43 protein-coding genes (2 of these 43 running past the window's edge) are annotated in these 57,671 nt (G+C 43.6%); 11 read left to right on the plus strand and 32 right to left on the minus strand.

Going from position 1 to position 57,671, the window contains the following annotated elements; translation table 11 throughout:
• The 3 genes in view from G5B30_RS02835 to G5B30_RS02845 are tightly spaced (at most 19 nt apart) and all read left to right on the plus strand, a layout consistent with a single transcriptional unit that may run on beyond the window.
• Positions 1–77, plus strand: the final stretch of a protein-coding gene (locus G5B30_RS02835; protein WP_165318457.1) for a Txe/YoeB family addiction module toxin. The gene continues 202 nt to the left of window position 1, outside the view; only the last 77 of its 279 coding nucleotides appear in the window; its start codon lies off the left edge, out of view; it ends in the stop codon at positions 75–77.
• 19 nt (positions 78–96) lie between these two features.
• Complete coding sequence (truA, locus tag G5B30_RS02840) at positions 97–834, plus strand: tRNA pseudouridine(38-40) synthase TruA (protein ID WP_317164311.1); 738 nt, start codon at positions 97–99, stop codon at positions 832–834.
• Positions 835–846: 12 nt separating this feature from the next.
• Positions 847–2,610: an ABC transporter ATP-binding protein gene (locus tag G5B30_RS02845; RefSeq protein ID WP_165318459.1), complete on the plus strand. Its 1,764-nt coding sequence runs from the start codon at positions 847–849 to the stop codon at positions 2,608–2,610.
• A gap of 5 nt (positions 2,611–2,615) precedes the next feature.
• On the opposite strand, the gene G5B30_RS02850 is transcribed toward G5B30_RS02845, so the two are convergent.
• The 7 genes from G5B30_RS02850 to G5B30_RS02880 all read right to left on the minus strand — a co-directional run bounded on the left by G5B30_RS02850 (position 2,616) and on the right by G5B30_RS02880 (position 11,790).
• Entirely contained in the window at positions 2,616–4,253 is a 1,638-nt protein-coding gene (locus tag G5B30_RS02850) for a PepSY-associated TM helix domain-containing protein (RefSeq protein WP_165318460.1), read from the minus strand.
• Between the two features lies 1 nt (position 4,254).
• Positions 4,255–4,536, minus strand: a complete 282-nt coding sequence (locus tag G5B30_RS02855) for a hypothetical protein (RefSeq protein ID WP_165318461.1) — start codon at positions 4,534–4,536, stop codon at positions 4,255–4,257.
• A gap of 18 nt (positions 4,537–4,554) precedes the next feature.
• Positions 4,555–4,887, minus strand: coding sequence for a hypothetical protein (locus G5B30_RS02860; RefSeq protein ID WP_206366987.1), 333 nt, complete (start codon positions 4,885–4,887; stop codon positions 4,555–4,557).
• A 64-nt stretch (positions 4,888–4,951) separates the two neighbouring features.
• Positions 4,952–6,169, minus strand: coding sequence for a DUF4374 domain-containing protein (locus G5B30_RS02865; RefSeq protein ID WP_165318463.1), 1,218 nt, complete (start codon positions 6,167–6,169; stop codon positions 4,952–4,954).
• A gap of 10 nt (positions 6,170–6,179) precedes the next feature.
• Positions 6,180–8,525: a TonB-dependent receptor plug domain-containing protein gene (locus tag G5B30_RS02870; RefSeq protein ID WP_165318464.1), complete on the minus strand. Its 2,346-nt coding sequence runs from the start codon at positions 8,523–8,525 to the stop codon at positions 6,180–6,182.
• Between the two features lie 14 nt (positions 8,526–8,539).
• Entirely contained in the window at positions 8,540–9,244 is a 705-nt protein-coding gene (locus tag G5B30_RS02875; protein WP_165318465.1) for a DUF4198 domain-containing protein, read from the minus strand.
• Between the two features lie 431 nt (positions 9,245–9,675).
• On the minus strand, positions 9,676–11,790 hold the full coding sequence (locus tag G5B30_RS02880; protein WP_165318466.1) for a M3 family metallopeptidase: 2,115 nt from the start codon (positions 11,788–11,790) through the stop codon (positions 9,676–9,678).
• Between the two features lie 117 nt (positions 11,791–11,907).
• Here G5B30_RS02880 and G5B30_RS02885 point away from each other — a divergent pair, with 117 nt between their 5' ends.
• The gene (locus tag G5B30_RS02885) at positions 11,908–13,101 is read left to right on the plus strand and encodes a P1 family peptidase (RefSeq protein ID WP_206366988.1); all 1,194 of its coding nucleotides are present in this window, start codon (positions 11,908–11,910) and stop codon (positions 13,099–13,101) included.
• Between the two features lies 1 nt (position 13,102).
• On the opposite strand, the gene typA is transcribed toward G5B30_RS02885, so the two are convergent.
• Positions 13,103–14,908 (minus strand): translational GTPase TypA, encoded by a 1,806-nt coding sequence (gene typA, locus G5B30_RS02890; protein WP_165318467.1) that lies wholly within the window; start codon positions 14,906–14,908, stop codon positions 13,103–13,105.
• Positions 14,909–15,237: 329 nt separating this feature from the next.
• Between typA and G5B30_RS02895 the strand changes: the two genes are divergently transcribed.
• Positions 15,238–16,215 (plus strand): hypothetical protein, encoded by a 978-nt coding sequence (locus G5B30_RS02895; RefSeq protein WP_165318468.1) that lies wholly within the window; start codon positions 15,238–15,240, stop codon positions 16,213–16,215.
• Between the two features lie 8 nt (positions 16,216–16,223).
• Here G5B30_RS02895 and G5B30_RS02900 read toward each other — a convergent pair whose 3' ends face one another.
• The 13 genes from G5B30_RS02900 to G5B30_RS02960 all read right to left on the minus strand — a co-directional run bounded on the left by G5B30_RS02900 (position 16,224) and on the right by G5B30_RS02960 (position 35,709).
• A complete protein-coding gene (locus G5B30_RS02900; protein ID WP_206366989.1) occupies positions 16,224–18,068 on the minus strand; it encodes a sialidase family protein in 1,845 nt (614 codons plus the stop codon).
• A gap of 45 nt (positions 18,069–18,113) precedes the next feature.
• Positions 18,114–19,259: a glycoside hydrolase family 2 TIM barrel-domain containing protein gene (locus G5B30_RS02905; protein ID WP_206366990.1), complete on the minus strand. Its 1,146-nt coding sequence runs from the start codon at positions 19,257–19,259 to the stop codon at positions 18,114–18,116.
• An 11-nt stretch (positions 19,260–19,270) separates the two neighbouring features.
• On the minus strand, positions 19,271–20,401 hold the full coding sequence (locus tag G5B30_RS02910; RefSeq protein WP_165318469.1) for an SGNH/GDSL hydrolase family protein: 1,131 nt from the start codon (positions 20,399–20,401) through the stop codon (positions 19,271–19,273).
• A 50-nt stretch (positions 20,402–20,451) separates the two neighbouring features.
• Entirely contained in the window at positions 20,452–22,533 is a 2,082-nt protein-coding gene (locus tag G5B30_RS02915; RefSeq protein WP_165318470.1) for a hypothetical protein, read from the minus strand.
• Between the two features lie 43 nt (positions 22,534–22,576).
• Positions 22,577–24,343, minus strand: coding sequence for a sugar-binding protein (locus G5B30_RS02920; protein ID WP_165318471.1), 1,767 nt, complete (start codon positions 24,341–24,343; stop codon positions 22,577–22,579).
• A gap of 12 nt (positions 24,344–24,355) precedes the next feature.
• Complete coding sequence (locus G5B30_RS02925) at positions 24,356–26,122, minus strand: RagB/SusD family nutrient uptake outer membrane protein (protein ID WP_165318472.1); 1,767 nt, start codon at positions 26,120–26,122, stop codon at positions 24,356–24,358.
• Between the two features lie 11 nt (positions 26,123–26,133).
• Positions 26,134–29,391 carry a SusC/RagA family TonB-linked outer membrane protein gene (locus G5B30_RS02930; protein ID WP_206366991.1) on the minus strand — a complete coding sequence of 1,086 codons (3,258 nt, stop codon included), beginning with the start codon at positions 29,389–29,391 and terminating at the stop codon, positions 26,134–26,136.
• A gap of 41 nt (positions 29,392–29,432) precedes the next feature.
• Positions 29,433–30,998 carry a fimbrillin family protein gene (locus tag G5B30_RS02935; RefSeq protein WP_165318473.1) on the minus strand — a complete coding sequence of 522 codons (1,566 nt, stop codon included), beginning with the start codon at positions 30,996–30,998 and terminating at the stop codon, positions 29,433–29,435.
• A 52-nt stretch (positions 30,999–31,050) separates the two neighbouring features.
• Positions 31,051–31,704 carry a bifunctional 4-hydroxy-2-oxoglutarate aldolase/2-dehydro-3-deoxy-phosphogluconate aldolase gene (locus G5B30_RS02940; RefSeq protein WP_165318474.1) on the minus strand — a complete coding sequence of 218 codons (654 nt, stop codon included), beginning with the start codon at positions 31,702–31,704 and terminating at the stop codon, positions 31,051–31,053.
• Positions 31,694–32,884, minus strand: coding sequence for a galactonate dehydratase (dgoD, locus tag G5B30_RS02945; protein ID WP_165318475.1), 1,191 nt, complete (start codon positions 32,882–32,884; stop codon positions 31,694–31,696). Before dgoD ends, G5B30_RS02940 begins: the two co-directional genes overlap by 11 nt.
• A 38-nt stretch (positions 32,885–32,922) precedes the next feature.
• The gene (locus tag G5B30_RS02950) at positions 32,923–33,672 is read right to left on the minus strand and encodes an SDR family NAD(P)-dependent oxidoreductase (protein ID WP_165318476.1); all 750 of its coding nucleotides are present in this window, start codon (positions 33,670–33,672) and stop codon (positions 32,923–32,925) included.
• Positions 33,656–34,906, minus strand: a complete 1,251-nt coding sequence (locus G5B30_RS02955; RefSeq protein ID WP_165318477.1) for an MFS transporter — start codon at positions 34,904–34,906, stop codon at positions 33,656–33,658. Before G5B30_RS02955 ends, G5B30_RS02950 begins: the two co-directional genes overlap by 17 nt.
• Before the next feature lie 101 nt (positions 34,907–35,007).
• Entirely contained in the window at positions 35,008–35,709 is a 702-nt protein-coding gene (locus G5B30_RS02960) for a GntR family transcriptional regulator (RefSeq protein ID WP_165318478.1), read from the minus strand.
• 118 nt (positions 35,710–35,827) lie between these two features.
• Here G5B30_RS02960 and G5B30_RS02965 point away from each other — a divergent pair, with 118 nt between their 5' ends.
• Positions 35,828–36,793 carry a 2-dehydro-3-deoxygalactonokinase gene (locus G5B30_RS02965; RefSeq protein ID WP_165318479.1) on the plus strand — a complete coding sequence of 322 codons (966 nt, stop codon included), beginning with the start codon at positions 35,828–35,830 and terminating at the stop codon, positions 36,791–36,793.
• On the opposite strand, the gene kbl is transcribed toward G5B30_RS02965, so the two are convergent.
• Positions 36,786–37,973 (minus strand): glycine C-acetyltransferase, encoded by a 1,188-nt coding sequence (gene kbl, locus G5B30_RS02970; protein ID WP_165318480.1) that lies wholly within the window; start codon positions 37,971–37,973, stop codon positions 36,786–36,788. The genes G5B30_RS02965 and kbl overlap by 8 nt on opposite strands.
• A 169-nt stretch (positions 37,974–38,142) precedes the next feature.
• Between kbl and G5B30_RS02975 the strand changes: the two genes are divergently transcribed.
• The gene (locus tag G5B30_RS02975; RefSeq protein WP_165318481.1) at positions 38,143–38,490 is read left to right on the plus strand and encodes a phage holin family protein; all 348 of its coding nucleotides are present in this window, start codon (positions 38,143–38,145) and stop codon (positions 38,488–38,490) included.
• A gap of 64 nt (positions 38,491–38,554) precedes the next feature.
• Here G5B30_RS02975 and G5B30_RS02980 read toward each other — a convergent pair whose 3' ends face one another.
• The 3 genes from G5B30_RS02980 to G5B30_RS02990 form a co-directional block, all read right to left on the minus strand.
• Positions 38,555–39,784 carry a PepSY-associated TM helix domain-containing protein gene (locus G5B30_RS02980; RefSeq protein ID WP_165318482.1) on the minus strand — a complete coding sequence of 410 codons (1,230 nt, stop codon included), beginning with the start codon at positions 39,782–39,784 and terminating at the stop codon, positions 38,555–38,557.
• A 79-nt stretch (positions 39,785–39,863) separates the two neighbouring features.
• Positions 39,864–41,294 carry a DUF4374 domain-containing protein gene (locus G5B30_RS02985; RefSeq protein WP_165318483.1) on the minus strand — a complete coding sequence of 477 codons (1,431 nt, stop codon included), beginning with the start codon at positions 41,292–41,294 and terminating at the stop codon, positions 39,864–39,866.
• 14 nt (positions 41,295–41,308) lie between these two features.
• Positions 41,309–43,756, minus strand: coding sequence for a TonB-dependent receptor (locus G5B30_RS02990; RefSeq protein ID WP_165318484.1), 2,448 nt, complete (start codon positions 43,754–43,756; stop codon positions 41,309–41,311).
• 92 nt (positions 43,757–43,848) lie between these two features.
• Between G5B30_RS02990 and G5B30_RS02995 the strand changes: the two genes are divergently transcribed.
• Entirely contained in the window at positions 43,849–44,763 is a 915-nt protein-coding gene (locus G5B30_RS02995; RefSeq protein ID WP_165318485.1) for a helix-turn-helix transcriptional regulator, read from the plus strand.
• A gap of 183 nt (positions 44,764–44,946) precedes the next feature.
• Here G5B30_RS02995 and nagB read toward each other — a convergent pair whose 3' ends face one another.
• Positions 44,947–46,869: a glucosamine-6-phosphate deaminase gene (nagB, locus tag G5B30_RS03000; protein WP_165318486.1), complete on the minus strand. Its 1,923-nt coding sequence runs from the start codon at positions 46,867–46,869 to the stop codon at positions 44,947–44,949.
• A gap of 120 nt (positions 46,870–46,989) precedes the next feature.
• Positions 46,990–48,135: a methionine aminotransferase gene (locus tag G5B30_RS03005; RefSeq protein ID WP_165318487.1), complete on the minus strand. Its 1,146-nt coding sequence runs from the start codon at positions 48,133–48,135 to the stop codon at positions 46,990–46,992.
• Between the two features lie 302 nt (positions 48,136–48,437).
• Between G5B30_RS03005 and G5B30_RS03010 the strand changes: the two genes are divergently transcribed.
• From G5B30_RS03010 to G5B30_RS03020, 3 genes are all read left to right on the plus strand, one after another.
• Entirely contained in the window at positions 48,438–49,100 is a 663-nt protein-coding gene (locus G5B30_RS03010) for a DUF6266 family protein (protein WP_165318488.1), read from the plus strand.
• A gap of 61 nt (positions 49,101–49,161) precedes the next feature.
• Positions 49,162–50,172: an alpha/beta hydrolase family protein gene (locus tag G5B30_RS03015; RefSeq protein ID WP_165318489.1), complete on the plus strand. Its 1,011-nt coding sequence runs from the start codon at positions 49,162–49,164 to the stop codon at positions 50,170–50,172.
• Positions 50,173–50,212: 40 nt separating this feature from the next.
• Positions 50,213–50,881, plus strand: a complete 669-nt coding sequence (locus G5B30_RS03020; protein ID WP_165318490.1) for a TlpA family protein disulfide reductase — start codon at positions 50,213–50,215, stop codon at positions 50,879–50,881.
• Here G5B30_RS03020 and G5B30_RS03025 read toward each other — a convergent pair.
• The 5 genes from G5B30_RS03025 to G5B30_RS03045 form a co-directional block, all read right to left on the minus strand.
• Positions 50,873–52,441, minus strand: coding sequence for a beta-N-acetylhexosaminidase (locus G5B30_RS03025; protein WP_165318491.1), 1,569 nt, complete (start codon positions 52,439–52,441; stop codon positions 50,873–50,875). The genes G5B30_RS03020 and G5B30_RS03025 overlap by 9 nt on opposite strands.
• Positions 52,442–52,647: 206 nt before the next feature.
• Positions 52,648–54,393, minus strand: coding sequence for a BACON domain-containing protein (locus tag G5B30_RS03030; RefSeq protein WP_206366992.1), 1,746 nt, complete (start codon positions 54,391–54,393; stop codon positions 52,648–52,650).
• Positions 54,394–54,405: 12 nt separating this feature from the next.
• On the minus strand, positions 54,406–55,362 hold the full coding sequence (locus G5B30_RS03035; protein WP_165318492.1) for a phosphodiester glycosidase family protein: 957 nt from the start codon (positions 55,360–55,362) through the stop codon (positions 54,406–54,408).
• A 10-nt stretch (positions 55,363–55,372) separates the two neighbouring features.
• Positions 55,373–56,647 (minus strand): RagB/SusD family nutrient uptake outer membrane protein, encoded by a 1,275-nt coding sequence (locus G5B30_RS03040; protein WP_165318493.1) that lies wholly within the window; start codon positions 56,645–56,647, stop codon positions 55,373–55,375.
• 4 nt (positions 56,648–56,651) lie between these two features.
• Positions 56,652–57,671, minus strand: the final stretch of a protein-coding gene (locus G5B30_RS03045) for a TonB-dependent receptor (RefSeq protein ID WP_240903081.1). 2,397 nt of this gene lie beyond the right edge of the window; only the last 1,020 of its 3,417 coding nucleotides appear in the window; its start codon lies off the right edge, out of view; it ends in the stop codon at positions 56,652–56,654.

Consider the following 57,671-nt stretch of genomic DNA (forward strand, 5'->3'; position numbering starts at 1 on the left):
GTTTGGTATATGAAATACAGGACGAAGTGGTAACCGTTTTGGTGCTTTCAGCTTATGGACATTACAACGACAAGTAAAAGCACAAATCGCTATTTTTTGGAAATATCCTACGATGGAACAGCTTATCATGGATGGCAGATCCAGCATAATGCCATCTCCGTACAAGAAAAGCTGAACAAAGCCCTGCACACCTACCTCCGGCATGACATAGAGACAACAGGCGCCGGTCGGACAGATACAGGCGTACATGCCAAACAGCTTTTTGTCCATTTTGACAGCGATCATACCGCCTTGAAGAACGATCCAGGACGATGCATACATGCGCTGAATTCGCTGTTGCCTTTCGACATTGCTATCCACCGTATTATCCCGGTGCATGAGGATGCACATACCCGCTTCGATGCGCTGGAGCGGTCTTACGAATATCTTCTTCATTTTGACAAAAACCCTTTTCAGACAAACCGGTCGTATTTACTTCGGGATAAGCCGGACATACACAAGATGAATGAGGCAGCGCAACACCTTTATGGCAAACAAGATTTCAGCTGTTTTAGCAAATCACATACGCAGGTGTTCACCAACATCTGTACCATCCGCGAAGCAAAATGGGAAGAAAGCGAGAATGGCATGATTTTTCACATTACTGCTGATAGGTTTTTACGAAATATGGTCCGTGCCATTGTAGGCACCTTGTTGGAAATCGGTGTAAAGGGTAGCCCAGTTTCGTATATACAGGAAGTGATAGCCAGCAAAAACAGGTCTCACGCCGGCGTGTCGGTTCCAGCATGTGGCTTGTATCTGACGCAAATTACTTACCCCTACATTCATCGATAGATTACTGAACACGTGAAGCAAGACAAAATTACAGGCACGACATACGACAGCAAACTGTTAAACAGACTCGCAAAATACATGCGCCCCTATACCCGTATATTTTGGGTGTCGGTCCTCTTGACGATTTTGCTCGCTGCGGTAGCTCCTGCTCTTCCGATGCTCATTGAGCACACGTTGGATCATTATATTCTGGCAGGGCAGTACGAAGGGCTAAGCAAGATGCTCTTCCTCATGCTGGGTCTTTTGGTGGCGCAGACCGTTATTCGCTATTTCCACACATTGACCACGAACACGTTGGGGCAATCCGTTATCCGCGATATCCGTATTCAAGTTTTCAATCATATTACCAATCTCCGTCTCAAATATTTTGACAACACACCCATCGGACGATTGATTACCCGGACGATTTCCGATCTGGAAACAATCGCGAATATATTTTCAGAAGGATTGATCCAGATCATCGGCGATCTGTTGCAACTTATCGTTATCCTCGGCGTCATGTTCTATACCGACTGGCGACTCACATTGGTTGTCCTGATCCCTATGCCGCTTATGATTTGGTCGACCTATATCTTTAAGGAAGCGATGAAGTCGGCATTCCAAGCTGTCCGGCTGTGGGTATCCAATCTGAACACGTTCTTACAGGAGCATATTTCAGGCATGGCGATTATACAATACTTTGCCCGCGAACAACAGGAATTTCAAAAATTTGAAGCTATAAACAAAGAACACCGTAATGCACACATCCGGGCCAACTGGTATTTTTCGATTTTTTTTCCCGTGCTGGAAATTATCGTTGCCATTGCCACAGGTCTCTTGGTGTGGTACGGTTCGAAGCAGATCATCGCCGACATCATATCACCGGGTGTCGTGGTTGCCTTTATCATGTATATCAATATGATATTCCGGCCGATACGCGAATTGATTGACAAATTTAATACCCTCCAGATGGGTATGGTTTCTGCCGAACGTATATTTGAGGTATTGGATACCGATGAGTTCACACCCAACCAAGGTAATTATGTTCCTGAACGCGTTCGCGGTGAAATCGAATTTAAAAATGTCTGGTTTGCCTACAACGACGAACAATGGGTCCTTAAAGACGTAAGCTTCAAGGTTAAGGCCGGAGACACACTTGCTCTGGTCGGGGCCACTGGCGCAGGAAAGTCGTCGATCATCAATATTCTCAGCCGTTTTTACGAGATCCAAAAAGGTCAGATCTTATTGGATAACGTGGATATACGGGAATATGAGCTCAACATATTACGAAAAAATATCTCGACCGTACTGCAAGATGTATTTCTATTCTCAGACACCATCCTTCATAATATCACGTTAAACACACCGAATATCCATTTGGAACAGGTTGCTGATGCTTCTAAAAAAGTAGGTGCCTACGATTTCATCCACAGACTTCCCAATGGCTTTGAACATCAGGTACAGGAACGTGGAGCAACTTTATCTTCAGGACAGGCCCAGTTGGTCTCCTTCGTACGCGCCCTTGTACATGACCCCAAGATCCTTATTCTGGATGAGGCAACATCTTCTATCGATACAGAGACGGAGCAACTTATCCAATCGGCTATCACTAACATGATGGAAGGCCGCACCGCTATTGTTATTGCCCATCGGCTTTCGACAATCCAGCGAGCCAACCAGATCATCGTGCTGGATAAAGGAGAAATCAAAGAAATAGGTTCCCATCAACAGCTGTTAGCGATGGATGGCTACTACAAAAAGCTCTACGAGCTGCAATTCAATTCGGTGGGTATATAAGGAAATTACAGCTTGTTGAAAAAAGCGCGGGACTTCAAGAATGTCAATAGTCCCACACATCCGATGAGCAGCCATAAAAAGTCGACAACAAAGATATCGGTCTGCCGGTTGGCGACGGTATACCATAGCCAGTTGTTCGTTACCAATCCATTGGTTATCGGCACACAAAACGCCAGTATACTACCCAATAGCAGTGTTTCTCGATTTGTCCGATTGATGTTCCTCCGAAGGATATAGTAACAAGACAGGACAAGCCAGCTATAGAAATAAACCGAATAAATAAACTTCTGGTCAACTTGCGGACTTACTTTTATCGCAATGAAAGTCAATGCAGTAACCGGAAGCATGGTTAGACAGGCCGCCAAGAAGATATTGGCCAGCCAAAAGTTAAACTTCCTCTTTCGTGGAAGCACATTGTTCTTATCCCGGGCGACCAGCCAGATGAGGATTCCCGACGTAATGACCAGACAGCCCATTATTCCCAATATAAAATAGACCGTCTTGACCGGATAACCACCAAAGTCTCCGAAATGTAGCCTATAGAGCAAACTACGCACCTGATCCACATACGAAGCATCCGTTATCGGCGATTTCTCCTCCATCACTTTATTGTCGTGTACACGGATCTGAAGTACGCCAGAACCGGCAAAGCTTTTCGCATAGTGCGGCTCGAGCTCCATTGTCACATGCATACTCGAATCACCATAGTTTTTCACATGTAAGCGACGTATCTCACCATCCGGCCACTTTTGTCGTGCCAAACTGATATAGTCAGCCAGTTTTACTTCCCGATCTAAAGGTTGATAGAGATACTCCTGTTTTGTATTCCTTGAATACCCTAAATCCTGATACATTTTTTCGCTATCCCCATCATATAGAAGCTTTCCAAAAGGAAGGGCAAGAACAGAGTTGATAATCAAAAATATTCCTGTCACAGCGTATAAAAACTGGAACGGAAAACCAATAACACCCAAAGCGGTATGCATATCGGTCCACACCGTTTTCCACTTGCTGAAAGGACGGAAAACAAAAAAATTAGTGACCAACTTATCCCAGTGTAAGAGAAGACCTGTTATCAAGGCAAACAGAAACAAGAAGGATGTCAGTCCCGCAATAAAATAACCGAACGGAGCAATACCCACACGGATAGGTACTTCATTGAGCTGCGCCAGAAAGTGCAGGCGATATAGAAATTCACCCATATCATAATTCGTGGAGTAATCGCCCGCCTTTTTTTCGACAAAATCATAACTAAAATACTTGCCGTCGCCCCTTCCACCGCGGCGTCTTCCTTTTTTCTTCCTCTCCTTCGCCGGCTTCATCTTGGCTAAGTTTTCCTTATTTAAGATACTATCGTTTGAAGCACTTATATTGACGTAAGCACCTGCCCCCGAACGGTATATAAAAAAGGAGAGATCTCTTCCCTGCAGATTATAGTCTCGACTTATGGAATCCAACAACTTATCGTAATCCGCTCCATTCGGTGAATGGGCGATATAAGATGTATTTTTCTGCCAGGCTGTAATTTCTTGTTTGAAAAAAGAAAACGACCCCGTAAAGAAAATAACATACAGCAATGCGCATATTACAATACCACTGATGGTATGCGTATGAAAGAAGATATTATAATTCCTGATATTCATCTTATCCCAATTTTAATAGGTAAGGTAATGCAAACGCCAAGGTCAGCAAAATATACAGCCCCCACACTTTCCATCCATTCTTTGCCAAAAAGGCAAAGAGCAAGAGTAATGCCCACAGGATATATCCGGTAAAAGCTGCTGTGATAACAACGTTCTTCTTTTCAAAAATAAAAGTGAGCATAATATGAAAAGACAGCATAACCGTATAACCGCCAATAAAACCGGCTGTAATCTTTAAAAACCGTTGAAACGGGCTGCTCAAATACTTTTTGTTTGCTGGCATTGTACGATCCGATAAAATTTAGAAAACGACAAATTCAAGAACTAAACCAAGAACCAATACCACAATCAGGTGTTGCCACCGCAAATATTTGTAAGGGTTCAGTAATACTACGACACTTAGCATCGCCATGATATACGCAAATAGCGCAAAAAACCCTGACCCAAGTCCTTGATCCCAAAGGACTATTGCCATCGCCACACACCATATCCCTATACTCACACTCCGGATCAGGCTCTTCTTCCGACTAAGATCTGTCAACCATTTCGGTCTGTTGCTAAACTTTACCCTTTCACTAGAATTGTAAAAGAGAAAAGAGGCAAACAGGATAACAAATAACAGGATCGTGTACATGATAAAATGGCTAATAGGTCGTCCCACAAGCATTTGTGCTATTGGGACGACCATAGATTTTTAATTAATCTAAATGCTCAATAGCAGTAATGGTACCTCCCTCGACTTTCAACCCCTGTGTAGCTGTCGCTGTTGTCGCGTCAATCTTGTAGATATAGCCAACACCAGATGTCAGGTTGACACCGATATAGCCTTTACCATCTCGTTCGCTGTAATTGCTCATACCAGTCAACGACTCGATATCGCTTTCTATAGGCATACCGGTAACCTTTTTGTACGTTTCGTCGATAACATTAATAATTCCGATAGTTTTACCTGTATTATAGGCTCCTTTATCTGCTTTCTTGTCTGAAAGAACTACAAAATTGTTGTCTCCGACATACAGCCAGTCCGTGATATTTAATCCTCCGGAAGCAGCTTCAAAATCAAAATAGTATGAATCAAATTCTGTTGTTCCAGCCTTAATCCGTGTTACCGCAGAAGGCTTCGTCGAATTTAAGGTTGCATCCTTACCATTTTCTGTGGCAACAGAAGCGGAGAAACAGTAGATATCACCATTCTCAACTTCCTCCATACCATCCGTAAAATAACGGCCGATAAAGCTCGTACGGTCGTCCTCGATAACCTTATCTAAAGTCATTGCCGGATAAGAATACACAGCGATCCACGCTTGGTCAGGATAGGCTGTTCCAAAACCAGCATCACAACAGGCTTTAATGGAAAAGAATGGTGCAAATACCTTGTTACCCACTTGCTTGATCCAGCTGAAATGTGCGATTTCGTCGCCTGGCGCGATCTCGCTGGTATTGAGGGAGCCGTTCCCATCGACTTGCATCGAATTAGTGTTAAAGGTGTACCATGTTGCTGTTGGATTAGTCGCGTTACGGGATATCTTTGTCATTAGGATATGATCGTTAACAGGTGTAAAGGCCTGGACAGTCTCGGTAACGGTATTGGCCAGTTTGGTCAACTGGCCATTTTGAATATTGTACACCGTAACCGCACCGGGATTACCTTGTCCGTACAACATACTGAAGAATTTGTTATTATGCGTAAGATAGTAGCGATAGGTACCATCTTGCTCTACGCCTTGACCCTGTGTCGAAATAGTTCCTCCATCCAAACTACTTGCTGTCAACAGATAATCGGCTACACCGGTCGACGCTGCGGGCGTTACGGCTATTATAAAATTACCGGGGTTTGCCGGAGCAGGATCGTCTTTTCCACAGGAAACAAACATCGCGGCAGTGGCGATTGTTAGGATTGCATTTTTAATATTCATTGTTTTTGATTTATGATTTTTTGTTAAAGAAATATCTTAGATTTAAATAGAATGCTCTACCCGGTTTTTGAAGGCTAAAATTATCGACCAGCAAAGCATCTGTTATGTTCCTTGCCTCCAAGCCAATATTATATTTGCCATTATTCAAACTGTACACCAGGTTGATGTCATGACTCAGTTGCCGCGGCACAAATTTTTTCTCATCTGATGCGGCTTTACCTCCCCGACTTGGCCAGTACAACCAGAATTGGTGGACATATAGGAGGTTATAACCAATATTCAAATTATTATGAGGACGACCGATGTTCCGAAAGAAAAGCGAAACGTCAGTATTCCCAAAGAAGTAGGGGATATTAGGCATCTGATCAAGATACACAGGACTCACGCCGTTAAAACCCGGTTCGATCTGCTGCATATTTTGCAAATATTGATACGTCAGGCTACCCCCGGCAGTCAACCAATCTTTATAGGAATATCGTAAATCCGCATCCGCGCCGAAGGTCCGTACGCCCTCTCTGTTATCGGCAACTAGTCTTTGTTGGTTATTTTCGAATCGGGTATAGATGAAGTCATGCGCATACCGATAGATTAAATTTGAATTCAAAACAAAATGGTGGTCCGGCTGAAGCTGGAAAGAATAGATCATCCCTACATTCAAATTGTTGCTTCTTTCTGGAGTAAGGTCTGGATTAGGGGCCTGATTATCCAGATCGCCAAAATATTCAATAGGTGTAGGCATCCTGTTAGTCAATTCATACGAAGCCTTCAGCTGGACTCCATTATTCACGAAATAAGTAGAGGCAAAACCATATCCCCAATTATGCATTTCACTTCGTCCTCTGTCCCCTATGGTATTGATCTGGGCAATATATTTACCAAACGTCGTCAGACTCCACGAATCCTCTATCTGGTATTGATAGCCTATACCCAAAACATTCTTTTGTGTCTTACTGGGCAGCTCATATTGGGCATTCACAGGATCCAATTCATCCGAACCCTTACGGTTGAAGGATGTAAAGACATTACTTAAAGAAAAGTTATGGTGATTATTCAGCGCATAATTGAAGGTAGAGGTGACACTCCCCTCATTATTATTATACTTGTACATACTTCGACGATATTCGCCACTCGTTGACGGCAATACAGTGGTTACACCAAACCAATCAAAGCGTTTATTCACGGTATCTATCGTTTGCTCCCATCCCAAGTTAATATTCGCGTTCAGTGTGACGTCAAGACCTTCGATCAGATCTTTCTTACTATATTTAAATGTGGGCATTACGGTTGTCCCTCTTCGGTGACGACCTCCGTAGACGGATTGCATACGAGCACCTGTCTGGAATTCCTTATAATTCTGTCCCAACACCATGCCCAACAGCAATTGATCCGCAAAGGACTTTCCGACTACGCCGAGGTTTGTGATTAATGTTTCATTGTGGTATGTATCGTGAAAGCGCGGAATTTTGGCGGACTCAGCATAATTACCGCCTCTATTCTCATAAGCTTCTAAATGAACCTTATAGTTGTTGTCCGAATAATTCTGAAAAGCATTCAGCTGTAGCGTCAAGCCGCTTTTACTTGTCACGGCTGTATTGATAACTGTACGGTGTGTGTTAAACGAACCATAGGAATAGGATGCATCCACATAGTTGCGGTGTCGGTTTCCAGTTACAATATTGATGGCTCCACCTAACGCATCCGAACCTAACCAAATAGGGACTACACCTTTGTAAACCTCTACCCGATCGGCAATATTAATCGGTATATTATTGATCTGAAACGACGATCCCATATTATCCATAGGCACACCATCGATAAAAAACCGGATGTGATTACCCGAAAACCCATTTAATGAAAGATTCATGTTGGAACCTAAACCGCCCGTTTCCCGTACACGCACCCCGGCAACTCGATCTAACGCTCCTGCGATATCCAACGTGGTATTGTATAATTTTGAAGCATCTATAGCAGTTACATTGTAAGCCTGACGATTGACCTCCTGCGCTTCTGTCAACCCGAGAACCTGTACTTCTTCGATAGATTTTGCATCTTCTTCCAATACAATATTCAGGGTATTAACACCCGGGGTTAAACTTATACGACGCGTGAAAGGTTGATACCCCACTGCGGACACCTGAACCGTAGCCTCTCTTTTTGATAGCCCTTCGATGGAATACGATCCGTCTGCACTCGACGAGACGACAGTATTGTTGACTTTAATTGTAGCCCGATCTAAGACAGTCTGTTTCGAGGATGTAACGCGTCCCTGTAAGCTAACAGTTTGCTGCTGCGTTTGGGCATTTGTCGCTACTGCAAAAAATAGTAAGGCAGCCAGAAGAATTCTAAAATATTGCATTCTCTATTTACTATTTATCGTACCTGAACAAATGTGGTCGCACCTTGCCATGTCCGTTTAAACGGTTGCTCATGCCAAACACCTTCTTCCCTTTCCATATGAGAGGCTTCGACAACATAATTGCCTTTCCAGATTGCCGGAAAACTGATCTTACCGTCTGCATTGGTCTGAAAGACCTTTGTCCAGCCCTCTCCGCTCATGACGACAACCTCTGCATTGGCCAAAGGCTGCCCCTGCTGAAAGACTACTGCATCGACCGACTCTCCTATCGCATAAGCCCTTGGTGCTGCCTGTACATATAAGGGGAGATCAAGAGGTTTTAAGACGGCATTGCCCACCGCAACTAAGGCTGTCGATGAAAATTCATATTTTGTGGTACCGCCCAGATCTTTGGCGGGATGAACCACGGTAAGTGCATATACACCTTCTTCATCGGGAATAAAAGAAGCCGTAGCATGATCCGCGGATAGACTTTTCTGTAATTGTATTTTCTTTTGGCTCGGCGTAGTCAACCAAATCGTAAACTCCTTGACATCGGAATACCATTTTCCGACTGAATCAATTTCTTGAGAAGCATATTCGCCGTAATAGATTTTGACGTCGTGGGGTGTACCCTTTGTTCCTGAATGAGAGGTTTCGATCCACAGCGCGTGAGCAAAAATAGCTTGACTGCACAGCGTAAATAGCAGGAGAAATGTAGTATATCCTATTGTTTTCATAATATGTTGAGTTGTTGTTAAACATGACAATCACTTCAACTGATTATGAAAGGATGCAATTTTTTTATTATCTTGCTGCACCTTCCATATGTCACAGTATCGGGAGAAATCAGCCCAGCATGCTGAGCTGATTACACTAATATCAGTTGCCGCTGATATTAGGTTGGGCGTCATGCGAAGATTGCCGTCTTCCGCATGGCGCTCTTGTCTTTTATCAGACCTTAAAACAAGAAACTCTTATTTAGACTGATTAAAAACAAAGGCAAATATAAAACGAAATATCCTTTTCACAACATTTATTTTACATTTTTATGAACTCGGCACGAGTATAAGGCCCTATGGTACTTTCAGAGAAGAAAATGATCCATAAAAAAAGCTGCCCTTATATAGAGCAGCTTCACAAAGAATAGTAGCTTTAAGCGTTTCAGAAGTTACTTTAATCCTCGTTTCTTCATTAAATAGACCGGATCAGGATCCTGTCCTCTAAACGCGCGATACATATCCGCCGGATTTTCCGTCCCACCTTTTTCTAAAATATTCTTACGGAATGACGCTGCCGTTGCCGGATCATACAGTCCTTTCTCTTTAAAGGCAGCAAAAGCATCCGAATCCAACACCTCTGCCCAAATGTAAGCATAGTAGCCTGCGGAATAACCTCCAGAGAAAATATGTTGGAAATAGGTACTTCTATAGCGGGGTATAATAGCATCGATTAGCCCGATTTTATCCATAGACTCCTTTTCAAAAGTATTCACATCTCCTGAAATCGGGACTGTAGTGGCGTGATAATCCAGATCCAATAGCGAAGCTGCAACATATTCAGTGGTGGCAAAACCTTGATCGAAGGTACCTGCACTTTCTATCTTCGCAATCAACGAATCAGGAATTGCAGCTCCTGTCTGGTAATGCTTAGCATAAGATTTCAATACTTCCGGATCTGAAGCCCAGTTCTCCATAATCTGTGATGGCAGCTCCACAAAATCGCGTGGAACAGACGTTCCCGCCAACGATTGGTATTTTACATTCGACAATAGCCCATGTAGCGCATGTCCAAATTCGTGAAATAATGTATTGGCCTCGTCGAATGTCAGTAAAGCAGGTTGATCGCCCACAGGTTTTGTAAAGTTACATACAATCGAGATCACCGGAGCAATCCGCTTGTCCCCTTTCTTATACTGACTGCGGTAAGATGTCATCCACGCACCGGAGCGCTTTGATTCTCGCGGAAAAAAATCAGCATATAACAGTCCCAAGTGGGATCCGTCTTTATCTTTTACTTCATAAACTTCGACCTCGGGGTGGTATACCGGAACATTATTTAAGGCGACAAAGGTTAAGCCCCATAGTTTATTCGCTGTGCTAAAAGCACCTTCCCGTACAGCTGACAAACCAAAATAAGGTTTAATTTCTTCTTCATTCAACGCAAAGCGCTTTACACGGATTTTTTCAGCATAATATCTCCAATCGTAAGGTGCCACCTGAAACGTATCTTGTGCAGCTTCAATTTCCTGCTGTATGTCGGCCGCCTCCTCTTTTGCTTTCACCAATGCAGAAGTCCACAATTTATTCAGCAGCGCATATACATTTGCAGGATTTGCTGCCATAGCTTCCTCCAGTACATAAGCCGCATGTGAGTCATATCCCAACAACTTCGCTTTTTCCAACCGTAGGTTGGCAACCTTCAGGAGAACCGCTTTATTATCGTTCGCATTGTCATTATTCCCACGTTGCTGATAAGCCGCCCATATCTGCTGCCGCAATGCCCGATTGTCTGCATATTGCAGAAAAGGCATGATAGAGGAGTTCTGTAAAGTAAACACCCATTTACCCTCCTTTCCTTTTGCAGTCGCCGTTTCCGCAGCAGCCATCTTTAACGCATCAGGTAGCCCTTTCAAGTCCTCTTCCTTATCTACAACCAATTCAAAGGCATTGGTTTCTGCAAGTACGTTTTGTCCAAATTGCGTCGTGAGCACAGCTATTTCAGCATTTATCTTCTTCAACTTTTCTTTATCCACATCCGAAAGGTTGGCTCCCGATCGTACAAAGCTTTTATACGTCTCTTCCAAAAGTTTCGCATCCTCCACATCCAATTTTAACGTCTCTTTCTGCGCGTAAACAGCTTTTACCCGATCAAAAAGTTTTGCATTCAACCGGATCTCATCTCTATGGGCTGAAAGTACCGGTGCCATATCTTTGGCTATGGCCTGAATGCTATCATTCGTATGTGCCCCATTGAGGTTATAAAAAACGGACGATACATTGGTCAATAAGCCACCTGCATGTTCTAAAGCAACTATCGTATTTTGAAAAGAGGGTTCCTCGGCATTGCCAACAACGCTGTCGATCTCTATATTATGCAACTTTAAAGCTTCCGCAAAAGCTGGCCTGAAATGCTCATCTTTTATCTTATCAAAAGGAGGAACTTCAAAAGGGGTTTCATAAGCATTTAACAACGGGTTATCACTGGAATTTGTCTTCTCGCCATCCGTACATCCAACACATATCGAGGCAATAACGAAGAAAGGAACAAAGCTTTTTTTATGCATTATTATTTTATTTTAGTCGTATACTTTTTCCCGGCAAAGGTACAGATTATTAAACGAAAACAGATTTTCCGCTTCTATTATGCGACAGTTTTATCAATCTTTTCATTTCTTTGCATTATGAAACCTGATAAAACGACAATTATAAACGGTCTAACCCTCCTTTTGGGTATAAGTATAACATTATCTTCATTTGCACAGGAGAAACGTGGGCGCGCGCGGGACTTCGGCGTTGTGATCGGCATTTTGCCCACAGGGCAATGGAATGCCATTACCGATGTGCCCGGCGTCAAGGTCGGGCATGTCTCTGTTGTTAAGGGCGATGATATCCGTACTGGAGTCACGGCCATATTACCCCACGATGGAAATATCTTTCAGGATAAAGTCCCTGCCGCGGTGTTCGTAGGCAATGGTTTTGGTAAAATGATGGGTATATCGCAGATCGACGAGCTCGGTAACATGGAAGCACCTATCCTTTTGACCAACACCTTGAATGCCCCTAAAGTGGCTGATGCCGTCTTAGACTATGTGCTTCAGTTGCCGGGCAATGAACACGTACGTTCCGTGAATACGGTCGTCGGCGAGACCAATGATGGCCGCCTCAATGATATCCGGGGGAGGCATGTGCAAAAAGAACACGTATTGCAAGCTATACAAACTGCCCATTCGGGCAAGGTCCCCGAAGGAAATATAGGTGCCGGTGTAGGTACCGAGTGCTTGGGTTTTAAGGGTGGAATTGGGACGGCCTCCCGTAAGCTTCCACCTTCAAAAGGTGGTTATACAGTGGGTGTATTGGCACAAACCAATTTCGGCGGCGTACTCAACATTAATGGTGCTCCCGTAGGCCGGGAACTTCATAATTTTTACATGATGGACAAAAAGGAAACATATAAAGCCGATGGCTCCTGCATGATTGTTATCGCGACCGACGCTCCGCTCTCACCGCGCAACCTCAAGCGTCTGGCCAAGCGTTCTTTTATCGCATTCGGCAATGTCGGCGCCTTTTCCTCCAACGGTTCCGGTGACTATGCTATCGCTTTCTCCACCAATCCTGCCAATCGTGTTCCTTACGATCCAAAAGGCGAGATTGAATTGGACACCAAAGACATCCATAATAGTGCGTTGTCTCCCTTATTCATGGCTGTCTGGGAAGCCACAGAGGAGGCTATTTTAAATTCCTTATTTATGGCGGAAGACCAAACAGGACGGGAAGGTCACTTATTAAAAGCCCTTCCCGTCCCAGAAACTTTAAAAATACTAAAGAAATATAACGCGCTCAGTCACGACAAGTTACCAAAGGCTGTTAAAGATTAACCTATTGGAACTTTTTCGCATTTATCTTACGCTCATTTTCCGTTAAATAAATCTTCCGCAGACGTATAGACTGCGGCGTAACCTCGATATACTCATCGGCTTGTATATACTCCATACATTCTTCCAAGGAGAATTTGATAGCAGGGGCAATGCGCACGTTATCATCCGATCCCGAAGCACGCATATTCGTCAACTGCTTTCCTTTAGTCACATTGATCGTCAAATCATTATCCCGTATATGCTCACCCAAAACCTGTCCTTCATAAATATCCACACCCGGGTCAACGAAGAAACGGCCTCGATCCTGTAATTTATCGATAGAATAAGCCGTAGTTGTTCCCGTATCTAAGGATACCAATACACCGGCCAAGCGACCCGGTATCGTACCTTTCCATGGTTCATAACCTTTCAGGCGGTGCGCCATCACAGCCTCTCCGGCAGTAGCCGTCAATACATTATTACGTAAGCCAATGATACCCCGCGAAGGAATAGAAAACTCCAAGTGCTGCATATCACCTTTGCTTTCCATGACCAACAACTCTCCCTTACGTTGTGTAACCAGCTCGATAACCTTACCCGAAACATCAGCCGGCACATCGACAACAAGCTCCTCAATAGGTTCACACTTTTGTCCGTCAATTTCTTTAACAATAACTTGTGGCTGCCCTACTTGTAACTCATACCCCTCACGACGCATAGTTTCAATCAGTACAGACAAATGAAGTATCCCACGGCCATATACCAACCACGCATCCGGCGATTCCGTAGGCATCACACGTAAGGCGAGGTTTTTCTCCAATTCTTTTTGCAAGCGGTCGTAGATATGGCGAGAAGTGACGAACTTACCCTCTTTACCAAAGAAAGGCGAGTTGTTGATGGTGAACAGCATGTTCATTGTCGGCTCATCGATATGCATAACCTCCAACTGTTCCGGATTTTCAAAGTCGGCAATAGTATCGCCGATCTCAAACCCTTCAATACCGACTACGGCACAGATATCGCCAGCACGCACTTCAGAAACCTTCACTTTCCCTAATCCTTCAAACACCTGAAGTTCTTTCACACGTGATTTGACAATTTTACCATCACGCTTCATCAGCGATACAGGCTGGTTCTCTTTGATCACGCCCCTTGCAACACGACCAATAGCGATACGTCCTACAAACGTGGAGTAGTCCAATGACGTGACCTGCAACTGTAATGTTCCTTCTGATACTTTCGGTGCCGGAATATGTTCCAATATCGCATCCAATAGTGGAGAAAAATCCTGCGTCGGTTGCTTCCAGTCTGTTGACATCCATCCTTGTTTTGACGAACCGTAAAGTACCGGGAAGTCTAATTGCTCCTCAGTTGCCCCCAAGCTAAAAAACAGATCGAATACATTTTCGTATACCTCTTCCGGGCGACAGTTCTCTTTGTCCACCTTATTGACAACGACGATAGGTTTAATACCCAACGCCAATGCTTTACCTGTCACAAAACGAGTTTGTGGCATAGGTCCTTCAAACGCATCTACCAATAACACAACACCGTCCGCCATTTTCAACACCCGCTCGACCTCGCCTCCAAAATCGGCGTGCCCCGGTGTATCGATGATATTAATCTTGGTGTCTTTATATTTTACAGCAACATTTTTAGATACGATTGTAATACCTCGTTCACGCTCCAGATCGTTATTATCCAGAATCAACTCACCCATAGCCTCGTTGTCTCTAAATTGATTGGTAAAGTGTAGGATTTTATCGACTAAGGTTGTTTTACCGTGGTCTACGTGAGCGATAATCGCTATGTTTCTGATATTCTGCATTTGAGCAATGTATAATAAAAAATTGAGGTGCAAAGATATACATTTTGCACCTCAATTTTTAGCATTTTATATTATTTTTTATTAGCCTTTATTTTCATTCTCAAAGACTTACTGCCTACCCTCTATCCTTCATGGATAACTCTCAACTCATTTTAACGTTCAAGGTTTGCTTGCGCCTTTGTCGGCATGAGCGCTTTGACCTCCTTAGGCTCTATTTAACTCCTTGTCTCAAATTTTTGTGCTATTTAAACAAAACTTCAAAGGTTCTGATACTTGGAGCGCTAAAAGATCTTTAGTACATTTGCCTGCGTATGAATAGTTTATCAAATATGAAAATTATTAACTTTTTAACATGTGCTATTTTATTTTTGGTACTTGTAGCGTGCTCAAAAGAAACTGAAACGTCTCCTATAAGTATATCTGATGAAGAAGGCGGATTTTACAACATTCGCTTTTCTGTTAGCGGCTTTACCGAATCCCATCGCCCCTTTGAGAAATTAGCATCAACTTCCGTTTCTGATAAACCAATAGTAAGTGACCTAATTTATACCATTCTCGATAAAGATAAACGACCTATTGATACACTGATGCGTTCCGCAAATCAAAACATAAATAATTTATCGCTAAAGCTCCCCAACGGAAAATATACGATTAGAATTCTTGGATTGAATTTAACCGAGTATATTCCGTCCTATATAAAAAACGAATCCCTAGACTTCTTATTACGCTATCAAACTTTGCCAACTTTTGGCAACAGCTATAATCCAAGTGATATTTTTGTTTTTAATAAAGCCATAGAAGTAACAAAAGACTCTCTATATTCACCTTTTATATTACAACGTTTCAACTCTAAACTAGATTTAAAATTGCTCGATGAAATCCCTTCAAACATCAAGACATTAGAAGTTGCCACACAATCTGCACATCAAATACTTGTAGCTAATAGTAATAGCTTTTCAAATCTTACGAATATAATAACCTACAATTCTAGCAGCTATCGAAGCGTTTATTTTGATATAACACCTTACGGTGGTTTATCAAATCAAATTTTCTCGGCAAATATTCTTACACCAGGACAGGAGTATTCACAACTATCCGAAAAATTACTAACCCTAAAAATATCAGCATACGATGTTGACGACAATTTAGTGGTCACGAAAGAGGTCACCAACGTAAAGTTTACTCCTAATACTATCACGGAATTATCCGGAAAGTTGTTTGATGATGTTGGTAATGAAAAACAAAATTCTTTGTCGGTAATATTTGACGAGAGTTTTTCCACGAATATAATAAAGCAAGAGTTTTAATAAAAGCCCTATTTAAACCTCACTCGCAGCCACTCCGCAGGATAATCGCTGTTTTCACCCATCAAATCTTCCTGCTGTGCCAAAGGTTTTTCAGTAGCTTTATCTTTGTAGTGAAGACGAAGATGTGCTCTAAATTCTTCATTTTCTGCAGGGGAGCCACCAAGTAAAGCCCAGTCTATCGTTAGTTTTGCCGAATATCCCAAATCCTTATCTTTTTCATTATTTATGGTTCCAACGACCTCCATATTCTCCGTTACACCGCTGTGGATCAACCTCCAAGAATAATTTTCCTCCCGATAAATCGTGTATTTTCCATATGCATTCACAGCAATTTTGTAATTACTAAATGCACCGGCCTTGTCTTTTCTGCTGAAAAGTAAAATCGATGCATCCGAGTTCTCAGGAGTAAAGGCCGCGATATTTTGATCAAAATAATAAGTACCTATGATAAAGCTTTTATCGGTATAGCCAAAATTGGTAAAAGTCGAAGCTTGTGTTTTCTTTCCGAGAAACCAATAGTCGTTGTTATCCCTATCAAACCGGGCTACTGTAGCCATCGTAAGATCTCCTTTAGAAATAGATTTGGAATAGTTCAGTCTGCCGGTCATCACGACCACTTTACCACGTTCGGTATCGGTAGCATCCATATAATTAGCAGTACCAGAGGCTATGACTTTGTTGCCCCCAATATCGTCTATCGACCCCCAGTGCCCCACAAAGGGAGAGGTTGCAAAACGGAAATTATCTGCCTTTTTATCGCCGATAAATGTCCAGATACCTTGCTCTCCTTTGTACATACCATTACTCAATACAACCACTTCTCCGGTCTTTAACTTCGTAGAATATGGCCCGTATCCGATAAAATCTTTATTAAGTTGTTTCTTATAGGGATATTCAGGACCTCCTTCATTAGCAATTTTATCTTGGTTCCCACGCCAGTTGACATCTGCATCCGTCTTTACGATCATAGGCGTCTGGTCTACTACCAATCTACCACTCCAAACTTCAATAGGCATGGCAATACCGTTGTTATCGTCCAACCAGACAGCAGTAGGCATCCCGTCGTAAGAAGAACGCTCATCAAAGGTCCGCGAAACCGGTTCAGCATCCTTATAAGTAGCAAGTTTTTTTCCCTGCCAAGTCTCTCCTCCGTCAAACGAACGAATGATCACTGTACGTGGATTGGACACCTTATTTATCACTTCCTGACTGGAAGTGATGTACATCTGTATTTCGCCGGAAGGAAGTTGCAACATTGCCGGCTCCCAGCAACGACCTCTGTATACCTCACGCGGCGCTGTAAAAGTCTTGCCTTTATCATGACTATACATCATCTCCACACCACAGTTTTCGTTGGTATTAGGAATATCATGATATCCATTTTTGTATCGCCATTGGTAAGCAAGCATAATGCGGCCATCCTGTAGCTCGATAAATTCAGGGTTTACAAAGACTTTTTGGTCATTGCCCGCAGTAGAAGTAGTCTTGAATTGCTCACGTAACATCTGCGCATCACTCCAGGTCTTTCCATTATCCTCACTCCGCCTTACATAGATATTCCAACCATAATGGTTATTATTAAAAGTCATCAAAAGCGAACCATCAGATAATCTCTTGATCCTCGGATAATGAAGCTCTGGCTCGACAAAACCTTTATTTGCCACATTTACACTGGACATTTCCTGATAAGTATGGTAATCCCAAGAGATCCGGACATTGGTCTCCCGATCTTTATCTCCGGAAACTTCTTGTCCTTTTGCCTGTGAGGTTGCTTGAGAAAATACGCCCAGCAGCATCAAGGATTTTATAAATGTTTTTGATTGTACCCTCAGATAAGAAAATTTAAATTTCATACGATTAAATAAAAATTACATAAAAACGCTAATAATCTGCTCCTACTATTCAGCAGCTCCTGTCATATTTTTGATAAATTCGACTTCTTTTTCACTATAGGGTGTGCCGTCTTGTCTGAATATATCGTGAAACCAAACCGCTGGCTCTGGTGCACCCTCTTTACTCCCCCAAGGATAATAAAAATTGGCTTTTCCGGCGACCAGTCCGAAACTGATTGCTCCAACATGTTCGTTCTTGAATATGGGCATAGTATTCTCAAATGTCGAGCCTCGCGTCCGACCCATATATTCCGTACATACCATCGGCCGCCGGAAAGCTTTTAACAGTTGGATATATTTTTTTGTTGTTTCGGGGTCATGGTACGAATGGAAAGTGATAATATCACAATTTTCTCCCAGAAAGCTGACGATATCCAGTGCCGTCCTATCGTCACCCGGGATCTTCCAAATTGGCGCAGTCAGAGGCTGTGATGGATTCACACTCCTCGCCCATTCAAAAACTTTTCTTAACAAAGGCAGACTATAAGCACCGCGTTTCGGATTTTCGGGTTCATTATATACCGACCAGAACACAATCCGCCTGTCATCTTTAAATGTACCTATTACATCTTTGATATACTTTTCTAAAGGTTCCCATTTGGAGGAGTCGTTTACAATTTCGGCACCCGGGGATTGCACCCAACCCGAATTGTGAACGCCAGGTATAGGCGGGTTTTGTTTACCAAGCTTAGGGGGTAACGAATCATGAAATGTACCGTTAGTGAAAAACGTAACAATAGCTCGGATATGATGTTTATCCGCAATAGAAAGAAATTGGTCTAATCGTTCTTTAAATCCTTGCGGGTTTTCCTCCCAAACCAAATTGTGCAAGAAAATCCGTACTGTATTAAATCCGATATCTTGCGCCCAACCTAATTCCTTATCTATGGTCTCTGGGTCAAAAGTATCTTCCTGCCATGTCTCTATTTGATTGATAGCTGTAGAAGGCACAAAGTTGCACCCTACGATCCAAGGTTGCTTTTCATACCAATCATTAGCTTTTTTTTCTGACCATCTGATAGATGGATTGTCGGCAGCTACATTATTGGTCTCCCGCTGAACACAGGCGACATGGCTCAGCATGATAGCTATGGCTAATATCCCGAAAGCTAATCTTCCAGATTTAACTCTCTTTTCTTTGATCCGATTCATTTCTTTACGTTTTATTCTGTATCTGTAATTTTCTCATAAAGCCCATTGGCAAGCGTGCTTGCTCCTATTACATTTAAGTGTACACGATCAGCCAATTGAGCTGAAGAAGTGATAATTTTATCCCCTTCGATAAGATGAAGCTTATTATCCGTAGCCTGATATTCCGTCACGATATCTTTCACCACATCCCGAAGTTCCTCCGCTGTCATCCCTGTCGTGGCATTCGAGGTATTCGTAGTATACAAGGCTGTGATACAATATATTTCCGCTGAAGGCTGGTTATTACGGATTTCTGTCAAAAACAACCGATAATCATTATCGATTTCCGTCGCAGTACGATTGCCGGATGAAAAATCATTATAGCCTATTAATACTGTAATGATATCGGCCTGAGGCAACTCTTTAGCCGTTTCAGCCATAGGAATAGATATCTTCGCACCGCTTATTGCCAGATTATACAGACTCATGTCGAGTTTTTGAGCCAATAAAAATGGATAGGTTAAGTAAGTGGCACCTCCTTGCCCTGCCCCATGCGTGATACTGTCTCCAAAACTGATATATATCCCCTTAGGTGTAGGTACATAAGTCACTAGACTGCTTTCACCATCCAATTCTAGTTTCGTCAGCGATACATTCGTGTAGCAGGGTAAAATAACTTCGTATACATATTCCTTGTCAGTAGGCAATGCATTGAGTTCAATCTGCATAGGTGTGTTGACCGCCCCCACAAATTCGACGGTTTTAAAGTTTACCCCATCCCTTAACACCTGAAAAGAACCACTATCATTCATACCTGACTCGCGCGAAAATGTCAAGTGGATAGATGAGCTTCGGGTTTTAAATTGTAGGGAAATACCGGTCGTAGCAAGAGCATAGGTCGTACTAAACCTTCGGACCTCACTTGGTAAAGCCAGCGTCTGTCCAGAAAACCGGGTGAAAGACAACTTTGCCGGTGTGCGGGAAACATACCTCGCTCCCATGACATGGATATTCGTGTTACTCAACGTGATCAACCCTGTCTCCTCTTTTGCTTCAACCTTGGGCCGGGGAGTGATATTTTTATCTTCCTTGCACCCAGAGGCCAAAGGAAATGCCGTTGTTATTAAAAATAGCAATACAATTGCATGTAAACTTTTCTTCATATATGTACAAATTTTGACACTACTCCAGTCTTTTCTCATAAAGTTGTCTTTCAATACTTATCCATTCTGATCTGATAAAGATTTTTTCCGATTTCTTTGACTTTTGAAATTGTCTCGGAGTATACCCTATCGCACACATCCGTCAAACCATCCTGAAAATTCTCACCGTCAAACCTCCCTGTTGTGGCCTGATCAGAAAACTGGTGCCATGCCGTACCGATAATAAAGGGGTTACGCAAAGCTGACCGCACATATTTTTCGTATGCTTGTGCTCTTTCCTGTTGATCTGCTTTTTGATTGAGTCCAGGATGAAACAGACCTCTGTCCAACGCTCCAAAATGAAACTCTCCGATCAATACCGGTTTGTCTATTCCTTCTGGCAGTTTAAAATCCGCCAACGAATCCCAAAAGAGATCAAATGTCAAGACATCACAATATTTTGCAGCAATCTGAAGTACCTTTTCATTTACGGTCACATAACGGCATCCTAAATACAATTTCCCCGGAGCCACTTGTTGCATCACCGTCCCTATATTTTTAAAATATTCTTCTATCAGCACAGCCGAAAACGCCGCACAATCCTTTATCGAACCTTCCGGAGGTTCTTGCTGTGTTGCCAACAGTTCGTCCCAGCTTTTATACGTCGACTTCCAGACTACATTTAAGGCCTCAATTGTGCCATATTTATTTTTCAAATTCGCTATAAATATCTTTTTAGCAGCTTGCTGCGCCGGGGACTTCAACACCCACCGTGCCAAGTCATGATCAGCTCCCCACACCAGTTTGTTGTCAACAAAATACCCATAACACCATGGGCTTAGCAACTCATCTCCTCTTTCTCTCAACTGCTCCGCAAACTTCTCCCCAAAATCTGGATGAAAGGGGTCCTTGATAACATTTAGCCGATCCGGCGCCCCCTCTATACGAGGAGAACCGAGTTCAATCCTGTCACAATAGGGCACACGGTTTTCATGATATATCTCCTTAGCCGATCCAGCAGAGATGGTATTCATACCCCAACTTCGGAGCCTTCTGAACACCATATCACGATAGGCTACACGCCAATCTTCCCCATACTTTATCCGTATATTCGCGGCAGAAAAATCATAGGTTTTGTTTATCCCCCAAGATTGATAGTATCGATACAGAAACTCGTCTTTTGTTTTATAAAATTCACCAAATGGTGCATCTACATCCGGAAGTGCTGAAAAAAAGTTCTCTCTATTATCTATGATCGTTACTGCCGAAGAAGGCGTGACACGCACAACGCCATGCGACCAGAACAAGTATCCATCCGGATCTACCATCCACCATTTTCCATCTACTTTACGGACTTGAAAATTTCCGGTAGCTTCCAGCCTCTTACCTTTTAACCATCCGCCGTACAGGCCTCTGTCAGCAGGCCCCGGGTTACTTTCTATTTCTTCCAATTCACGTTGGAGATCACCGTGGAGATCGCTATCATTTTTTGTCTTTCCAGGCCAATCTTTGTGTATAAACTGCCCATACTTGTCTATAAAGGGAAAGAACTTTTCCTCAGAGAAGGCAAACCATTCCGGAGTAGGCACTTTCGTCCCCTTAACCGCAACGATATTTTTGATTCCTAATCTTGTTCCTTTCAATCCTTTATCAAATGAGATACTTATTCGGTCGATTTTTTCAGGATTTAGGGTAGACGTCACACCGTCTATACTAAAAGGTGTAGCCCGCATACCTGTCATCCGTTTCAATATAGCTGGATAAACAGGAGATGGCACAATTGGAATAATCCACTCCAGCGTCTCCCCTCCTCTTATACTGACTTTTGATTCCAGACTTCCTTCTTCTCTCGACGGCCCTCTACCCGCTATCTTAAGCGTTGCGTTGATATGCTCACGTTTATTAGCATTGACAAGGACAACCTTTAGCTGATTGTATTCCGATAAATCCCAAGAACCGGTTAATTCAAATACAGGAGATACCTGAGTATCGCTCGTATCTTCTATCCAAACTATTTGGTCCTCTATCTCTTCATGGCCGTTAACTGTAAACGCTTCACCAGTGTCTACAGAAAAGATACGGAGCTCCTGGTCAGATCGTGTTGAGCATGCGGACAATAAATACAAAAAAAATACACCGACAAAAACTTTCATTCTTTACAATAATATTTGGATGCCACATCCGTTCTCACTCGTTTCAAAAAGATACCGGTATCCAAGTAGCGGTATTTCGATCTGCAGTATTCGAGATAGCATCTTCCCCGCCCTGCATATCGAACAGGGCCAAATTGACTAATAGATCCCCGGAAAGGTTAAGCTGCGACTTTGGAATGGCAACCTCGACCAAATATCCGTTGTCCTCATCACTGTTATCCGATAGCGAGCCATCATAAGAACTACTAACCGATACGTTCATAGCTGTTTCACGCCAACCGCCACCGTAGACATCTGTACTCTTCAACCCACTATGTGATACCCGGATCCGCCGTGAATCTGCACCTACCTGGCCATTTCCTCCTGACGGAGAAAGAAAGATGCTTACATAGTCATCCTTGGAGATTTGTTTATCCCATACTTCGACCAAAAAGTAAACATTATCGTTATCGGCAGCACAGCGTAAGGTCGCTTGTGCCTGAGACTTTTGACCTACAAACAGTGCTTCATCTGTATTCTTCCATTCGGTATTGTCTCCATCGACGTTTACCGTCCGGGAGATTGCAGTTAGACCGTGATTCAAACTAAAGCGTGCCAACATAATTGCTCCCGAAGTATGCATAGCACCGATGATCTGATGCGTATCAATCATTTCCATTGTACCCCAAAAACCTGTTTTGGAGAAAGGAGTATATGGCTCTCCGAAGCTCCTTGCAGTAGCATCTCCCAGCCGCAATGTAAAGCGCGAGGTTGTATTATACGATAAAGCCGTTTCCCCGGATGGAAACTGAACCAAACTCGGTGCCGCACCAGCAAACACATAGTTATTTCGATCTGCAGGACCTTCCTCGGTTTCCGATAAATGTGGCCATTGGCCATCATCGCCCGAATAAGCAAGTGACAGGTAATAGTTGGTCGTATTATTATGTGCTTCTGTCGCCGCCACAAGTTTATTGCTATTATTGAGCTTAATTACGCCAGGCATCTGGTCAGTAAATAGGCTAACACCATTTTGCTCGCCAAATTTCTTCCGGATTACCCGATAAGGCGCATTGCCAAAGGATGGGGTCCAGGTCTGTCCATTATCATTGGACGTAATCAAAGCTGTTCCGGTATTATACTCTGCAATATGCGTACGGGAATCCGTAAAATAGCAGTGGATCTCACCCGATGGCAGCTGCAACAGATGGGGCTCCCAGTTCGTACCCTGATAAATCTCAACAGGGCTGCCCCATGTTACACCATTATCCGTACTCCGACGCAAAATCAACCCGTTGTCTAAAGGCCGAAGTCGATATTCTGTATTCGCTCGATAAGACGCTACAGCAATAATATCCCCATTAGCAAGCACCAGCGCATTACATGTCGAAAAACGGCGCTCATTGTTTGCTCCAGTCTGATCGACAATGGGGTGACGGGCAAACAATCGATCACCTCCGGTCCATGTATGTAGATCCGAGCTCGTAACGTAATAAGTATCTGCGCCTATCTGGTTATTCTGATAGAACATGATATATTTGCCGTTTGCCATCTTCTTTACACGCGGATATACAGGAGCACTTATTTGGGTCTCGTTAGCACCGATTTCCACATAGCTGCGAAAATTCATCATCAAAGACGAGCGCTCTGTTATACCAGCGTGCGAATTGATTTCCGAACTTCCCTGATTCAGGTTTTCGATAGGTGTCAAATTCAGCTGTTGTTGTTTGCCTGTCCCTCCGGTATCCACATTGTTTGTGGGGTCGCCCGATTTGCTGCAAGAGCTCGCAATACAACAAAGCGCCAATAACGTATAGTTTATAATTTTCATTTCTTATCCTTTCTATTTCCAATCGTCGTTTTGATCAAGATTGGTATTTCGTTCTGTTTCAGATGATGGGATTGCCCACTTCAGATATGCCGAACCACCCCATTGGTAGGTGTATACAGGAGCTCCCCATACCTCGAGCAAACCGTTGCCTGACGCAAATTTCGTCTCCTGCCATGTCCCCCAACGTAGTTCATCGTAATAAAGCTGCTCTTCACCCGCAAGTTCCCATTTTTTCTCCTTACGAATTCTTGGCCGTAGGTCATCCGAACTGTTCACCGCAACATAGGCATTTCCAGGTTCGTTCAGAAGCGCCACATTCGCACGGTCACGAACCTGGTTGACAAAGACAATAGCATCCTGATATCTTCCCTGTTCGTTCAATGCCTCCGCAAGTCCGAGCAATACATCTGCATAGCGAAATATAGGAACATCCACAGGATTAAAGCTTACATTGAGAAACTGCCGACCCTCAGTAACAAATTTGCGGATCGAATAGAGCATATAGGTATTGGAATTTGTTTGTAGATCAAACGGTGCAGAAGCGCTGCTACGGAAAGGCCATCTCGATGCGTAGTCGATCGCCGCTCCCGAAAAGCCACCTGAATAGATAGAATAGGGTGTAATAACCGTCGCTTCCATTCGTGGATCACGGTTGGTATAAGCCCCCCTAATACGTGCTTCGTTGCCCGTCGGTAAATATTCACTCATTTCCGCACCATATGTCTGCATAGCCGTCTGTTCTGGTGAAGTGATATTATCGCGTAGAAAATAAACACTTCGGGCTTTCGGTTCCATGGAATTATAGCCGGGAATGACATCCTCCCAATCAAACGGCTTACCATCTGCCCATTCGTACGACTCCACAAAGCGTGTATTCATAAAGAACGACGAATTACCGGATCCTGTTGTCATACGATTACCATACGTCCGACTAAATGTATTTCCCATGCCCGATAACTCCTCCATCTGCACACTGAAAATCATTTCATCGCTTTTCTCTTGTGCTAGTTTGAACAGATTGGCATAGCTTCCGGTATATAATGTATATCCCTGCGTACCAACCTCACGAAAATCAGCCTCGGCTAAATCCCATTTCTTCAGCCATAAATATACTTTACCCCGTAGCGTGTAAACTGCACCTTTAGTTACACGACCATAGTCACTGCTATTAGATGCATACTTTTCCGGCAACTCTGGCGTATTGATACAATCTGTCAGATCCTGAATGATTGTATTCCAAACATCCACTTCAGAAGACCGACTACGTGTATATTCCGCATTGGGCAGATTTTCCAAATAAACAGGTACCCCACGCCACAAACTATTCAATCGGTAGTAATGATAGGCCCGGAGAAACTTACACTCCGCGATACGCTGTGCTTTCAGTTCGTCACTCATATCAGGTACACGCTGTATATTATTGATCACATCATTTGTACGGTTTACCCCCTCATACAAACGTTGCCAATACCTTAGAAACATACCGTTATTCGGCTGGATTGTTCCAAGAAGGTAAGAATAATTGAGTGAAACATTCGCATCGGAAGGATCCATCACCGAAGATAGCGCATCCCAATTAATAATTTCCGTTCCAAAGTTGCTATAGTCGTATCTTAGGTTGCTATATGCTCCATTGACCACCGATTCCGCCAAAGCCGCCGAGGTAAACACATTTTCAGAGGAAATTTCATCGTAAGGACTCCTGTCCAAAAAACTGCTACATCCAGCTATCAGGCAAAGTAGGGGAGAAAGCCAATATATTTTAACGAATTTTTTCATAATAAAATACTTTATAGTTTAATATTAAGGCCGATGGAGTATTGACTCAAATTAGAATAGAACTGTAATGTTTCTGTAAACTCAGGATCCATTCCCGGAAACTTGGTGAATGTGAGCAGGTTCTCACCACTAACATACAGCCGTACATCCTGGAAACCGATCTGTCCAATCCACCTTTTCGGTATCGTATACCCGAGAGTCAGATTCTTCAACTTAAGATAGTTTGCCTTGTAAAGCCATAGATTGGAATAATTTGAACCGCCATTTTGTTCTGAACCATAGTTCATGGTCAGACGGCCATGTTGTGATGTCACATTCGTGCGGGGATCGTTAGGGTTTAACGGATCGTAAAAGTAGTGATCATAGGCAATCTCTTGTGGTATTGTCAGATCAGCCCGCGTCGAATAGGCATTAATTCCCGGAAACCTATAATAAACCGAATGGCCACCTGCACCTGCCCATAGTGTCGACAGACTGATACCCTTCCATGCCATATTCAGCTGAAAACCGTAGGTATATTTAGGTGTCATCGCTACATTTTGGAATGTATAGTCATTCGGATCACCGTAGACGCCATCGCCATTTACATCATCATAAATATAATCTCCATACCAAACGCCTTTCTTGTTGATATTCCTATTTGGTAAAAATATGCTGCCCGCATCGACCATCGCCTGTAACCACTGCATATCATCCTCCGTCCGGATCATACCATCCTGAGGACCACCATTCGGGTTGACAGATCCGTCATTGAAGAAATAAGATTGGTCGCCGGAGTACGTATTCAGCAGATAATACTCATTGATCAATTTGCCTTCCATAGTACGGCGTTCGTTGCCAACTACCGTCGCCACATCGCCTATGTTCGTTTCGTACGTTCTTAACCCATTTTCATCCATCACCCAGCCAGCCTTAAGTGCTCCTTGGTATTTGCTAACCTGATTGTAGTTTCGTGTAAAGTTGGCAGACACGCCGTAACTAAAGTCTTTGATTTTGTCACGCCATCCAAGTGTAAACTCCATACCCTTGTTCGTCACTTCGGCAATATTTTGATAAGGCGGCGATTTAACCCCGACTGTCGCATACACCGGCGCGCGAAACAAGATACCATCCGTCACTTTGTTATAGAAGTCTGTTTCGAAACTAAGACGATTATTTAATATCCCCAATTCGACACCTATGTTAGACATCGTTGTCGTTTCCCATTCCAGGAGGTTGTTGGATAGCGAAGCGATCAGGCCCGGTGCCTGGGCACCGCCAAAGGAGTAAGCTGTTCCAGAAGCATATGTTGCCTGGTAGTCGTAATTCCCTATACTGTGATTACCAAGTTTTCCCCAAGATCCGCGTAATTTGAGGTTGTCGATTTTAGAGCCCTCCATAAATGACTCCTGATCAATGCGCCAGCCAGCAGATACCGATGGAAATACACCCCAACGTGATTGTCGTGCAAAACGCGATGAACCATCGTAGCGGAGATTCATCTCCAATAGATAGCGGTTGTCGTAAGCATACTGCATCCGTCCAAAAAACGACTGTGTAGCAAAATCCGTCTGCGACCCCTCAATAGCGACCATATTACTTACGGTGTTGAGTTCCACAAGCTTATCACTCAGAAAGCCATTTTTCTCTACAAAAGAATTATCGCTGTTGGCATATAAAGCTTCAAAGCCCAATAAAGCCGAAATATCATGTTTTTGTGCAAAGGTACGATTCCAAGAGAGTGTGCTCTGTGCCGTCCAACGGCGGGAATTATCATTACGTACCCGAAGCAGCAATTTTTCCAGGTCTTGGTAATAATAAGCCCAATCTCCTGTTCGGAAAGAAAAAGCATCTAGCGTACGCGTATTAAACTTATAGCCCCCATTCTGTCTGATATAGTTTAACGACACATTATACTTCAATGAATACGGCAGTGTCACATCGGCAAATAGCGTGGAGTTGGTATAAAACGTTCTATCCAACCCGTCTACCCGATCTGCAAAATAAAGATTGTTACGCGAATTGGAACTCTGTTCAGGATTTTCTGTCCACCCATACTTTCCATCATAATAGGGATAAATACCGGGAACGCCGCGCGTCATAAAACTAAAAGCATTATCCAGATCATTCATCTGTAAGGAATTTTCGTACCCCCACAGTTTGGCTCCGACTTCCAGCCAATTGTTGACTTTAGAGGATACATTGGCACGCAACATTACTTTTTTCATGCCCGAATTCATCATAATACCAGGATTATCGATATACGAGACAGACGTCAGGTAACTGGTACCTCCGGATGAACCAGACACAGAAAGGGCATGCCGCTGATAAATTTCATCATTGAAAAAGGCATCCATCCAATCGGTGTTTGGATAGGCGACGTAATTGGGGTATCCCGAGTCTGCAATCCCGTTCGGGTCCTTTTCCTTTTCTCGCCAAAGATCAATCATGGCTTGCGAAAATGGAAGAGCCACATCAATATTTTCAGCTGATTCGTTGATCAGCGACATATAATCTGCATAATTTGATACAAGGTCTACATAATTCTGGGGGTTATTCAAAGAAACGATACTGTTAAAAGAAACTGTAGGTTTTGAAGCACCGGACTTCGTTGTAATTAAGATAACGCCATTTGCAGCCCTGTTTCCATAGATGGCACTTGAAGCAGCGTCCCGCAGTATTGACATGCTTTCGATATCATCCGGATTGACATTTCCTATTGTCGTCTCAAAACCATCCACAATCACCAGTGGCGCTGAATTATTGAGCGTTCCGACACCACGCACACGCAGCAATACCCCCTCACTTCCAGGTCTTCCAGATGGCTGTTGTACAGCCAAACCCGGACTCAGGCCCGCAAGAGCACCTGCTGTTGTTGTAATCGGCCGAGACGCCGCTTGTTCACTGTAGTTTACAGAGGTTACCGCCCCTGTCACATTTGTTCGCTTTTGCGTACCGTAACCAACGACAACGACATCTTCAAGAACATTCGATTGCCTAATCATCGTCACTTCCAAAAAGGATCGACCTCGAACAGCAACTTGTTGCTCGTCATAGCCAATATAACTAACAACCAGTATATCGTCGGGCCCACACGCAATCTCAAACTCCCCCGCCGTATCCGTGTTTACAACACGAGTATCGTTTTGTACTTTTACAGAGGCTCCACTAAGCGGATTCCGATCATCATCGGTAACTTTTCCTCTAATTCTGTTCATTTGTTGTGACCATACTACCTGTATGGATAACAGACAGAAAATCAACAATAATGGATATTTAAATCTCTTCATAAAGCTTTATTTTTGGCAATCTTTTATGTACTACTACCTACTCAATTCATGGAAAAAGAAACACTCGTTACCTCGGATCCCGCAAGATAGAGATAAAACGGAGCCCCATAATTGCCACCGCTGGTCCACGGTGTACTACGTACAGCAACCTTAGTATCCGTATCAGCCTGAATCGTCCCATCTGCACATACGATTCGAATCTTGACATATCCACTTTGGATCGCTTCAGTAAATACCATGGTATGTTCAATAACCTTTCCGCCACGGATTAGAGAGAACGTCGCTTCACGCGTGTAAGCTGGATCATAACACGTCACATTGGTTTTATTCGATTTCCACACCTCCCCATCGAGATATTCGATATTCCAGAATACAGGCCCCTGACGCGTGTACATCGGGAATTTAACGGTCACAGCTGTGCCGGCCTCAAATTTTTTCACAGGCAGAACAAATTCAAAATAATCGCCCGTCCAAATCCCCTTAATACCCGGACTGCTAATATCGCCCGAGTTTACAGACTCTAAAATTTGAGTTGCCGTTGTAGACGGGTCCGAAACCTTATTCCATTGGGCATAAGCCTGTGTCTGAGAAGGACACGTCCATATTCCCTCACTAACCCACCGAGGTTGAGTTGACGCCGTAAAGTTAGGTACATCATTTGTTTTTCCAAGAGGGAAGACAACCGGAAAATTCACCGGAATAATGCCGTCATTATCTCGACTTAGATATTGCGTCAAAACCTCCCCCCCAGCAAGTGTTGTTCCTTCGTCATCTTCACTTCCAAGAATATTGATCGTTGTCTCATCCCCCGATAAATCACGGATCACAACATCCATCCCGCCTATTGGCACCATAAAGGGCGCTACCGCCAATGATACTTTTGTAAATGCATCGGAAAGAATAATCCCTGTTTCTCCAAAATCCAACTCTACTTCGTTGGCTTGGAGGCTGGTATTACTGGTAAATACACCTGTCTCCAAATTATATATACCTCCATCAGCCAACACACCACTAAAATTATCAGCAACAGCGGCCTTCAATGTCAATGATTGAATGACAGAGTTACCATCTTCATCAAGGATATCATTGGGCAGATAAAGCTCAACGATGCTAAATACACCCTTGAAATCTAAGTCAACCGTTGGCACAACGCTTGTTACCGATTTGCTCGCGACATACAATCCATAATTTCCCACACCCGCAGCATGGAATTGCTTCTTCGGCACTTGTACGCCTACTGTCGAAATATCACTGCTTGCGTCAGCATATGGAAAGTAAGCGTAAAATCGGAAATTATGATCATCTGCCGTTGCAATAATCTGGTCATCATCCGATGCATTTGTAAAATAAACCTCGCCACCTTCTACCCTTGCTACATATTTCGCATTTTCGTTTACGCTCATCCCGATGTCCTGTACGTTATCACGTGTACACAAACTGTAAATGCCGATCTCATCACCCTCATTCCATGACCTGTCGTCCAGGTCACTCCCAAAGTTTACGTTAAGCGTGTCAAATTCCAGACTATTATTATTGTCCGAGTTTTTTTTACAGCCCATCATTGACAAAGCAAGAATAAACATTGTAAAAATTGTTTTTCCTTTCATAATAGTATCATTTTTTTGTTTGTTTATAATTGTGGTTATTACGGTGATTACCCTATAATCTCCTGTCCCCGATAATTCGACGAAATGAAAGTAAATGCTCCCGAAGCCCCTGCCAGTCTTTATTTCTGATCAACTCCGATTTGAATAATCCCGTCGACACACCGATACCCTCAGCACCTGCAAGAAAATAATCATTGGCATTTTCGACAGAAATTCCCCCTGTGGGTAATAATTTTATATGTTTTAGGGGAGCCTTCAATGCTTTAATATAGCGAGGTCCCATTTCATCCGCCGGAAATACCTTGACCATAGTAGCGCCCAATTTCCAAGCTTTCACAATTTCTGTAGGCGTGAGTGCCCCTGGAAAAACAGATATCCCTTTATCGACACAACTTTCGATCACTTGTTCATCGACTACCGGCGTAACGATAAAACCCGACCCAGCTGCAAGTGCTCTGTCCAGATCCGATAGATCAATGACGGTACCTGCTCCGATATTTAATTTTTCACCAAAATGCTGCGCCAAGTGCTGAATCAACTTTTCTGCCCCTTCAGAATTAATCGGCACCTCAACAGTCGTAAACCCGGCCTCGATAAACAAAGGCAAGATCATCATGGCATCCTCTAAGCTCACATCACGCAATATCCCTACTACCGGAAGCTGATCGAATAGGGCACGATTAAAACTATTCCTATTATTGCTCATTGCTTGCATATGAATTTTGCTGAAAAGAATCTTTTGCATCTGCCGGTCTGATTTCCGTAAGTTTACCATTGTAATGACGCAAATCATGTGGCTGATACGGATATTTTTTACAGTTTTCTGTTTTGATATCGATACCCAGCCCCGGTGCATCCCCAATCTCCATAAAACCATCCTTAAACAAAACCTGCTCCGTAGTCAGTTCATGACGATAAGGTACATCCGCACTCATCGTTTCCAGTAGATAAAAATTTGGTGTACACGCCGCTAATTGTAACGTAGCTGCATTTGCTATTGGCCCAATGGGATTATGCGGGCATACAGGAAGATGATGACATTCCGCCATGGCGGCAATCTTCCGCGTTTCCATGATCCCGCCCGAGTGGCTAACGTCAGGTTGTGCAAAATCTGCACACTCCAAGTTAAAAAATGAGCGGTAATCCATACGGCCATACAAACGTTCTCCAGCGGCTATAGGCACTTTCGTCCTTTTCTTCAGTTGAGCCAACCCTTCCAAATTCTCAGGGGGCAACGGCTCCTCAAACCATAGTACACCAAAATCTTCGATAGCATGTGCAACCTTAAGTGCAGTAGGTAAATTAAACCTTCCGTGCCCCTCGATTAAAATCTCCATTTCATGGCCTACCGCATCCTTTACCGCCGCAATGCAATCAATAGCAAGATTGAACTCTTCCTTTGTCAGCGTCAGATAGGCCGATCCAAAAGGATCCCACTTCAAGCCTTTATAACCTTTCTTCACGGTCTCCTTGGCCTTAGCTGCGAATTCATCCGGTGTCTTTGCCGGCGCAAACCAACCATTAGCATAACAGGGCACCTTGTCACGCACCTTCCCGCCTAACAGCTGATAGATAGGCACCCCCAGATCCTTCCCTTTAATATCCCACAATGCCATTTCCACACCAGCCATGGCACTCATCAATACCGGACCACCTCGCCAATACGAGTTTCGCAGTGTGTCGTGAAAGAACGCCTCTATATTGTGCGGATCTTTTCCTACTAAATGACGGTTCAGTTCAAGAACCGCGGCCTCAACCGTCAGTTCCTGATGTTCCAACGTCGCCTCACCGACGCCATACAGCCCCGAATCTGTATGTACCTTCACAAAAACCCAATTGGTTCTATACACGTCACTGATAAATGTCTCTATTTTTGTAACCTTCATATATAATATATTGTATATAATTTGTCGCTATCTAAAAATTATCGGAAGTAAAGTCCTCCATTTACGTCTAACGTTGTACCTGTGATATAACGCGCTCCGTCACTGCACAAAAATGCTACAGCCATTCCTACATCTTTGACATTTCCCAATCCTAAGGGTATACCTTTTCTCAGCGTTTCCATGCCCGACTCACCATGTGTTTTTAGCGAGAGCTCCGTTTCTATCACTCCCGGTGCCACAGCGTTGACATTCACGCCAAATGCAGCAGCTGTCCGTGCAAGCGTTTTCGTCAGCCCAAACAGGCCACTTTTCGAAGAGGCATAATGCACATGCCCTTTTAAAGCGCCCTGATGCCCTACTACAGAGCTCACATTGACAATCTTACCTTGCTGCTGATCCCGCATAATCAGTAAAGCGTATTTTGAACACAAAAAACACCCCGTTATGTTGGTTTGCATCACAAAATTCCAATCTTCCAACGAAGTAGAAAAAATGTCCTGTGGCCTATCTACACCCGCATTGTTGACGAGTATATCAAGTCGACCTATTTCATTTTGTATAAACGAAAACATGCGCTTTACCGCATCCTCCCGGGTGATGTCGGTCGCTATAAACCAAGACTTGCAGCCCAAATCCTGAATTTGCTTTTCCAACGCTTCAACGCTTTCACCATATTGCAGATCATTGATGATAATATCCGCTCCTTGACTTGCCAATTCCAGCGCAATTCCTTTTCCCAGGCCTTTGCCTGCGCCCGTTACGAGGGCTATTTTATTTTTCAAACTCATCGCGATTCTTCATTATTTCCAAGGCAACATTTCTATCTTTTTTGAACGTAAACTTCAAAGCAATAAATATCAGTACGCTGCCTAATACATAAAAAAGGGAGAGCGACGCCAATCCGTTAGTCAGTCCAAATCCCACCTTAAAATAAGCCAGCACGACAGGGGCCAATGAACCGATGATATAAGAACACATAATCATTGCAGATGCCACCGAAGCTCGTATCTTTTCATCAACCACCGAAAAAAGCGAAGCATAAATGTTTGAATCATACATCCCTCTAAACAACCCAAATATGCTTAAGCCTACATATACAACAGGCAGGTCTGTACCTAATCCCATTAAAAATATAAAAGGTGCCCCTAATAACAGTGCCCAGGCCTGAATTTTCAATCGCCCTCCGGCATTCTTACCAGCGAGCCTGTCTGATAGCTTACCAGCCACCATGACTCCTACAAAGGCAAAAGCATGATGATAAAACATAGAAGAAAACCCTGCTTCTGTCAGGCCGAGATCAAACTTCTCGTGCAGAAAGGTTGAAGTCCACGTGAGATAACCCACGTTCACAAAGACCATACACGTAAACGCCGACGTCAATAAAACAGCTGTTCTGTTGGCCGCCAAATTTTTAATACCGTCCAATAGAGTAACCTTTTGCTCCTTACTTCGGGCTACGCCATCTTCGAGCCGCAAAAACATGAGGATAAAAAGCACAATACCTATGCCCCCAAAAATATAGAATACCATTCGCCATCCATAATGCTCCGTGAGATACCCGCCTATGATACCGCTTCCGATAATACCCGCATACAACGCCGTCTGGTGAATAGCCATAGCATGACCTAAGTTTGATTTAAACTTCTCGCCAATCAACGCATTGGCAGCAGGTGCATAAAAAGCCTCACTCCCTCCAACAATTGACCGTAGAATAATGAGAATCAAAAAACCGCCCGAAAAACCTGTAAAAAATGTCGCACTACTCCAGATTAATAAACTCAACAGAATAACCGTCTTTTTACTAAAACGGTCACCCACATATCCAGCAATAGGCACAAAGACACCTATCGCCAATATAAAGGCGGAGGCTATTAGCCCCAACTGCACGTCATTCAATCCTAAATCATCCCGCACCGCAGGTAAAGCGATATTAAATACCTGCCGATCCGCCTGATTAAAGAAAAAAGCAAACCACAGCAATACAATAAATTCCCAATTAAATTTTTTTGTCGACTGAGACATGAATCAATAGTTTACAATTGTTTATACATCAAAAATAATATATTATATACAATATACAAAATAAAAAGATAAATTTATTTAGATTTCCTGTCTGCCCATTCCTACTTTGCCCGCGTCATTTTCTTTTGTTCTATCAAATCCATTTGCAATAGAACATCTTCCTTCGCGTGTAAGCAATGTAGATTTGCTGCTTTCTCAAGGGCTTTTTCATCGCGGTTTTCAAGAGCCTTCAGTATCTGCTCGTGTTCGGCTATAATTTCTTCGGCACGGGTTACGCCAAAACCGAAAGACATCCTCAAGCTATTGATAAGCTGCCAATGTCCTTCCACCAAATGAAATGCCTCCTCATTATCGGCAAGCTTATAAAGTGTGCCATGAAAGTCTGTATTATATTTTAATAACTGGTCCAGGTTTCCTTTTTTTGCAGCCTTTTCGCAACCGGCCTGTATTTTCCATAACCTCTTCAGAACGTCATCGGTAACAGAACGCATGCTTTCCATCGTTAAAAATACTTCGATAACACGTCGTACGTCATATATATTCGATACAAACTTCTTATCGATATGACGGACATAAGCTCCTTTATGTTGTTCGATGACCACTAACCCTTCGCCTTGCAGTTGTTGTAAAGCTTCACGGATAGGCATCTGGCTCACATTATACAATTTGACGAGATCCAGAATTTTAAGTCGCGTGCCTGGGGCAAAATAATTCGACAATATATCGTTGCGCAACTGTTCTCTAACTTTCGAATAGGTTGTATTGGAAAGCGGAGTCGAATTTCCCTGTGCTGAATGTCTCATATGGCTAGTGTACATTTTTTCTATGATATGTGTAAGTTACAATTCTGTAGGCAATTTTACAAAATTCATTTTGTATATTATATACAATATTTATCTTTGTTTTTCTGACTTACTTATTATGATGCGTTTTTTTAGTGTGGATTGGGGAACAAGTTCCTTGAGAGTTCGGCTTGTTGAAATTACCGATAATTCGATTTCTGTGTTACATGAACGAAGCAATCACTACGGCTGTAGCTATGTTTTCGATTTGTTTAAAAGCGAAAAAGACAATATAGTCCGGGAAGATTACTTCTTAAATTTTCTACGTCCCTACCTCGTCATACCGGATATGTATAACGACAAAACTATTCCTGTAGTCATATCGGGTATGGCCACCTCTTCTATTGGAATACGAGAGCTTCCATACGCTCCTCTTCCCTTTGTATGTGATGGCAGCAGCCTTCAATACGACATTATACCGCATAACTCCAAATTTGGCCATGATGTGCTATTACTTTCCGGTTTATGCAGTACGAACGATGTCATGCGCGGCGAAGAAACGCAACTGTTAGGTCTCCTAAGTTATAACCACAGCACGGAAGCGCTCTTTATTTTACCGGGTACACACTCCAAACATATTTGGGTCAGTGAAAATAACATCATTTCTTTTAAGACGTATATCACGGGAGAACTATTTCAGATACTGTCTAATTATAGTCTATTAAAAAACAATATCGTAAAGCCCTCCTCGATGGACAAAGAAGCCTTTAAGAAGGGGCTGGCGTTAAGCAGAGAAAATCTCTTGCACAATGTATTTACAATCCGGGCTTCCTCGCTTCTCCATGCTATGGAAAGCAGTGCGAATTATAGTCTTTTAAGTGGCCTACTCATTGGCACAGAACTTCGCGATATCACCGCCTCAAATATCCCAATTTATCTCTGCGCGCATGCCAACTTAAGCGTCAGCTATGCATTAGCCATTCAAGAATTATCATTGCAGCAGCGGTGCACCATTGTCCCCCCAGAACAAGTTGACAAGTCCGTCATCTATGGTCAAAAAAAGATTTTAGAGCGTGTTTGGAATCAGTTGGAAGCGCTTAAATAACCCCCAGCTCTTTCCCTACTTTCGTAAAAGCAGCAATAGCTTTATCCAAATGCGAGATCTCATGTCCCGCAGAGACCTGCACCCGGATCCGGGCTTTATCTTTCGGCACAACGGGATAATAAAACCCGATCACATAGATTCCTTCGGCAAGCATTTTAGCGGCAAACTCCTGCGCTAATTTAGCGTCGTACAACATCACCGGCACAATAGGGTGGAAACCCGGTTTGATATCAAATCCAGCCGCAGTCATTTTCTCCCGGAAGTATGTCGTATTCTGCTCCAGCTTATCCCGTAGCGCTGTTGTTTCGCTCAACATATCAAGTACCGTGATGGAAGCTCCCACAATAGCCGGCGCTAAAGTATTCGAAAATAAATAAGGGCGCGAACGTTGGCGAAGCATATCGATAATCTCCTTACGTCCCGAGGTAAATCCGCCTGAAGCGCCTCCCAGTGCTTTTCCCAACGTCCCGGTAATAATGTCTACACGATCCATGACACCAAACAATTCATGTGTACCACGACCGGTCTTACCGATAAAACCAGAACAGTGCGATTCATCAATCATGACCAAAGCCTCATAGCGATCTGCCAGATCACAGATTTTATCCAGTGGGGCTACTGATCCGTCCATGGAAAAGGCACCATCGGTCACGATAATCCGGTGGCGGGCACCGGAGGCAGCTTTCAACTGTGCTTCCAGATCTTCCATATCACTGTTTTTATACCGAAAACGCTGTGCTTTACACAACCGCACGCCATCGATGATGGAAGCATGGTTCAATTCGTCCGATATGATCGCATCTTCTGCTCCAAATAAAGGTTCGAAGACCCCACCATTCGCATCAAAAGCCGCTGCATACAGTATCGTATCTTCGGTGCCGAGGAACTTCGATATTTTGGCTTCCAATTCCTTGTGGATATCTTGCGTACCGCAGATAAACCGAACAGACGACATGCCATAACCGTGACTATCAACAGATTTTTTTGCGGCTTCAATAACCTTGGGATGAGAAGAAAGTCCTAAGTAATTGTTTGCACAGAAGTTGATAACTTCCTGTCCGGTGCTCACTTTAATATCGGCGCCCTGCGGTGTCGTAATTACCCGCTCGGTCTTATATAGGCCGGCTTCTTGTATAGCCGCCAATTCTTTTTCTAATGCTGGTTTTAATGTTTTATACATGATTTAAAAAATTAAAAGCAAAAATTTAGGATCTGTTATTAAAACAAAGATAGAATAAAATTAAGAAGCCCGATTACGAAATCGTTTGTCCTGTTTTCACTTACAGCCAGGAGGTGGATTTTAATGTTTTGGCATCAATTTTGAATACTAAAATTTAAACACACGCATTATGAGGTTTATACTATCACTTTTGCTTACAGGACTTGTCGTTGCCATCGCCGCTTTCGTCATCCCCGGTGTACAGGTGGCCGGATTCGGATGGGCGATAATAACCGGTCTGGTCATTGGTCTGGTCAATGCTATTATTGGAGGTGTACTTCGATTGTTCACCTTTCCCTTAAACTGGCTTACGTTCGGTCTGATCTCTTTTATTATCACCGTACTCATGATCATGCTGACCGATACACTTATGGGGACGAAATTTGATGTCAATGGCTTCTGGAACGCCACCCTATTTGCTATTGTGGTAGCTATCCTTGAAATGATTATCAGCAATATGAGAAGCGAAAAGTCTTAAAATCATACACTATAACTATTAATGTAAAAGCCCGTCAAGAGTATTCTTGCGGGCTTTATTGTTATTATTTTGACTTTTTCTTCATCTTATTGATCCATATCAACACGCCCGTCACCGGCAAGGAGGTCGCCACGATACTCGCCAAAAAATACAGGAATTTGGTGAAAGGACCATACACATCCCCGATATGCAATGCTTTGATGGAAGAGCCTATTCGATTGCGAAGGCTTTTCTCCCGAAAGATATCCTTATCCAACACCTCTCCTGAATACTGATCCAACGTCAACCGATCTCCGGCAGATGGTGCAAAAAAACCGACTCTATTCTTCATTACTGCAATCGTACCCGTACTATCCTGCGCAAAATTGAGAGTGATATCGCCGTCATAAGGCAACAGCGTATTGACTGCTAAAATGGTTTCCTCTACAGTCAGCTCACTTTTGCCCGGTATAACGGCCGAGACAGGCTTAGACTTCTCCACCTTCGGTGCTTTAGGGTCCTGATAGGTACCCCAGGTTTTTTGCCATCCCGCCCTATACCATTCGAAAGACCAAAACGGTCCCGTAACAGCCATTAAAAACAGCAGGATAAAGCTATAAAAGGCCAACGTGTTGTGTAAGTCATGGTTGATACGCTTCCAGTTGGCCGACCACTTGATCTTTAAACCATTCTTCCAACCTCGCATCTTCACAGGGAACCAGATCACGATACCTGTCAATACACCTAACAAAAACAACAATGTTGCTGTCCCAGTAATCCAGGAACCTAATTTCCGGTTTTCTATTCCTTCGAAAATAGGTTCTTCGATCTCATTCAGCAGCAGCCAACGATGGAGCCCGAACATTTTCTGCATAAATTCAGCCGTCTTTGTCTTCACCTCACCCGGATCACCGATGACCTCACCGGTGTAGGGATTGACAGCCAGTTGATTGGCACGCGGGCCACGACCTCGTGGGCGCTGCTCCCGCTCGCCATCTTTGGCTGGCTTACGATATAGAATAAATGTACTTTTATCTTCAGCAAAAGGAATTTTGACACCAATGATCTTTCCCTTAACTTCCGGTTTCACCTTTGTCAACAGATCATCCGTGTTTATCTTCTCACCCTCTTGCTTGACATTATAAAATTCGGAAAGCACTGCCTCCCGTATTTCGGTGTTGTATACATATATCGTACCTGTAAGGCAAACAATTAAAACGACAATGCCCGAGATTAAACCTCCCCATAGATGGATATCGTTTAAGAATTTACGGACTTTAGGCCAAGTGGATGGCTTATTGTTTGAACGATTCATTATTCTCTCTACGTTTGTTCAAATAGAAAATCAGATAAAGCGAAGACGCCTTATCTGATTGATGGATTGATTTTTTAGACTAGTAAGCCCCTAAATAGAAGCTACCTGAAGCATTTTTCAACTTGGCTCCTTTTTTCACAGTTTCGTTCTTCCAGTCAATTACATAGAGGTTCCCGTCTTTACCGTTAGGAGACATAGGTACGTATACATAATCTCCCACTACACCAATATTTTGAAACTGTCCAAATGTACCTGTCAATTCAACACCGCCATTTTGATCCGCTGTAAGCCCTGAAAACCCTGCATCTGCTTCATTTTCAATATTGAGCTTAGTCGCAGTTTTATCGTTCAGATTAATCAATGCTACATAGCCCCCTGCCGTGCTTGTCCTTGTATATAAAACAACCCCGACACCATCCTCTATATAACGCCACGCTCTAATACCAGCATCGTCTATCCCAAGAGCAGTATTCAAATTAAAATCATAGTTGTTGTCATACTCATTTGTTGATTTGCTAATACGCAAGATCTGATGTCCGCTACCCATAGACGTTGCTGCTTGATATACATGGCCATCATCACCTACATACTGTGTCATTGTACGATAGGAAAGATTATCTGTAACAGCTTTTGTGGATTCAATCATCTTCGGGTTCCGTAGCGAAGGATAGTCTACCACATACGTAACAGTACCCAAATCTCTTTCATATGCGCTGGTCGTTGGCCAAGACAGCGCTCCTCCCCGTCCCGCTACAGGCCCATCTGCTTCAAGATCATGTTTACGAACACCGACCCCGATGAACAGTTTATTTTTCGCTTGATTCAATATAGGCACATCTGCACGCCAGATATGATACCCCTGCTCCTCTAAATCCTCGTCCAATTCAATATCAATTGAACCGGTATTCGTAATTGCGGTACTATTTAAATCAATATTTGCAATACGGATTTTTCCTTTGGGGTGCTGATACACATAATCGGGAGCTGTACCCGTATATGAATCTCGCGCATCACCAAAAGACACGCCTACACCAATACCTTCAGCTGCTTTTACCCAACGGGGGGAAGTCCCCAAGATAACTGCGGTATTCAGCTCATATCCCACTTCTTCATATTGACCTTCTCCGGATACTGAATATTTGTTAAATACCCCACCTTCTGTACCCGTATACTGAATGTTATACAAATACTTTCCATCAGCCGATGCCTGAACCCGAGCTGTACGTTCTGATTTTAAACCAAAGCCAACTACATATTTCGAACCATCTTGTTTGAATAAATCAATCACATAGTTCGGATCCGCAGCATTTTCTGGAGATATGGCATAAGCACGGGTTCCACCGTTTCCTGCAGTACCACTTTCATCTGGATAGGCTCCCGTAACGGTTATCCAACGTGTGCCGTCATCAGCACCAGGGTCTGTACCTGGGTTGTCTTTCTTACAACTCGCGAAAGTTACGCTCGCTATAATCATAGCATATGCTACTGGTTTGAATAGATTTTTCTTCATATTACTACTATTTATTATAAAAACTTATTTATGGTATAATTCAATTTCAGATAAATCCCCCTCCCGGGCTTTTGTATCATAAAGTTGTCGTAAACTTCAGCGTTGAATATATTCTTCACATCCACACTCGCTACCAGTTTTCCAGAAGGGAAACGATAACTCGCCCCTACATCATGCGCAAATTGTGTTGGTGTCGGAGACCATTCCGGTTGCCCCCACACCACATAATATTTACCGACATACCCTGCATTATAGTATAGATTCATAATAGATTTTTTCTGAAAAACGTTATCAAACCGATACTGAGAATTCAGATTGACCGTGAAGAAGGGCTCATTTGGAATTTGTTGATTATAAAAAGCATGGGGATTACCCACTTCATCTATCTCTTGTTTGAAGAGATTATTGAACTTTGAAAAATTCAAGTTAACATTTAGTCTATTATTGTATATATAAGTCACCTCTGCCTCTGCACCACGAGCCTGAGTCTTTCCTAAATTCACATATCGCGTCGTTTGTATATCAGCATCGGCCTCCTCTTCGATCTGATTTTCATCGACAGCCTGTTGAGTAATTTTATCATATCCATTCCGCCAGAAAAAACTACTATAAATTGCCAATTTATGTTGATCTAATTCCAATGGAGTCCATCGAAAACCTATATTGTAGTTGATGTTTTTTTCGGGTTGTAAATCTAAATTTGGAAGAATATTAATCTCTGGATCACCATACAGCTGCATTTCGTTAGGCATAATTAATGCATTCTCCATGGAGGTAATGACAAAGAAATTGGAAAGTAGATTATAAGACAACGTAGCGCCATATCCGAAATTACTAGTGAATATGGTCGTATCACGCTTGACAAGAGTATTCTGCCCCTCTACACGTATAATCTCTGGCTTGCTTTGATCAATTTTATTGGTGGTAAACTTACCCATCAAGTTGAATCGAAGTTTATCCCTCCAAGTTTGTCCCTCATAGTTAACAGAAAATATATTCTTGGAAATCACACTGACTATTGTCATATCTTTTTTTGCCGGATCAAATAAATCATTGTCATCCCGCTCAGTTGTTTCATACTTATGATTCAAAGAGATGCGATGCCCTCGTGCAACGGTATAGCCAAGATTGGACCGGGTATTGACAATATCTCTATCAATTTGTGTCATTGTCTTTTCACCTTGTTGCCCTCCAAGGGTTGTTTTTAGTGGAACCCGCTCTCCAAATTCTATGACCTCTCTTATGGTACCGTCCCAATTGTAGGCATACCCCACGGTATCCTGCAGATATGTCCCCCTGCTGCTACGAACCGCATTGATATTCAACGCCAGTCCGCGGATGAATAGATCTCTCTTGTTGTAGTTAAGGCTCCAAACATCAGCATTCGTCTCTGTAAAACGACCTACATAAGGTGTTGCCATAGTAATCCCATGCGGTATTTCGTTATAATTGTGAGACGCGTTGTAGCCTATAAAGAAGTGGTCTGCCCAGCTTACATCAGTAAACCCCACTTCAAACCTACCTCCAATAGATTTATACACATCATTAAACCGCTTAGCACGATAACCTCGAGTTATTTGTTGTAAATGGTTGACATGTGTCGTCGATCTACCCCAAGTCGTGTAACTATTATCCGTATAGGTATAAAAACCAGAAAATCTTCCCGAAAGACCACTTTTTTTATCTCGGAAGGTTGCGCCGATATCCGAATTAAACGTATTAAAAGAACCATATGATGTGGCGAGCGTGATATTGTTGTGTGCTGCATCTTTCTTTAGCACGACATTGATTGCCCCACCCACATAATCCCCCGTTAGATGTGAAGGAAGTACACCTTTGTATACCTCAATCCGTTCAATCATCGCTGGCGGTATATTGCTCAGGTTAAAAGAAGAGCCGTAGGTCGATACCTCTATCCCGTCCAGAAACAATCCAACCGTACTCCCTGACATGCCGTTCAAGTTATATTCTACGCGAGATCCTACTCCTCCATTCTGCCGCACCCGAACTCCTACGGCCCGATCGAGCAATTCATTCGTTGTCAGATTCCTTAAAGACGCTTCTTTGGTTTCGATGACCGCAACCGCAAAGCCGCTGGTTTCCAGTTCCCGCTTCGCGGTATTGCGTTGTATACGTACCTCATCCAACGCTAGACCTCCTTTGGGGTCGATATGGATATGCAGATCCGGATAGTTCTTATTGACATGAATGGGCAGGCGCTTGGACTGGATCTCTACGGAAGAAATGAGTAGCGTATATTTTCCGGAAGGTACGTTGGGGAAATCATATAATCCATTTTCATCCGAGATAGCGACCAAAGATGTACCTTCGATCTTGATAGTCACATGTGATACAGCTTCGCCGCTTTCTTTATGTACCTTCCCCTCAATGCTATAAGTCTTCTGCCCGTATGCACACACCGAGCAAACAAAAAGTAACAGCAGCAAGTAAAATTGTTTCATTATCTCCGATTAAAATCCTATCTTCGAATATTCTTTAGAACAAGTCTAAATAAATTTCACGCTGCAAACATAGAATTATTCTAAACAAGAAAATGACGCAAGACGAAAAAAAAGCTACACATTCGGAAATAACCCTGCAAGGCTGCCAGTCCGAAATACATTACACCATTTTAAGAGGTAACGCTGTTTTGTCCTGCAAAAGCCCTATCGATGGCTTTATCAATATATTGTATGCAACGGGCAGTGGGGCGAGTGCCTATCGTATCAACAATGACACTTACGTTATCCGTAATGGAGAAACTATACTACAGCCCATCAAAAAAAAATATTCCTGTACATGGAAAAATTTAAGTGAGGACACCATCATTATCCTCGCTTTTATTCCCTCTTTTATGTTGGGACAACCCCATACCAATTCTGGCGAAGAAACAAGATGGTTGACAGAGCGTACAATGACGAAGCGTGACCAACGCCTGAGCCTGGTGATTAAACAAATCCTGAATCTTGCCGACACCCCGCATCATCTGGCTCGATTACGGATACAATCGTTATTTATTAAAGGGTTGATCTATCAGCTGGAAGACTGGTACCCACAGCATGACAGTGAGGAGATCATGGCCAATAAGAGCCTTTACGACAGGGTCCAACTGGCCAGGCAAATGATAGAGAAAGATATGGCCAAGAACTACACGATCCACGAACTGGCCAAAGCTGTGGGGACAAATGAACAGTATCTAAAAAAATATTTCAAGCAGTATATAGGCAAAACAGTACAAACCTATATGAAGGAGATCAAAATGGAACATGCCAAAAACCTGATTATGGCGGGTGAGCATCGCATAGCCGACGTGGCCCGGATGACCGGTTACAAGCATTCGACACATTTCTCCACGGCTTTTAAGAAATTCTTTGGGTTCATTCCTAACGCCCTGCGTTATATCTTTATCCTTGTTCTCGAGTACATATTGACCGAAATAGACTATCTGGTTTTCATCACGGCTGTATAGCATTTTGCACAAAAAGTCTGTCGAAAAGGTCACCGAATATAAAAACCGTCATTTCGAGGAAGTATGACGAGAACCCCGAAGGGCTCTACGAAGTAAAATCTATGTTTAAGTATTCTTCAATTTTTAGTTGATTAAAATTAATCCATAGTTTTCTCCCTTCGGTCGAAATGACGGTCGATGTCTTTAATCAAATTTCCACCGCACAAAAGCCTCTATAGCTTCATAATCGGCAAGTCCTAATTTATGATACAGGTCTGCGGTCTCACTCGTCCGGTCTTCTGCACGCACCCAGAACTCCCGTGGATCGTCACCCGGAAAAACAGGAACATCCTTCTGCGACTGGTGCTTGAAGATGGCCAGACGCTTACGTTTTACTTCCTGCGGAGATAGGGGAACGGCCATTTCAATCTCATGGATCGGGTATTCGTGCCATGCACCCCGGTACAACCACAACCAACAATCCTTCGTCCATTCATCCGTCTCACGCAGACGCAAAAGAGCTTCCAATATGATGTCAAAACAGACCTTATGCGTGCCATGTGGATCTGCAAAATCTCCTGCGGCAAACACCTGATGTGGCTTTACATGACGAAGGAGATCCATGGTCTGCTGGATATCATCCTCAAAAGAAACATCTTTGGCGAATTTAGTCCGATCGTAAAAAGGCAGGTTTTGAAAGTGTATATTTTCATCCGGCAAGCCTACAAAACGAGCTCCCGCAATCGCTTCACCTTTACGGATCAATCCTTTAACAGTCCGGATGATCTCGGGATCAACCTGATTGGGTTTCTTGGTCTTAAAGAACTCACGGGCCTCGTTATACACATTCCGCACCAACCCTTTATCATCATCGATGGCCACCGCAAAGTCCTGCACAAATTCCAGATAACGCAACACATCATCTTCCCATACCGCGGTATTACCCGAAGTTTGATAAGCGACATGGACATTATGTCCCTGATCGGCTAAACGGATAAACGTACCCCCCATGGAGATCACATCGTCATCTGGATGCGGTGAAAACAGGATCACATTCTTCCGAGCGGGTTCCGCACGTTCAGGGCGATTGCTGTCATCCACATTCGGCTTTCCTCCCGGCCAGCCGGTAATGGTGCGCTGCAGATCGTTAAATATTTTGATATTGATGTTATAAGCCGGTCCTTGTTCGGTCACAAGCTCCGCCATACCATTATTGTTGTAATCGTCGTCGGTCAATTTCAAGATAGCCTTATCGAGCTTTAAAGACAACCAGACTACTGCTTTTTTGGTCAACGTTTCTGACCATACCACATCCCTTGCCAGCCAAGGTGTATCGAAACGGGTCAATAACGACGCAGCATCCTGATCTAAGACAAACTCGACGTGGTCTGAAAGCTGCAGATAGGTCGCCGGGATATCAGGTGAAATTTCTCCTTCTACTGCTTTCTTCACAATTTCGGCTTTCTTCTCATTCCAGGCCATCAACACAATTTCCTTCGCCTTGAAGATTGTTCCCACACCCATGGTAATGGCTTTGGTCGGCACATTCTCTTTCCCTCCAAAATCACGTGAGGCATCCCGTCGGGTCAAGTCATCCAAGGTAACCAAACGCGTTCCCGAGTTTGGCGCAGATCCCGGTTCATTAAATCCGATGTGTCCGGTACGACCGATACCTAAAACCTGTATATCCAGACCACCAAGACCAGAGATCTTTTGTTCATAGGCCTCACAGTAGCTCTGTATAGCCTCCGGTGCCAGCGTACCGTCGGGAATATTAATATTTTCGGCAGGTATATCAATATGATCAAACAAGTTTTTCTTCATGAATGTCACGTAGCTCTGATCCGCTGTAGGTTGCATCGGATAGTACTCATCCAGATTGAACGTCACTACATTTTTGAAGCTTAGTCCCTCCTCTTTGTGCAGGCGAACAAGTTCTCTGTAAACGCCTACGGGAGTAGCACCTGTAGCCAGGCCCAATACCGCTTTCTCACCTTTAGCCTGTTTCGCCGCTATGATAGACGCTATGCGGTGCGCAACATCGATAGAAGCAGCACTTTGATCCGGATACACTTTTACAGGAACTTTCTCAAAACGTGTTTCTTCTAATAAATTTAATCTTGCCATTTATATATTGATTGAAAAGTGTTTGTACAAATTTAGAAATAAATAAGGCTCTAAATAGACAAATATACGATTATTAAAAAATTTTAATAATATTTTTGACACGCAAACCGTTGCGTTATTTTAAATATGCAGCAAACAGTCCACTGCGCGGTCTAAAGTGACTTTTTCTTTGGCAAAGCAGATACGCAGGAGGCTCTGATTGACCTCCTTCGAATAAAAAGAGGATATCGGGATCATAGCTACTTTTGCTTTCGCTGTCAGGTGTATCGCAAAATCCAATTCGGCCTGTACCGAAACCTCGGAATAATCCAATAGCATAAAATAGGTGCCTTCACAGGGCAGCACTTTGAACCGTGTCTGCTGTAAGGCGGTGGACAGATAATCCCGCTTGGCCTGAAAGCCGGCAGCTAAGTTGGTGTAGTAATCCGCATCCGATAGATAGTCGGCTATCGCCCACTGCATGGGTGTATTGACGGAAAACACATTAAACTGATGTATTTTTCGAAATTCTTCCGTCAGGCGCGCACAAGCAATCACATAACCGATCTTCCACCCGGTGGCATGCAATACTTTGCCAAAAGAAGCGACCACATAGCCACGTTCACGCAATATCGGCGAATAAAGGATGCTCTGGTGCTTTTGCTCGTCGTAGGTGAGGTGCTCATAGACTTCGTCGCTGATGACATACAGCCCGTGTGCGTCGACCAATTCTTCTAAAGCTGTAACATCGGCCTTTGTCAGAATCCGTCCTGTAGGATTGTTGGGGTTATTGATGATAATCAATTTTGTGCGGGACGTGATCTTTTCACGCACGGCCTCCCAATCGATCTCAAAGTCGGGTGCAAATAAGCGGACAGGTACAATCTTACCACCAAAGGCTTCCACACTGGGCTGGTAGGAATCGTAGGCCGGTTCGAAAATAATAACTTCGTCACCCGGATGAATCAGCGTACCAATAGCTGTAAAAAGCCCCTGCGTGCCACCGGCCGTAATGGTGATTTCGGTTTCGGGATGGACGTCAATTTGGGTTAGCGCCTGGTATTTATACGCAATCCTTTCCCGCAGCGCCAATACGCCAGGCATAGGGGCATACTGATTAAACCCCTCCTGCATATATGTAGTCACAAGCTTAATAAGTTCGGGTTCGACAGCGAAGTCAGGGAAGCCCTGCGAGAGGTTGACCGCTTGGTGGGTGTGCGCCAATTGGCTCATTCTGGAAAAAATACTAACAGGCGTAGCGGGCAGTTTTGAAACGAAGGATGGCATAGCAGGGTTGTTTTGTACAACAAGTCTAATAACTTATCCTGAAAATTCAAAAAGCAACTTCGCATAACTTAAAATTGTAGCAGATCGGCATGTTTTCTTTTTGTTCTTAATTTTGCTATTTAAACAGTGCTTCTCCAGTGCTTGTTCAGTGCTTAGTCAGTGCTTGTTCAGTCATAACTGTATAAACACTGTTTAATCTCTGAACAAATACTGATAAAAAACTGTACTATCTACTCATACTTTCTCTTGTTGCTACGCATCATTTTCGTATATTGCCGATGAATAATCCTAAAAGATAAATTATGGCGGTCATTAGAAATGGTGCAAATGGTTCGGTATCCGGGAAAGCCGGGTCGGTCGTTTTCGTGCAAACCAAACAAGGCAACTATGTCCGGGGCTTACCTCAACTCAAGAAAAAACGAAACCCCAGCCCGGAGCAACTGGAGAGTAGAGCACGCTTCAAATTTGTCCGGGAAAGCATCTGTGGCATATTACCCTTTATCCGACGGGGGTTTGCACAAGCTAATCCACCCAAGAGGGCTTATGACTGTGCCATGTCGTACAATCTAAAGGAAGCCGTGGTGAAAACCGAAGCAGGTTATGCGCTCCATTGGGAAAAATTCAGGATTGCTAAAGGGCTTCCCAATCCGCTGACATCCCATCAGATGGATATCGATTCGGAACGCGAGGTCCTTCAGCTCCACTGGACGTATGATGAACAGCTCGCAAGAAAATATAGCTTACGTTCTTACGATGCTCAGGTGTTGCTATACCCGGCGGGCAACAACAATACTGCACATTGCCTCACTCATGATATAAACTATTCTTTAAGCCATAAAACGCAGGAGGTGCCGCTGAGAAAAAGAAACGAACCGATCACCTACCATGTGTATATTTTCTTTTTTGCGCAGGACGGCAGCAACAGAAGTACCGACAGCAAGTATCTCGGATCGCTGGTTTATTAAAGTTTCCAGAAATAATAAAATATACCGTTTATTCGTTCTGGCGAAATTAATTCTAAATAATATGACTATAGTAAAAAAAGTAACCTTGTCTGCCGCCTTTTTTATCTTGATGCAGCTGGTTTACGGACAAAAGGACATCGCTTGGGATAAAACCTCCCAAGGAGATTGGGACCCAGCCTTTAATATCGTGGAGATCCCCTCCAGCAAGGATGGCACCCTCCAAAAGGCGTATTTTTATACATCAAAAAAGGAGAAGCCTCAGCCGCTGATCATCAGTTTACATACTTGGAGTGGTGGCTACGATCAACAGGATCCGTTGACTAAGGATATCTTGGCAAATGACTGGAATTATATTCATCCAGATTTTAGAGGGGTAAACCGTAGGCCTGAGGCAATAGGGAGCCCACTGGTGCTGGCTGATATTCAGGACGCTATTGCCTATGCGGTGAAAAACGGCAACGTAGATACCAGCCAGGTGCATATTATAGGAGTATCGGGAGGTGGATACGCTACACTCTGTGCATATATGCAGTTGGACTACCCCATCACGTCATTTTCGGCGTGGGTACCTATTTCGGATATAGAAGCTTGGTATTGGGAGTCAGTCGGCCGGAAGACGAAATATGCAGGTGATATACTGGCTGCGTTGGGTGGTAGTTTTGATGCCGCAGAAGCTAAAAAACGTTCCCCTCTATACCAAAAGCTCCCAGTCGGCAGGAGGCAGGGAGCGAAACTATATATCTACGCTGGGATTCACGATGGACGTAAAGGGCCCGTACCGATAACCCACTCGTTACGGATATATAACCGTCTGCTCGCTGAGCAACGTTATCAGGTCACCGATACCGATAGCATTAGCAGGTTGGCACATACAGATAAAGACCTCATCGGAGATGCGGAAATCATAAACCTGCTGACGAAGCGTACACTGCCTCCAGCACAGTTATCGGGAAAAGAGCTATTCGGACGCACAATATACTTAGAAAGGCATGTGGACAATCTACATTTAACTGTTTTTGAGGGTGGACATCAACAACTCCCAGGAGCCTTATCTGCGGTACCGGTACAGTAGAACTTCAATAAAGATAAAACTTGATGTAAAAATAACGGCCATGAAAGTGTTTTTCATATATCTCCTCATCCTCTTGCCTAGTGTCTTAATGGCCCAGTCGAAGGAAGATTTGATCGAACAGATCAAAGCCAATCCCAAAGATCAAGCCTCTATCCGCCTGATCCAACGGATAAATATGCAAAATCCCGATTATAAAGAACTTGAGGTTCTTTATAAAATGCTGGACAAAAAAGTCCGAAAAACGACGGAAGGGAAGTACCTGCAGCATTATATCCAGTCACTGGAAAAGAGCTCCCCGGGTAAGAAAGCTCCGGGTATTACCCAGTTTGACGTCGCCGGTGAGCCGTATGGCTTGCAAAATCTCAAAGGAAAATACGTCCTTGTCAGCTTTTGGGCATCCTGGAATAAACAAAGCCGCGATGAAATCCCGGCATTCAAAACCTTGTATAACAGCTTTAAAAACAAGAATTTCGAAATCTTGGCGGTATCGTTCGACAGTGATTTTGCGGCTTGGAAGAAGTATATCACAGACAATGCGCTGGGATGGAAACACATTTCGGATTTACAGAACATGAACAACGGCGCAGCGCTGACTTATGGCATCAAATCCATTCCGCAAAACGTCCTTGTCGATCCGGACGGTATCATCATCGCCCGAAATCTAAGGGGAGCCGAGCTGGAAAGCAAGCTGCGTGAACTTTTAAAGTAAGCCAGTGGGTAAATTATATCCTTTAGATTTCCAATAAGCAACTAATTGCTGGATATTTTTTTCAAACCTTGCATAATCTTTATGCTGTACATCGGTCCATCCGGTCTCCGCATAGGCGGCTATGCGCGGATAGGCCTGATACTGGATTTCTTTGACAGAAGGCGTCCATTCTCCCCACATCTGTGCACCTAAGCCTACGATAAGCTGCTGTTGTTCCGGCGTTATTCCGTCAGGAACAGGGTTAAAGCTATAGGCTTTCTCAAGGCTAATCTGCTTATAGGTGTAATCCAGGTAAGTAAACTTATGATCCGAATTGATAATCTCATGTCCTCGCTCTATACCAAACAAAAGATCCTTTGCATCTCCCTTCCAAAATTGCACAAGAGCCGTTTTCGATAAGGACTCATTTGCATTTTGCTCCTTTGCCCATTCGTGTACATTCTTACCCAATATTTCATTCCAACCGATTATTCTTTTGTTTAACGAGTCCTGTACAAATTTTGAGATCGAATTTGTAAAGTGAACCTGTAGGTCGTAATAGTTTTCAATTTTCGACTCCTCCATGTACTGTTGTACCGCCTTCGATTCTTTCCATTGATCGAACTTCACTTCGTCCCCACCAATGTGGATGTAATTAGAAGGAAAAAGCTGAGCGACTTCACGAAGCACCTGATGAATAAACGATAGGGCTTGGGGGTCGCTGACATCCAGCACGGCACTAACTACGCCAAAATATACAGGCACCTGGATTGGCTTTTTGGTTGTACCCAAAAAAGGATAGCTTGCTACGGCAGCAGATACATGTCCCGGCATACTGATCTCGGGGATAATTTCAATCTGGCGCTCGGCAGCATACGCTATGATCTCTTTGATTTCTTCCTGGGTATAAAAACCGCTATGCTCACGATGGTCTGTAAGGGTACTTTTCCACTTTTTTCCATTATCGTTGATCTGTGAGCTATCCCTTTTTGATCCGATCTCGGTCAATAAAGGGAAAGACTTGATTTGTATCCGCCAACCGGCATCGTTTGTCAAATGCCAATGGAATTTATTGAGCTTCAGCAAGGCCATATCGTCCAGCAGTTTTTTGACGGTCTCTTTGCCTTGAAAATATCGAGCTTCATCCAACATAAAGGACCGCCATTTGAAAGACGGTTTGTCCTGGATGGACAACAAGGGTACCCGCTTGTCCTGTAACAGGAGTTGCTTTAGACTTTGGATACCGTAAAAGATACCTGTTTCGCTAACTGCCTTAATTTCAATTCCACTGTCTTTGATTTCCAAGGCATAGGCTTCCGGATTGCTGTTTTTATCGGGTTTAACGGTCAATTTTATCACGACCCCCTTATTTGCCGGGAGGCCAAACTCCGTGGTCAACATTTTTTGTAGATAGGGTTTGTATTTGGAAGTACCTGTCACCCGAGCCCCCTGTGCCAGGTCGACTGTTCCTTCTTTTATTTCAACCTTATTCGGATATGGAATAATGGGCACCTGTGCCTCGGCAATATATCCCAGAGCAACGAACAATAAACAGAGAACCAGAGATGTATATTTTTTCATATTTGCGTGCTTTATGTCATAAAGATAAAAAGAGGATGTCTAAAAAGTAAAACTTATCGTCATTTCGACGAGGAACGAGGAGAAATCTATGATTGAACAATTTTTCAATTGATTGAAAAGTATTTAATTCAAATTCATTCATAGATTTCTCCCGTTGGTCGAAATGACGATGAAAGGGATTACCAAACGTTTTGCTACACCTTCTTTTATAAAGGAAGCGCTGCTCCCATAACCGTTTTGCCTGTGCGGCTCTTATCGTTCTGATCCTGTGTCACAAAATCCTCTTCCAGATTGTGGTTAATGGACAGCAGCTGGAGCTGCAACAAGTTCAGGCCATATAACAACGCTGGATTACCTGTTCCAATTGGTAATACGGTCTGTGTGAGACCACCATGATTACCCAAGCTACCCAACATAGTGGTGGCATCAAAGGTAGCCCCGGCTACCACCACACCATCTGCATCGTATACGTTGCTTCCGACAATGCTGGTTGAAACGGTGATTCCGTTACCTGCAGTTTGTGTCGCTGCGCCTGTATTTCCAGCAACTATGGTGTTAAAGAGGTTTACTTCGTTTGTGCCGGTAGCTGACATGTCAATACCGCTTCCTGTCCCTCCTGCATTGTTGGTAATGGTCGAACTAAAAACGTTTAACTTAGCCGAACCGTGCATGCGAATACCCCCACCTGCACCAGTACCGCCTGCGGTATTCCCATAGATCGTACAGTTGACCATCACCCCTTCAGAAAGCTCACGTCCATAATATCCCGGAGCTGCACTATTGGCTCCAAATATCCCGGTTACATTGTTAGCGATCGTCACATTGTACATATAGGTGTACGTGGTCCGTGCGGTATTCAAGGCGTATACGCCTCCGCCAACACCGCCTATCCGGTTCTCACTAACGGTCGAGTTATAGATGTACAGCGTTGAGCCGTCGTTCCATATACCGCCACCGTTCGAAGCTGCTACAGATGCACTATTTTTGCTGATACTGCTGTTTTTAATCGTCACCACAGCCTGGTTTGTTATATACATTCCTGCAGCATGATTGGCGGTTGTATTTTCGATAATCTGACAATTGTCTATAAGCACTTTTGCACCTCCAATGATTATGCCTCCACCATGGGCCCTACTGAAATTTGTTCCATTGACCGAAATATTTCCTGAGCCGCCCGCATTTCCGTCACGAATGGTGAGTCCTTTTAAGGAAACTTCCTGATCTTCCGCCTTCACTGCCGTAACCGCAACGACATGTCGGGCTTTATCCGACCCCAGATTGCCGCTTAATACCGTTGGGCTATTTTCGGGATCGGCTATTGCACCTTCCTGCGCATTGGTGGGATACCCCCCTATAATCTGCACATTCGCACGAATTTCAAACGTATATTCTTTGAGATCACTTGCTGTCCCTCCGGTGAGGGCTGTGGTCGGCGCATAGGTACCTGCCGCGATATGGATAAAATCGCCATCGGCCACCTCATCCAATGCTTTATCCAAGGTTGTAGGTGCAGCCCAAGAAAGACCATCATTACCCGCCGTGCCACTGGTCTTAACATAGAAGTGACGGGTATAGTCTGGTGGCGGGTCGCCTGCCGCTTGTGTAAGCAGTAGTTCTGTCTGCGACGCATCGGTAATATAGGCGATGATATGAGCGGTTCGCTCTTCGGTCGTTCTGTTACGTTGCACAGCAATCTTCGCCTTTTCTCCTGCTGTCCCATTTGCCTTAATTAATGTGATCCACGCAGCATCCGTACGGATACGCCAAGGTAAGTTCGCGTTTATTTCCAATTCAATTTCTTCCACATCATTACCGACCGTAACGTGTTGTTGGTCAAAATTGATGGATGGATCTTCAGGTGTAAAACTTTCCGCATCTATTTTCTGGCAGGCAACCATCACTAAAGAAAACACGACCAGCGTAAATAGATAATATATTATTGATTGTTTCATGATTGTTGTTTTTTAATCTGCTGTAGAAATAATGAGCAAACCATTGGCCACGGCACGTTCGGCGCCACCATTATCGGATGGCCAATTGCGGAGCACAAAGCGGCCGTCGTCAAACCCGGGTGTATTCCGGATAAAGAACGTGCTGGAACCTCCACCATCCAAATTAATAGCATCATATGCCCCCAAGGCAGCCATAACCTTTGCCATATCCGCGTAGTTCATCCCATTGGAATAATGAAAGCGGCGGCCATCAACGACAAACATATATACTTTGGTGCCGTCTTGGTTTACACCAATACCCGTACGTGGCTCCAGTCTATCGTCTGTCTGTGGTGGAGCAATACCATCTTTGAGCAAAGTGACACGGCCGCCCACGGCTTCCTGTAGGGTGTTTTTGATGACAGCATACTCGTCCTGATCACCTATTACAGCCTTTCCATCAGAGGTGATGCCGAAGAAGGTGTTGACTGCATCGGTAACAGAAGTTTTGATCGCGACACCTTCTTTATACAATATCCCTTGCGGAGCGCCATTAGTCATGTTGAAAAAATCCGCATTGATACCCGCCCATACTTTATGTCCTACGGCATCTTCATATGTCGCTTGTTTCGTCATCTGCTGCATACCAAAAGCCGGCTGGTTATTAGGTGTCGAGACCTCAATTTTGACAGTTGGATCCGACAGATCCACTTCAAAAACAAAGGCTTTCATGGAGAGCCCCGTCGAGGAAAGATATTGGATTTCTGTAGCTTCCACCCCTGAACTCACCGTGTATGACGTGTCCGAGCTAATGCTGGCCACCAAGTCGGTCTTATTCGTGATCGCTGTTCCTACGGTTGTCTTGGGTATAGCGACATAGGTCTCGTAAGGTTGGATCAGTTCTTGCTTATTGTTACAAGCCGCACTCATCAATGTCAGTCCGATGAAACTGAAGAGTGACAATAGTGTTCTTAATTTTATCTTTTTCATGCTCTTTTTCTTAATAATCAGGATTCGGTTTGAGATTGGTATTCCGTTGCAATTCATTGCCCGGTATAGGCAACACCGTTTGGTAAGGTAAAATTCCCAATTCGGCTACTGCTTTTCCTGTACGTACCAAATCATAATATCTAAAGTTCTCACCGAGCAATTCCATTTGCCTTTCCTTCAACACCGCATCCAGAAAATCGGATTCAGAAGGTGATACCGGGGATAGTCCACGATGAACACGCAATTGGTTCAAACGATCCAAGCCGCCATTGTTCAACCCTTTTGCTTCCGCCGAAATCAAATACATCTCGGCTACTCGGGAGATAATCACCGGATCTCTCCCGGTCTGTCCGCTGGGATATTTGTTCACACAATCCGTTCCGGCAATATTCACAATAGTCATATTCCGGCGTTTATCCTGCGATGTAAATAAGTTGACCGTCTCCTGCGGCAGGCGATAGTTGCCCTGCCCCTTATTCGGATGGGCGTAGGAATAAAACAGATCGGAGATATTGATGGAAGACTCTTCAGACAGGTTCTCAAACGCAAAGATTATTTCGGTATTTGCCGCCTTTCGAAAAATCTTCTCAAAGCTATCAAGAGCATATTTACCGATGAGGCTTTCAGCAGCTGTAGCTGCCTGCGGTTTCTTCCCCTGCGTCAAGAATACACGCGCCTGCAATGCGGTCACCGCATCTTTGGATACGTAGTAGTAAGACTGCGCATCTCCGAGAAGCTTACCCGCTTCAACAAGATTCTCTTCAATAAATTGCCAGACTTCTTCTTTAGGCGCACGGAATGGTTTTTCTAATGTATTTTCGCGCAGCAAAGGAACGTCCCCCCAACGTGTCACGAGATTATAGTACGTAAGTGCTCTAAAATAATAAGCTTCACCAAGTGCTAAATTCCGCGTTGCACTTTCAGGCAAATCTTCACAGGTCGCAATAATGTTGTTGACCTGATAAAGCGAACTGTAATAGCCATTCCATCCCCGGCTTATGATCGATTGCAGCGGTGAAAGTATACTATTTATCAAATTCAGCGGCGATGTATTTGCTCCGCCTTGTAAATCCCCGCCGAGCAAATCGAACAGGATAAAATTATGTGTTCCCGGATCATTCTGCATATTGTTGTACATCCCCATGCGAAGCGCCGGAATATCATCGGGCGTTACGGCATCCGGGGACATCGCCGAATGGGAATACAGGTCTAACCTGTCTGCACATGAGCCGAATAAAAGGGTCATGAACAGGCCCATATATATGTATTTTCTAAAATTCTTCATAAGACTACAGATTAATATTCACACCAAAACTGAACGTACGTGGTTGTGGAACACCGAAAAGATCGACACCGTAAAAACGTGGGTCCAAGTCCTTATTGACTTCCGGATCCCATCCTGAATAATTCGTCAGCAAAAACAAATTATCTGCGGTAGTAAATACGCGCAAGCCCTTTAACTTTAACGATCGCACCATCTCTTTCGGAAAGCTGTATCCCAACGTCAGCGCCCGGAGCCTGATGAACGAACCGTCTTCCAGAAAACGGGTAGAATTCTTGTTGTTATGGCTATGGCCAATCAATGGTCTGGGATAGACATTTGTCGAGCCCGGACCGGTCCACGCGTTTTCGACATAGGTCAGATCCTTGGCAAAGGTCGCTGCCAGATTAGCCATACCAGTAGACTTCCATTGGGCATAAACATCGGTACCGTACAAATAAGTCAGCAGGACATCGAGTTGAAAACCTTTGTAGCTGAAACTGTTGTTCCACCCTCCTGCAAACTTTGGATTAGAGTTTCCAACAACCACACGGTCATCGTCATTGATGATATTATTTCCATCGAGATCACGCCATTTGACGTCACCTGCGCGTACCCCCAAATCAAATTGCTCTTGTGGCACCTCGCCGTCGTATTGATACAGACCTTCCCAATCGAAGAGATAGAAAGCTCCTATACTTTGTCCGATCTTAAGTGCCCTGTTCTCACCGATAGAAATCGGCACATCATCTTCCAGCAACGAGGTTATTCTATTGGTGTTGTGCGCAATATTGAACGCTGATTTCCAAGTTAGGTCACCTAATGGAACATCCGTATTGATACTCAGCTCCAATCCCTTGTTAAGCATAGACCCTATATTGCTGGTGATGGTCGTCACACCTGTTGTCGCATGTATAGGCATACTATACAGCAAGTCTGTGGTCTTCTTATAATAGGCATCAAAAGAAATATTCAATTTCCGCTGTAAGAAGGAAATATCAAAACCCGCATCATATTGATCGGCTTTCTCCCACCGAAGGTCTTCGTT

Origin of the sequence: Sphingobacterium sp. SGG-5, assembly GCF_011043525.1 — a bacterium.
Lineage (GTDB): Bacteria > Bacteroidota > Bacteroidia > Sphingobacteriales > Sphingobacteriaceae > Sphingobacterium.

Coding starts and splice junctions, on each gene's coding strand:
- G5B30_RS02865 (WP_165318463.1), bottom strand. CDS start 6,169: ATGAATATTAAAAATGCAATCCTAACAATCGCCACTGCCGCGATGTTT.
- G5B30_RS03015 (WP_165318489.1), top strand. CDS start 49,162: ATGACTATAGTAAAAAAAGTAACCTTGTCTGCCGCCTTTTTTATCTTG.
- G5B30_RS02930 (WP_206366991.1), bottom strand. CDS start 29,391: ATGAAGAGATTTAAATATCCATTATTGTTGATTTTCTGTCTGTTATCC.
- G5B30_RS02985 (WP_165318483.1), bottom strand. CDS start 41,294: ATGAAGAAAAATCTATTCAAACCAGTAGCATATGCTATGATTATAGCG.
- G5B30_RS03035 (WP_165318492.1), bottom strand. CDS start 55,362: ATGAAAAAGATAAAATTAAGAACACTATTGTCACTCTTCAGTTTCATC.
- nagB (WP_165318486.1), bottom strand. CDS start 46,869: ATGGCAAGATTAAATTTATTAGAAGAAACACGTTTTGAGAAAGTTCCT.
- G5B30_RS02995 (WP_165318485.1), top strand. CDS start 43,849: ATGACGCAAGACGAAAAAAAAGCTACACATTCGGAAATAACCCTGCAA.
- G5B30_RS02910 (WP_165318469.1), bottom strand. CDS start 20,401: ATGAAGAAAAGTTTACATGCAATTGTATTGCTATTTTTAATAACAACG.
- G5B30_RS02980 (WP_165318482.1), bottom strand. CDS start 39,784: ATGAATCGTTCAAACAATAAGCCATCCACTTGGCCTAAAGTCCGTAAA.
- G5B30_RS03005 (WP_165318487.1), bottom strand. CDS start 48,135: ATGCCATCCTTCGTTTCAAAACTGCCCGCTACGCCTGTTAGTATTTTT.
- kbl (WP_165318480.1), bottom strand. CDS start 37,973: ATGTATAAAACATTAAAACCAGCATTAGAAAAAGAATTGGCGGCTATA.
- G5B30_RS02880 (WP_165318466.1), bottom strand. CDS start 11,790: ATGCATAAAAAAAGCTTTGTTCCTTTCTTCGTTATTGCCTCGATATGT.
- G5B30_RS02860 (WP_206366987.1), bottom strand. CDS start 4,887: ATGTACACGATCCTGTTATTTGTTATCCTGTTTGCCTCTTTTCTCTTT.
- G5B30_RS02955 (WP_165318477.1), bottom strand. CDS start 34,906: ATGTCTCAGTCGACAAAAAAATTTAATTGGGAATTTATTGTATTGCTG.
- G5B30_RS02895 (WP_165318468.1), top strand. CDS start 15,238: ATGAAAATTATTAACTTTTTAACATGTGCTATTTTATTTTTGGTACTT.
- G5B30_RS03030 (WP_206366992.1), bottom strand. CDS start 54,393: ATGAAACAATCAATAATATATTATCTATTTACGCTGGTCGTGTTTTCT.
- G5B30_RS02960 (WP_165318478.1), bottom strand. CDS start 35,709: ATGAGACATTCAGCACAGGGAAATTCGACTCCGCTTTCCAATACAACC.
- G5B30_RS03010 (WP_165318488.1), top strand. CDS start 48,438: ATGGCGGTCATTAGAAATGGTGCAAATGGTTCGGTATCCGGGAAAGCC.
- G5B30_RS03020 (WP_165318490.1), top strand. CDS start 50,213: ATGAAAGTGTTTTTCATATATCTCCTCATCCTCTTGCCTAGTGTCTTA.
- G5B30_RS02975 (WP_165318481.1), top strand. CDS start 38,143: ATGAGGTTTATACTATCACTTTTGCTTACAGGACTTGTCGTTGCCATC.
- G5B30_RS02915 (WP_165318470.1), bottom strand. CDS start 22,533: ATGAAAGTTTTTGTCGGTGTATTTTTTTTGTATTTATTGTCCGCATGC.
- G5B30_RS02855 (WP_165318461.1), bottom strand. CDS start 4,536: ATGCCAGCAAACAAAAAGTATTTGAGCAGCCCGTTTCAACGGTTTTTA.
- G5B30_RS02870 (WP_165318464.1), bottom strand. CDS start 8,525: ATGCAATATTTTAGAATTCTTCTGGCTGCCTTACTATTTTTTGCAGTA.
- G5B30_RS03040 (WP_165318493.1), bottom strand. CDS start 56,647: ATGAAGAATTTTAGAAAATACATATATATGGGCCTGTTCATGACCCTT.
- G5B30_RS02900 (WP_206366989.1), bottom strand. CDS start 18,068: ATGAAATTTAAATTTTCTTATCTGAGGGTACAATCAAAAACATTTATA.
- G5B30_RS02940 (WP_165318474.1), bottom strand. CDS start 31,704: ATGAGCAATAATAGGAATAGTTTTAATCGTGCCCTATTCGATCAGCTT.
- G5B30_RS02925 (WP_165318472.1), bottom strand. CDS start 26,122: ATGAAAAAATTCGTTAAAATATATTGGCTTTCTCCCCTACTTTGCCTG.
- G5B30_RS02950 (WP_165318476.1), bottom strand. CDS start 33,672: ATGAGTTTGAAAAATAAAATAGCCCTCGTAACGGGCGCAGGCAAAGGC.
- G5B30_RS02935 (WP_165318473.1), bottom strand. CDS start 30,998: ATGAAAGGAAAAACAATTTTTACAATGTTTATTCTTGCTTTGTCAATG.
- G5B30_RS02875 (WP_165318465.1), bottom strand. CDS start 9,244: ATGAAAACAATAGGATATACTACATTTCTCCTGCTATTTACGCTGTGC.
- G5B30_RS02920 (WP_165318471.1), bottom strand. CDS start 24,343: ATGAAAATTATAAACTATACGTTATTGGCGCTTTGTTGTATTGCGAGC.
- G5B30_RS02905 (WP_206366990.1), bottom strand. CDS start 19,259: ATGAATCGGATCAAAGAAAAGAGAGTTAAATCTGGAAGATTAGCTTTC.
- G5B30_RS02885 (WP_206366988.1), top strand. CDS start 11,908: ATGAAACCTGATAAAACGACAATTATAAACGGTCTAACCCTCCTTTTG.
- typA (WP_165318467.1), bottom strand. CDS start 14,908: ATGCAGAATATCAGAAACATAGCGATTATCGCTCACGTAGACCACGGT.
- G5B30_RS02850 (WP_165318460.1), bottom strand. CDS start 4,253: ATGAATATCAGGAATTATAATATCTTCTTTCATACGCATACCATCAGT.
- G5B30_RS03025 (WP_165318491.1), bottom strand. CDS start 52,441: ATGAAAAAATATACATCTCTGGTTCTCTGTTTATTGTTCGTTGCTCTG.
- G5B30_RS02965 (WP_165318479.1), top strand. CDS start 35,828: ATGATGCGTTTTTTTAGTGTGGATTGGGGAACAAGTTCCTTGAGAGTT.
- dgoD (WP_165318475.1), bottom strand. CDS start 32,884: ATGAAGGTTACAAAAATAGAGACATTTATCAGTGACGTGTATAGAACC.
- G5B30_RS02990 (WP_165318484.1), bottom strand. CDS start 43,756: ATGAAACAATTTTACTTGCTGCTGTTACTTTTTGTTTGCTCGGTGTGT.